The sequence below is a fragment of the Rhodococcus sp. RS1C4 genome, from assembly GCF_002258225.1.
Taxonomy (GTDB): Bacteria; Actinomycetota; Actinomycetes; order Mycobacteriales; family Mycobacteriaceae; genus Rhodococcoides; species Rhodococcoides fascians_E.
In genome coordinates this window covers 173015-230685 of the sequence record NZ_NOXZ01000011.1, presented here as the reverse complement: position 1 = coordinate 230685, position 57671 = coordinate 173015, and the positions used below count along the sequence as shown (strand labels likewise).

Annotated in this window: 51 protein-coding genes (2 of these 51 running past the window's edge); 38 read left to right on the top strand and 13 right to left on the bottom strand. The window is 60.4% G+C overall.

Translation table 11 applies throughout. The features are described from left to right. Positions 1-1760: the 3' portion of a hypothetical protein gene (locus tag CH289_RS04595; RefSeq protein ID WP_143545040.1), read on the top strand. The gene continues 82 nt to the left of window position 1, outside the view; only the last 1760 of its 1842 coding nucleotides appear in the window; its start codon lies off the left edge, out of view; the stop codon is at positions 1758-1760. A 163-nt stretch (positions 1761-1923) separates the two neighbouring features. Here the strand turns inward: CH289_RS04595 and CH289_RS04590 are convergent, their stop codons facing one another. Then, the gene (locus CH289_RS04590; protein ID WP_218828450.1) at positions 1924-2511 is read right to left on the bottom strand and encodes a TetR/AcrR family transcriptional regulator; all 588 of its coding nucleotides are present in this window, start codon (positions 2509-2511) and stop codon (positions 1924-1926) included. Positions 2512-2770: 259 nt separating this feature from the next. On the opposite strand from CH289_RS04590, the gene CH289_RS04585 reads away from it, so the two are divergent. Continuing rightward, positions 2771-3898 carry an MFS transporter gene (locus CH289_RS04585; protein ID WP_218828449.1) on the top strand — a complete coding sequence of 376 codons (1128 nt, stop codon included), beginning with the start codon at positions 2771-2773 and terminating at the stop codon, positions 3896-3898. A gap of 259 nt (positions 3899-4157) precedes the next feature. On the opposite strand, the gene CH289_RS04580 is transcribed toward CH289_RS04585, so the two are convergent. After that, a complete protein-coding gene (locus CH289_RS04580) occupies positions 4158-4853 on the bottom strand; it encodes a TetR/AcrR family transcriptional regulator (protein WP_179276728.1) in 696 nt (231 codons plus the stop codon). Between the two features lie 282 nt (positions 4854-5135). Here CH289_RS04580 and CH289_RS04575 point away from each other — a divergent pair, with 282 nt between their 5' ends. Both CH289_RS04575 and CH289_RS04570 read left to right on the top strand, forming a co-directional pair. Beyond that, positions 5136-6503, top strand: a complete 1368-nt coding sequence (locus tag CH289_RS04575) for an APC family permease (RefSeq protein WP_179276727.1) — start codon at positions 5136-5138, stop codon at positions 6501-6503. Continuing rightward, positions 6496-7095: a cysteine hydrolase family protein gene (locus tag CH289_RS04570; protein ID WP_094727414.1), complete on the top strand. Its 600-nt coding sequence runs from the start codon at positions 6496-6498 to the stop codon at positions 7093-7095. The genes CH289_RS04575 and CH289_RS04570 overlap by 8 nt, the downstream gene beginning before the upstream one ends. Before the next feature lie 691 nt (positions 7096-7786). On the opposite strand, the gene CH289_RS04565 is transcribed toward CH289_RS04570, so the two are convergent. The 3 genes from CH289_RS04565 to CH289_RS28165 all read right to left on the bottom strand — a co-directional run bounded on the left by CH289_RS04565 (position 7787) and on the right by CH289_RS28165 (position 10197). After that, complete coding sequence (locus CH289_RS04565) at positions 7787-8047, bottom strand: DUF3263 domain-containing protein (RefSeq protein ID WP_094727413.1); 261 nt, start codon at positions 8045-8047, stop codon at positions 7787-7789. A gap of 108 nt (positions 8048-8155) precedes the next feature. Further along, positions 8156-9607 (bottom strand): NAD(P)/FAD-dependent oxidoreductase, encoded by a 1452-nt coding sequence (locus CH289_RS04560; protein WP_462052391.1) that lies wholly within the window; start codon positions 9605-9607, stop codon positions 8156-8158. A gap of 419 nt (positions 9608-10026) precedes the next feature. After that, on the bottom strand, positions 10027-10197 hold the full coding sequence (locus tag CH289_RS28165) for a hypothetical protein (RefSeq protein ID WP_179276726.1): 171 nt from the start codon (positions 10195-10197) through the stop codon (positions 10027-10029). A gap of 212 nt (positions 10198-10409) precedes the next feature. On the opposite strand from CH289_RS28165, the gene xth reads away from it, so the two are divergent. The 5 genes from xth to CH289_RS04530 all read left to right on the top strand — a co-directional run bounded on the left by xth (position 10410) and on the right by CH289_RS04530 (position 18177). After that, the gene (gene xth, locus CH289_RS04555; protein WP_256977024.1) at positions 10410-11213 is read left to right on the top strand and encodes an exodeoxyribonuclease III; all 804 of its coding nucleotides are present in this window, start codon (positions 10410-10412) and stop codon (positions 11211-11213) included. Positions 11214-11934: 721 nt separating this feature from the next. Further along, positions 11935-12894 carry an alpha/beta hydrolase gene (locus tag CH289_RS04550; RefSeq protein WP_094727411.1) on the top strand — a complete coding sequence of 320 codons (960 nt, stop codon included), beginning with the start codon at positions 11935-11937 and terminating at the stop codon, positions 12892-12894. Between the two features lie 1585 nt (positions 12895-14479). After that, the gene (locus tag CH289_RS04540; protein WP_094727409.1) at positions 14480-15235 is read left to right on the top strand and encodes an SDR family NAD(P)-dependent oxidoreductase; all 756 of its coding nucleotides are present in this window, start codon (positions 14480-14482) and stop codon (positions 15233-15235) included. Between the two features lie 135 nt (positions 15236-15370). Beyond that, positions 15371-16750 (top strand): MmgE/PrpD family protein, encoded by a 1380-nt coding sequence (locus CH289_RS04535; RefSeq protein ID WP_094727408.1) that lies wholly within the window; start codon positions 15371-15373, stop codon positions 16748-16750. Between the two features lie 80 nt (positions 16751-16830). Further along, complete coding sequence (locus tag CH289_RS04530; protein WP_256977023.1) at positions 16831-18177, top strand: MFS transporter; 1347 nt, start codon at positions 16831-16833, stop codon at positions 18175-18177. A gap of 33 nt (positions 18178-18210) precedes the next feature. On the opposite strand, the gene CH289_RS04525 is transcribed toward CH289_RS04530, so the two are convergent. Further along, positions 18211-19044, bottom strand: a complete 834-nt coding sequence (locus CH289_RS04525) for an IclR family transcriptional regulator (protein ID WP_094727407.1) — start codon at positions 19042-19044, stop codon at positions 18211-18213. Between the two features lie 241 nt (positions 19045-19285). Between CH289_RS04525 and CH289_RS04520 the strand changes: the two genes are divergently transcribed. Genes CH289_RS04520 through CH289_RS04510 form a run of 3 tightly spaced genes read left to right on the top strand, consistent with a single transcriptional unit; the run spans position 19286 to position 23016 of the window. After that, positions 19286-20671 carry an MFS transporter gene (locus tag CH289_RS04520; RefSeq protein WP_143545039.1) on the top strand — a complete coding sequence of 462 codons (1386 nt, stop codon included), beginning with the start codon at positions 19286-19288 and terminating at the stop codon, positions 20669-20671. 52 nt (positions 20672-20723) lie between these two features. Continuing rightward, a complete protein-coding gene (locus CH289_RS04515; protein ID WP_094727444.1) occupies positions 20724-22205 on the top strand; it encodes an aldehyde dehydrogenase in 1482 nt (493 codons plus the stop codon). A 52-nt stretch (positions 22206-22257) separates the two neighbouring features. Then, positions 22258-23016, top strand: a complete 759-nt coding sequence (locus CH289_RS04510; protein WP_094727405.1) for an SDR family NAD(P)-dependent oxidoreductase — start codon at positions 22258-22260, stop codon at positions 23014-23016. A gap of 5 nt (positions 23017-23021) precedes the next feature. Here the strand turns inward: CH289_RS04510 and CH289_RS04505 are convergent, their stop codons facing one another. Continuing rightward, positions 23022-24215 (bottom strand): MFS transporter, encoded by a 1194-nt coding sequence (locus CH289_RS04505; protein WP_143545038.1) that lies wholly within the window; start codon positions 24213-24215, stop codon positions 23022-23024. A 643-nt stretch (positions 24216-24858) separates the two neighbouring features. Between CH289_RS04505 and CH289_RS04500 the strand changes: the two genes are divergently transcribed. The 8 genes from CH289_RS04500 (at position 24859) to CH289_RS28995 (ending at position 33401) form a co-directional block, all read left to right on the top strand. Then, entirely contained in the window at positions 24859-25479 is a 621-nt protein-coding gene (locus tag CH289_RS04500; RefSeq protein WP_218828448.1) for an aspartate/glutamate racemase family protein, read from the top strand. A gap of 55 nt (positions 25480-25534) precedes the next feature. Next, positions 25535-27064, top strand: a complete 1530-nt coding sequence (locus CH289_RS04495) for a four-carbon acid sugar kinase family protein (protein ID WP_094727443.1) — start codon at positions 25535-25537, stop codon at positions 27062-27064. A 76-nt stretch (positions 27065-27140) separates the two neighbouring features. Continuing rightward, on the top strand, positions 27141-27992 hold the full coding sequence (locus CH289_RS04490) for a class II fructose-bisphosphate aldolase (RefSeq protein WP_094727442.1): 852 nt from the start codon (positions 27141-27143) through the stop codon (positions 27990-27992). An 812-nt stretch (positions 27993-28804) separates the two neighbouring features. After that, entirely contained in the window at positions 28805-30178 is a 1374-nt protein-coding gene (locus tag CH289_RS04485; RefSeq protein ID WP_218828447.1) for an MFS transporter, read from the top strand. Between the two features lie 28 nt (positions 30179-30206). Beyond that, positions 30207-31235, top strand: coding sequence for a zinc-dependent alcohol dehydrogenase family protein (locus tag CH289_RS04480; protein WP_094727401.1), 1029 nt, complete (start codon positions 30207-30209; stop codon positions 31233-31235). Positions 31236-31418: 183 nt separating this feature from the next. After that, positions 31419-31760: a carboxymuconolactone decarboxylase family protein gene (locus CH289_RS04475; protein ID WP_094727400.1), complete on the top strand. Its 342-nt coding sequence runs from the start codon at positions 31419-31421 to the stop codon at positions 31758-31760. 155 nt (positions 31761-31915) lie between these two features. Further along, positions 31916-32212: a cupin domain-containing protein gene (locus CH289_RS04470; protein WP_462052390.1), complete on the top strand. Its 297-nt coding sequence runs from the start codon at positions 31916-31918 to the stop codon at positions 32210-32212. A 262-nt stretch (positions 32213-32474) separates the two neighbouring features. Next, positions 32475-33401, top strand: coding sequence for a DedA family protein (locus CH289_RS28995; protein WP_462052389.1), 927 nt, complete (start codon positions 32475-32477; stop codon positions 33399-33401). An 89-nt stretch (positions 33402-33490) separates the two neighbouring features. On the opposite strand, the gene CH289_RS28990 is transcribed toward CH289_RS28995, so the two are convergent. Together CH289_RS28990 and CH289_RS04455 are read right to left on the bottom strand one after the other, a co-directional pair. Further along, positions 33491-33823: a WhiB family transcriptional regulator gene (locus CH289_RS28990; RefSeq protein WP_462052388.1), complete on the bottom strand. Its 333-nt coding sequence runs from the start codon at positions 33821-33823 to the stop codon at positions 33491-33493. Next, positions 33816-34055, bottom strand: coding sequence for a hypothetical protein (locus CH289_RS04455; RefSeq protein WP_094727396.1), 240 nt, complete (start codon positions 34053-34055; stop codon positions 33816-33818). The genes CH289_RS28990 and CH289_RS04455 overlap by 8 nt, the downstream gene beginning before the upstream one ends. A gap of 395 nt (positions 34056-34450) precedes the next feature. Here CH289_RS04455 and CH289_RS04450 point away from each other — a divergent pair, with 395 nt between their 5' ends. Genes CH289_RS04450 through CH289_RS04440 form a run of 3 tightly spaced genes read left to right on the top strand, consistent with a single transcriptional unit; the run spans position 34451 to position 36107 of the window. Next, entirely contained in the window at positions 34451-34795 is a 345-nt protein-coding gene (locus tag CH289_RS04450; protein ID WP_256977022.1) for a lipocalin-like domain-containing protein, read from the top strand. Between the two features lie 41 nt (positions 34796-34836). Then, positions 34837-35358, top strand: coding sequence for a cyclophilin-like fold protein (locus CH289_RS04445; RefSeq protein ID WP_256977021.1), 522 nt, complete (start codon positions 34837-34839; stop codon positions 35356-35358). Between the two features lie 11 nt (positions 35359-35369). Then, the gene (locus tag CH289_RS04440; RefSeq protein WP_094727394.1) at positions 35370-36107 is read left to right on the top strand and encodes an SDR family NAD(P)-dependent oxidoreductase; all 738 of its coding nucleotides are present in this window, start codon (positions 35370-35372) and stop codon (positions 36105-36107) included. Positions 36108-37081: 974 nt separating this feature from the next. On the opposite strand, the gene CH289_RS04435 is transcribed toward CH289_RS04440, so the two are convergent. Then, positions 37082-37957, bottom strand: a complete 876-nt coding sequence (locus tag CH289_RS04435) for a helix-turn-helix transcriptional regulator (protein WP_094727393.1) — start codon at positions 37955-37957, stop codon at positions 37082-37084. Between the two features lie 268 nt (positions 37958-38225). Here CH289_RS04435 and CH289_RS04430 point away from each other — a divergent pair, with 268 nt between their 5' ends. Together CH289_RS04430 and CH289_RS04425 are read left to right on the top strand one after the other, a co-directional pair. Next, positions 38226-39608, top strand: coding sequence for an MFS transporter (locus tag CH289_RS04430; RefSeq protein WP_094727392.1), 1383 nt, complete (start codon positions 38226-38228; stop codon positions 39606-39608). 13 nt (positions 39609-39621) lie between these two features. Beyond that, positions 39622-41025 carry an MFS transporter gene (locus tag CH289_RS04425; RefSeq protein ID WP_094727391.1) on the top strand — a complete coding sequence of 468 codons (1404 nt, stop codon included), beginning with the start codon at positions 39622-39624 and terminating at the stop codon, positions 41023-41025. A 4-nt stretch (positions 41026-41029) separates the two neighbouring features. On the opposite strand, the gene CH289_RS04420 is transcribed toward CH289_RS04425, so the two are convergent. After that, on the bottom strand, positions 41030-42457 hold the full coding sequence (locus tag CH289_RS04420; protein ID WP_094727390.1) for an aldehyde dehydrogenase family protein: 1428 nt from the start codon (positions 42455-42457) through the stop codon (positions 41030-41032). Positions 42458-42661: 204 nt separating this feature from the next. Between CH289_RS04420 and CH289_RS04415 the strand changes: the two genes are divergently transcribed. After that, positions 42662-43405, top strand: a complete 744-nt coding sequence (locus CH289_RS04415; protein WP_094727389.1) for an SDR family oxidoreductase — start codon at positions 42662-42664, stop codon at positions 43403-43405. Between the two features lie 56 nt (positions 43406-43461). Then, entirely contained in the window at positions 43462-43884 is a 423-nt protein-coding gene (locus CH289_RS04410; RefSeq protein WP_094727388.1) for a universal stress protein, read from the top strand. A gap of 115 nt (positions 43885-43999) precedes the next feature. Here CH289_RS04410 and CH289_RS04405 read toward each other — a convergent pair whose 3' ends face one another. Continuing rightward, on the bottom strand, positions 44000-45190 hold the full coding sequence (locus tag CH289_RS04405) for an acyl-CoA dehydrogenase family protein (RefSeq protein WP_094727387.1): 1191 nt from the start codon (positions 45188-45190) through the stop codon (positions 44000-44002). Between the two features lie 62 nt (positions 45191-45252). Between CH289_RS04405 and CH289_RS04400 the strand changes: the two genes are divergently transcribed. From CH289_RS04400 to CH289_RS04365, 8 genes are all read left to right on the top strand, one after another. Next, a complete protein-coding gene (locus CH289_RS04400; protein WP_094727386.1) occupies positions 45253-45996 on the top strand; it encodes an SDR family NAD(P)-dependent oxidoreductase in 744 nt (247 codons plus the stop codon). A gap of 18 nt (positions 45997-46014) precedes the next feature. After that, positions 46015-47226 (top strand): acetyl-CoA C-acetyltransferase, encoded by a 1212-nt coding sequence (locus CH289_RS04395; RefSeq protein ID WP_094727440.1) that lies wholly within the window; start codon positions 46015-46017, stop codon positions 47224-47226. A gap of 25 nt (positions 47227-47251) precedes the next feature. Next, positions 47252-48070: an aspartate/glutamate racemase family protein gene (locus CH289_RS04390; RefSeq protein WP_256977020.1), complete on the top strand. Its 819-nt coding sequence runs from the start codon at positions 47252-47254 to the stop codon at positions 48068-48070. Positions 48071-48075: 5 nt separating this feature from the next. Next, the gene (locus CH289_RS04385) at positions 48076-48417 is read left to right on the top strand and encodes a carboxymuconolactone decarboxylase family protein (RefSeq protein WP_179276724.1); all 342 of its coding nucleotides are present in this window, start codon (positions 48076-48078) and stop codon (positions 48415-48417) included. Between the two features lie 98 nt (positions 48418-48515). Further along, entirely contained in the window at positions 48516-49283 is a 768-nt protein-coding gene (locus CH289_RS04380) for an SDR family NAD(P)-dependent oxidoreductase (RefSeq protein WP_256977019.1), read from the top strand. Positions 49284-49346: 63 nt separating this feature from the next. Continuing rightward, entirely contained in the window at positions 49347-50120 is a 774-nt protein-coding gene (locus tag CH289_RS04375; protein ID WP_094727382.1) for an SDR family oxidoreductase, read from the top strand. Positions 50121-50122: 2 nt separating this feature from the next. Beyond that, complete coding sequence (locus tag CH289_RS04370; protein ID WP_256977018.1) at positions 50123-51733, top strand: class I adenylate-forming enzyme family protein; 1611 nt, start codon at positions 50123-50125, stop codon at positions 51731-51733. A gap of 22 nt (positions 51734-51755) precedes the next feature. Further along, complete coding sequence (locus CH289_RS04365) at positions 51756-52520, top strand: enoyl-CoA hydratase/isomerase family protein (protein ID WP_256977017.1); 765 nt, start codon at positions 51756-51758, stop codon at positions 52518-52520. A 766-nt stretch (positions 52521-53286) separates the two neighbouring features. Here the strand turns inward: CH289_RS04365 and CH289_RS04355 are convergent. Continuing rightward, entirely contained in the window at positions 53287-54750 is a 1464-nt protein-coding gene (locus CH289_RS04355; protein ID WP_094727378.1) for a 3-hydroxyacyl-CoA dehydrogenase NAD-binding domain-containing protein, read from the bottom strand. 151 nt (positions 54751-54901) lie between these two features. Between CH289_RS04355 and CH289_RS04350 the strand changes: the two genes are divergently transcribed. The 3 genes in view from CH289_RS04350 to CH289_RS04340 are tightly spaced (at most 47 nt apart) and all read left to right on the top strand, a layout consistent with a single transcriptional unit that may run on beyond the window. Beyond that, a complete protein-coding gene (locus tag CH289_RS04350) occupies positions 54902-55672 on the top strand; it encodes an enoyl-CoA hydratase-related protein (protein ID WP_094727377.1) in 771 nt (256 codons plus the stop codon). Next, entirely contained in the window at positions 55669-56598 is a 930-nt protein-coding gene (locus CH289_RS04345) for an acyl-CoA dehydrogenase family protein (RefSeq protein ID WP_094727376.1), read from the top strand. Before CH289_RS04350 ends, CH289_RS04345 begins: the two co-directional genes overlap by 4 nt. A 47-nt stretch (positions 56599-56645) precedes the next feature. Next, positions 56646-57671, top strand: partial view of a CaiB/BaiF CoA transferase family protein gene (locus CH289_RS04340; protein WP_094727439.1) — the 5' portion only. Its footprint extends 180 nt past the window's final position; only the first 1026 of its 1206 coding nucleotides appear in the window; its start codon is at positions 56646-56648; its stop codon lies off the right edge, out of view.

Below are 57671 nucleotides of genomic sequence, written 5' to 3'. Positions count from 1 at the left end.
TCGCCGCCGACCTCGACGACGCCCTCAAATACCTGGGCCCCAAGATGGCAGGTGTTCTCACGACACCGATCACAGCGATCCTCGACGCCATCCGGAACGAACTGTTCATCCCGCGTAACGGAAAGAACCCTATAGTCGACGACACCAAACGTGCTCTCGTTACCCGCTACGCGATAGCGCTGCATGACCTCCTCGACGAGGACATCGTCATTCTCTCATCGTGGCGTGACCTGGTAGAAGCATGCAAAAACGGCGACCATCTCGTCTACCCGTACGACCGCATCGCGTTCCTGCGGGACAATCTCTTTGCGCTGATCAGACACAGGCGACAGGATGACGGGCCTTGGGGAACATCCCAAACCGCAGTCGGCATTGTTTTCGACTACGGCCATCAGGTGAGCCGAGCCCAGCACATGCTGGGGGAGAAAGCTTTCGACTTCGATCCGCGCCACCAGTCACGTCCGACCGGCCTCGACGACCCCGGACGAATGGATCTGTCTGAACGTTGGATCGTGCGACGAGCCCAACGTACCGAGTCGGTGGTGTGGTTCCGAATCGCAGATGCATACCCCCATGCGCTCAGCTGCCTGACACATGACAACATCACCTTCTACCCAGCTCAAGTGCTCGCTGGTGGAATCATCGACCATCCCGCGGCCCGCGAGATGTTCCCTGTGGTACCGGAGGAACTCCTGACAGATCGGATCAGCAGCTTTCAGCAGTCAGGGGAGATAGACGAGTACACAGGTATCGAGCACAAACCGGGGCTCGTGTACGCGCGAGTCCTGATCCCCTCCGCCGAACCGCATCTCGCGGCTGCAGAGGCCCGCGCTCACCTCGATGCTCTATTGAACCTCACCCGTCCCTCCAAGGACACTTGGACGGTCCTCAACGGCCAACTCATATTTGGCCAGGGCAGGATGCCGCGTCTCGACTGGGGTCCCAAACACCGCCGCAAGACCACCAAATTCCCGGAAAACGACTGTGCAGCTGCCAATTTGGATGCTCTCTCCAATTCCGGGCACACCATCACATCCAAAGTAGCCGGCTACCTACAGCCCGTTCATATACTGATCGACCAGATCGAGTCTGCCGACGATTCCGAGTCGATCGTCATGGCGGCGGTACGAGCCATCGAACACCTCAACACGTGGGCAACCCATGCAACCGACAAGTGGTACAAGTTCATCAAAACCTACCTCGCTGAGGAATACACCAGGTTGGCCTTCCTGGAGCGCGCCACCCAGACGACGTTCGAAGCAATCGTACGAACCCTCCCGGACACGTCTCCTGCAGCGTCACCTCAACCTGTCCTCGCAACTATCCGCGACGAAGTCGAAGGCGGCACATGGGGGACAAGCTTCGACCGACTGAAGGCGCTGGGCTACATCGCAGACCTGAAAACGATCTACGCGAAGCACCCACTCATTCGGCGACTCCGCGAGATCGAGCACGTACTCAGCTCGGGTCGATCGATTCAAGATGCCTTCGCCGAAGAAGAACGTCGCGTCGACGCCCGAGTCGCCCGACTCACACGCACCCGTAACGCAGCAATCCACGGCGGGCCGCTCTCGCCCTCCGCATGCGACTCAGTTGTGGACTTCGCCCGGGCACTGTCCTTGCAAGCGCTGAGCCATGCCGTCACCTCTGCCATGTCGGGGACCGACGTGCAAACCGTCATGGAACAACGACGACTCGCAGAAGTTCAGCGAGCCCACGACCTGCGGCAAAAAGCTGAGCTCAAAGACTTGTTCGAATAATGAGTCGAATGCCATTTCAGCATTCCGCACCAACAATTTGAAAGACAACCGTCAACACCGGTTGACGATGCGGTAACTGTCGGTGAGTTCGGTCGTGTAATCAACATGGGGCGGAGAGATACCGAAGCACGCGGAGCGTGCCCCTGTACGCACTGGTTTGGAGTCAGTGGTGGTCAGCAGTCCCTCTGATCATTCCATCGTTGGCCTCGCTCTCGGGGTGCATCGAATCCCAGAACCGCATCATCTCTGTGACCGAGGCCTGCAGGGTTTCAGCATCCACGCCGTCTCTGGCCAGCGGTGTCAATCCGAGTAAGAAACCATGAAGCAGCGTCGCGAGTGCCTCGACGGCGGTAGGAGGTTCGAGCGTCCCATCGGCGATTGCTCGTTCGACGAGGGCCGCAATGTTCTCGCGGTCAAAGGCTCTCCGCGTCTCCAGGGCGGCGCGCCTGTTCCCGTCCGCGCCGGCAATCAGGGAGCCGAGGCCGATCAGGCAACCGAGCGGATGCGCCGGATCGGTCTGCATGATCACCGACCCACGCAACGTCGTCTCTATCGCTTCCCGCGGTTCGAGGTCGACGTCGGCAAGGGGCAGTGTCACGCGGCCGTAGCTTTCGATGTATCGCTGGACCGCAGCGTCGAACACACCCTCCTTGGAGCCGAACGCCGCGTAGAAGCTAGCTGAAGACAAACTCATAGCCGCGCGCAACTGTGCCAGCGACGTCGCGTCGTAACCGCTCTCCCAGAACAGCAACATGGCTGCTTCGACCGAGCTGGCGATATCGAACTTCCGTGGTCTCCCGGTTCTACCCATCACGCTCCTGAACGACTGCACTGTGTCACGAATTACAGACTAATCGATCCATATCAGTTGGCGGCGGGGTGGGGTGGTGATGTTGACTTACGGAGTGAATGATCCAGATATCGATGTCCATGACCTAGCAGACTCCAATGCACCTCATCCACCCCACGGCGACGCACCTCAGACTCTGCCGTGGGCAGCATTACTGGCGATGTCAGCCACCGCGTTCATCGTCATCATGACCGAAACGCTGCCTGCAGGGCTGCTCCCGCAACTCTCTGCTGGGTTCGGGGTCAGAGAAGCCGCAGCCGGACAGTTGATCAGTGCGTATGCGCTCGGCGCTGTGTTGTTTGCGATTCCGGCGATCACTCTCACGCGCGGATGGCGCCGCAAGCGAATGTTGCTTCTCGCCGTCGGCGGATTCGTCATAGCAAACACGATCACTGCGCTTGCGCCCGATTTCACGGTCGCGTTGGGTGCACGCTTCGCGGCAGGCGCCTTCTCAGGAATCGTGTGGGGAATGCTCGCCGGGTACGCCCGCAAGATTGCCCCGCCTACGCTGTCCGGAAAAGCATTGACCATAGCGATGGCTGGTACTCCTGTCGCGTTCGCGATCGGCACACCCGTCGCGACTTATCTGGGCTCTGTGCTCGGCTGGCGCGCGACGTTCGGTCTGATGTCTGCGATCACACTCGGGTTGGTCCTATGGATCGTTGCAGCGGTTCCTGATGCCGCGGGGCAGGACGCCAGCGGACGAACGCCCCTCACTCGCGTAATGCTGTTACCCGGCGTCGCTCCGATTATTGTTGTGGTGCTCGGATGGTTTCTCGCTCACAACATCCTGTACACATACATATCTCCGATCATCGACCATACGGGCGTGAGTTTGAGGGTCGATGTGGTGCTCGCCATTTTCGGGGTGGCTGCATTGACGAGCATCGCAGTTGTCGGGGCGCTGGCGGACCGCATGTTGCGGACGCTCATCCTGACCGGCCTGATCTCATTGGCAATCGGAGCAACCTTGCTGACGTTTGCAGGCAGCACCCCGGTGGCTTTCCTTGCGGCAGTGATTCTGTGGGGCTTGTCCTTCGGCGGGGCCTCGCCGTTGCTGCAGACCGCACTCGCCGATGCCTCCGGACCTGATGCAGATGTCGCCAATTCGGTTCTAACGACGGCTGCAAATATGGCCATCTTCCTCGGGAGCGGCGCGGGCGGAGTACTTCTCGCGACCACGGGCCCAGGATCGTTTCCCATCTCTACCCTCGCACTGATCCTCGGCACGGCAACGGTAGTAGCCGTTGCTCGTCGGTTCAGCTTTCCTCCTGGCGCGCGCTGTTAGCCGGGTGGTTAACTCTTTTGGATGAGCCGTATCACCGACGAAATGGCATCCGCATGGTTGATTCTCCCGCCGCGCACCCATAGACGGCGTGGGGGAACAGGATGGGCGGAACGATGGTGGTGGTTTTGAAGTGTACTGGGATTGGTGGAGGCTGTGATCTCACCAGGAGAATGCAGTCTCCAATGTCCCAGCACGGTTCACTCGCCGGTGTCCCACGACCGAGCTTCCGCAAGGCTGACGTGTCAACACGCGTGTGCCCTTACGGTGTTTTTGCCGAGTCGATCTGTGTGCGCGCGTCGACTGCTTCGAGTAGTTCAGCTGCCCGCACCGCGACGTCGGGCAAGTCACGTATCCATCCAGCCATGTAGACGCACGAGCGTGCGAGGTTGGTTGCGGTCTCAGGGCCCGCTTGATCGTCGGACCTGATGCTCGCGGTCGACTCAACCAGCCGAAAGGCAAGGTCGCCGATCGGCGGGACATCGGACCGGGCTGCGACTGCGTCGGCGAACCGGACGTAGATGTCCTGGAGCTCGCTGCGACTGCGCAGTGCAGATGCGAAGGCGGGCGCACGCGTCTCGGGCAATGCGAACAGCACACCCAGGTTCCACTGCCAAGTCAGCATGAGCGATGAGTCGAAGAAAACTAGCGCCCAGAGGCGAGCGACGCAATCGAGGTCTGTCGCGATTGGTGTTTCGTCGAGAGCGAGGGCAGTCGTCAACGCCGGCTGTACTAACGCAGTCAGGAGCGCCCCAAGGATGTCGTCCTTTGAGTCGAAGTGGTGATAGATCACGTTCTGACTGACTCCGACGGCGTCGGCGATCCTGCGGGTCGTAGTAGCGCCGTAGCCGAGCGTGGTGATGAATTCAGCTGCTGCGTCGAGGATTTCGCTCCTCGTGTCCGCTCCATTTCTGGTTCGGGCACTGTTTCGGGGACGTCCAGGTCCTCGTGCTGCCACTCGATCATCATCGCATACTCGGCGTTGTCGCTTACATGCTGTTAACCGGTTACACACGGTCGTAACGTTCGGGAAATCCTAGTGCAGCACACATTGTCCAATATAGGTCGCATGACCAAAATGCCGGTGCCGCCGATACGGACGTCCGAATCGCTAACCCTCGGTCGAGTAACCGACGCGTGGTCAAAGCCTGTACTCGCTTATGCAACGGAGCATCCCGATCATGCAACGGAGCATCCCGCCGCGGCGGCTCATGAGACCATCCGTCGTAGGTTTGGGCTGATGTCCGTGTTCGCCGTGGCGTTTGCGTTCATCTCACCGATTATCGCGCTCTACGCGATCTTCGACCTCGGACTTGGCATCGCCGGGCCGTCGTTCTGGTGGGCTTTCGCAGTGGTTCTGGTGGGTCAATTACTCGTTGCGTTGGTCTTCGGCGAGCTTTCGAGTAGGTGGCCGGAAGAAGGTGGTGTGTACGCCTGGGCTGGACGGCTGGTAGGCACACGATTCGCCTGGTGTACAGGGTGGGTATACATCTGGACTCTTCTCACCCTGAACTCCGCCGCCGCTTTCGCGGCCAGCACCTTCGCGGCCGCACTGTGTGGAATCGACAACCCGAACACCACTACTCGACTCGCCTTCGCGCTGGCCTTCATCGTGGCCGCGACTGCGGTCAACCTCGTCGGCCGCAGGTTGCTCGAAATCTTCGTCGTCATGTCGGTGATCTGCGAGGTGATCGGGAGTCTCGTCGTTGGAACGGTCCTACTGCTCGTCCACCGCAACAACGACATATCCGTCATCTTCAGTGGATTCAGCGACGGCGGAGCGGCGTACGCCGCAGGTCCGTTCCTGGCTGCGGTCGCCGTCGTAGGTTGGGCACTGATCGGCTTCGAAAGCGCCGGCGATCTAGCCGCTGAGGTCACCGAACCCGAACGCAACGTACCCATAGCCCAAATCGCCTCCCTCGTCTTGGTCGCCGCCACCGTCATGTACGCCGGACTCGCACTCGTCCTCGCCGTCCCCGACCTCGATGCCGTGGCAAACGGAGCAGTCGGCGACGCAATCCTCGAGACCATAGCGACCAACCTCGGCAGCAACGTCGTCGTACCCCTCACCGTCGTCGTCTGCATCGGTTTCACCGCGGGAATCGCTGCGGTCTGCACGGCGCTGTCGCGCAGCGTTCACGCGATGGCCGCATTCCGCTCACTCCCGTTGTCCCCGATCCTGGTTCGACGATCGATCACCGACGACGTACCGCGACCGGCGCTGGTGCTGACATCGCTGCTAGCTTGCCTGTTGCTGGCGCTCGCGGTCAGTACTGGGTTCTACGATGTCATGATTTCGATGTCGACCGGCGGGTTCTACATAGCGTTCCTGTTTCCTGTCGCCGCAGCACTGATCACACGACTGCGGGGGCAATGGTCGAGAGGACGCTTCTCTCTCGGGCGCACAGCTGGCGTGATCGTCAATACAGCTGCTGCAGTCTGGCTTGTCGCCGAAATAGTCAACATCTCTTGGCCCCGGGCGATCGGGCAACCCTGGTACATCGAATGGGGCTGCCTCCTGATGTACCTCTGCACCGGTCTCCTCGGTGCTGTCGTGTTTCGTCAACGCCGCGAACATATCTCGAAAGGACATTACGACGATGTATGACACGAACCCCCTTGCCCCGCGCACCGTACTGATCTGCATCGACGTCCAGCGTGACTTCGCCCCGCCGCGCCGACCAGATGGCCACGAGGCTAGCGAGATCACCGCGATCCGAGCCCTGGTCGACACCGCGCGCCGCGTCGGCGTCCCCGTGATTTTCATAAGGGAACTCCATCACAAGAGTCACGCCGACCTCGGGCGAGAAGTCGACGGTGTCGAAGATCTTCACACTATCGAGGGAACCGCTGGCGCCTCATATATTGCAGATTTCGGACCTACCCCCGACGAGTACGAGATCCGGAAACGCCGCTATTCCGCCTTTTTCGGTACCGACCTCGACATCGTTCTCCGCGGTTACAACGCCACCACCGTCATTTTGACCGGCGGGTTGACCGATGTCTGCGTTCACTACACAGCAGTCGACGCCCACCAACACGATTACCACTTCCGCGTTGTCGAGGACGCGGTCTACGCATCGGCACCTCCAGCACACCAGTCCTCGCTCGCAGCCATGTCCTACTTACAACGCGATTCAGTGATCGACTCTGCGGACGCCCACCGACTTCTCGAGACCAGCGTCGCGGTAGCCGGTTAGTGCAACCTGGCAGCAACTCGCCGTGGCGACCGAGACGGGCACTGCGCTGACCAGCCGCTGGTATCCGCCGGCGGCGGCGGGCCAATTGCCCGAATAGCTTTCCTGGCCAGCGAATGCAGGCCGGTCGGACTCCAGGAAATTTTCGAGTCTGTTTCGGACGCGGTGGCGACAACAACGGCGCGGATGTACAAGCCGCTACGCGGAGTACCTCTGCCGGGCCGGCCACGCTGGCATCTGCGAGAACCTCGGCGGCATCTGAGCGTCACGCGGTGGTCACGCCGGTTGATCAACTAGTGTCAATGACGATCGTGATCTTGATTGAATGACTCATTGTCGCTGTCCCGCAGGTTTTCGGAGGTCGCCGCCACGAGTTTCGGTTACCAACGAAGACCCCGACATCCTGTTTACTACATCAACATCGGAGGTCTGAACGGCATCCTCCTGCCGCGCAGACAGCGGCCACCGAGATCCGCCAACAGATAGATGCGAGCGATTCTTCCTACGTCATAGCTGAAATGGGTGATCTGGGGAGGCAGATTGCGACGTCGAACGGTTACGTCAGCTACCTCATGGAGAAGGCTGTTTCGCCGGGCAGTGGAGAGATGACGAAGGGGTGATGGGTTTGCCCTCGGATTCAGGCGTCCAGCACTTGCCTCGTCGACTGTACCGTGTGAGAGCCCCATCGTCTTTTTTAGAAGCGTCGAACGTGTGCAAGATACGTATTGCACAGTCGATATAATTCGTCCACTACTGTCTTATCCAAATTTGGCGCACGGGTGCTGGAGTCAAGCAGCGCCTGCAGGCGTGAGTAGAATTGCACGGTCGACAGTCCGAATTCAACCATAATGTCTTCGTCAGGCCCTCCTCCCCACGGAAGCCACTTCAAGGCGAAATCTAGGATAGGTTTGTCTGATTTCAGGAGCACTTTTCGTCTTTCAGGTGATAGTTCCATAAAATCGATCAGAAGTCAGCGCAGCGCGACCAATCCAGGGCGACGGGCTTTACCTATTCGTCGAACTTGCGACGTTGCAGTTGGCAAAATCGCGCATTTTCTTTTTGATTACGCACGGATATCTTGCAGTGGGCGCGTGGCGGATTCTGGTGCCGGTGCAGTAGCCGCTTCGGGAGCAGTGAAGTAGACCATGGCACGACGGGCGTCGACTTGCTGTTCGGTGATGGCGAGCTGGCCGCGGCCACGGGAGAAGAACGCCGTCAGCCAGGAGATGACCGTCGTCAGCCGGCTGCGGAAGCCGACGATGTAGAGCAAGTGGACGAGCAACCACATGACCCAGGCGATGAACCCGGTGATCTTGATGGGTCCGACCTGCGCCACGGCCGAGAAGCGGGACACCGTCGCCATCGAGCCCTTGTCGAAGTACTTGAAGTCCTTGCGCTCGGGTGCAGTCTTGCCTGCTCGCACAGCTTCGACACCGTCTTCGATGACGCGTGCTGCGTAGCGGCCGCCCTGGATGGCGACCTGGGCGACGCCGGGAAGCTTGTCCAGTGCCATCATGTCGCCGACGACGAACACCTCGGGGTGCCCTGGGAGCGTGAGGTCTTTGTTCACCAGGACGCGGCCCGCGCGGTCGATCTCGGCACCCGACTGTGCGGCGAGGGTCTTACCGAGTGGGCTCGCGGCAACACCCGCAGACCAGACCTTGGTTCGTGAGGCGATGCGTCGGACGGTTCCGTCACTGTCTTTGACGGTCAAGCCGTTGGCGTCGAGGTCGGTGACCATCGCGCCGAGTTGGATGTCGACGCCCATCTTCGTCAGGCGCTTCGCGGCGGCGTGGCCGAGGGAGTCGGCGAACGGCGGCAGCACCTTCGGGGCGGCGTCGAGCAGGATGATTTTCGCGCTTCGACTGTCGATGTGCCGGTAGGCGCCGTCGAGGGTCTTGTTGGCGAGCTCGGCGATCTGGCCTGCCATTTCGACGCCGGTGGGTCCTGCGCCGACGACGACGAAGGTGAGCAGGCGTTCGATCTCGGCCGGATCGGTGGCGAGTTCGGCTTGATCGAAGGCGCCGATGATGCGGCCGCGGAGCTCGAGCGCGTCGTCGATGGTCTTCATGCCGGGTGCGTATTCGGCGAAGTGATCGTTGCCGAAGTACGACTGACCTGCCCCTGCGGCGACGATGATGCTGTCGTAGCTGGTCTCGGTGATGCGCTCGAGGAACTGCGAGGTGACGGTCTTGGATTCGAGGTCGATCGAATTCACCTCACCGAGGATGACGGACGCGTTGTCCTGGTCCTTGAGGATCATCCGCGTCGAGGGTGCGATCTCGCCTTCGGAGAGGATGCCGGTGGCCACCTGGTAGAGCAGCGGTTGGAACAGGTGGTGGGTGGTCTTGGCGATCAGAGTGACGTCGACGTTGGCCTTGCGCAGCTGCTTGGCCGCGAACAGCCCACCGAACCCGGAGCCGATGATGACGACATGGTGCCGATGAACCCGTTGTGCGAGGGCTGGGGTGAGCTCGGGCGCGTTAGAAGCGAGAATTGTGGAGTCCTTACACATTCGGGACGGCCGGGACACGGCTGTCGAATATTCGCGGATCAACAGGCCATCGGGGTCACTACCCTTCGCATCCGCTGCTGCTGGTGGGTACTGTCACCGCTACGCCTTCTTTATCCATCATCCGGCGGGTCAAGTCCAATATCGAAATTCGATACTGCTTATTGATCTCAGCAATTCGGACCGAGACAGACGGTTTCGCCTGCGACCGCGGTGCTCCAAGATCTCAGCTGGTGCTCGATGCCAAAGACTGCCCATGCGTCCACTCGGCCCGTGCTTGGGGCGCCCTGCACTTCGTGTTGCGATGGCCAGACGCTGCAGCGAGACGGATCACTAGCGTGGACTGGAGACGCGTACCTGGAATCAGCTACTACTGGTTTGCCGGAGGAAGAACCATGACGGAGTCTATGACGTACGCATCTTCAGGCGTATATATGTCGAGCGACGGTTGTCGTTTCGGTGCCATCGACGACGACGACGACGACGCGGAGCGGTGTGAAAGCTGCCGTCGACGGCATCGGGCAGTCATCCGCTTGGTGCTCGGTAGTGGACAATTCGGCCCTCGGATCGGTACCGATCAAGATTCTCGTCACGGTACACCGTGTGTCGAATGAAATCTGGGCAGTCCCCTCGGTGATAAATTTACAATGAGATGCAACTTTGTGGGTTCGCGATGTCCTGCGCATACGCACACTTCGGAATTAACTCGCACATATGGAGATGATCGCGAACGTGCACTAGGGTTCACCCGTCAACTCGACGAGAATACGACAATGCAACATTGTGGGGGTGAGCAGAAATTCGCGTGAGTACCTGGAACGTCAATTCCATCAGACAACGACGGACTCAGTTCGTTGATTGGCTCGATGTGCGGCAACCCGATGTAGTTTGCTTGCAAGAAACCAAGGTCTCGGATACTGAATTTGCAACATTGCTCGACGCCGCTCTGTCCAAACGCGGATACAAGTACTCGCACACAGGGGAAGGCGGGCGAAGCGGCGTAGCGATCATCTCTCGTGTCGGACTCGATAACGTTGCTTCGGGATTGGTGGGTGCAGAAGGTAGAGCCATTATGGCTACTTGCGCCGGGGTGAGGTTTCATTCTCTGTACGTTCCCAGCGGGCGGGGCGCTGCGTCGCCCCATCATCGTTACAGGCTCGAATGGCTGGCTGCCTTGTGCGAACTGGTTGCAGCTGGTCCGGATACGGTGGTGCTAGCAGGCAACTTGAATGTCTCGCCGTCTTTACTTGATGTGTACGGACCCGAGGCCTTCGAGGTCGGCGTGGCGGTTACGGATGAAGAAACCGCTGTCGCTCTGCGTCTCGAGTCTATGGGACTGCATGATGTGATGCGTCAGCGGTGGCCTGACGAGCGAATGTTCACCTACTGGGACTATCGAGCAGGAATGTTTCACAAGAATCTTGGGGTGCGTTACGACATCATCCTGTCGGGTGCTCCCGTGACACAGCGGGTACGAGCGGCCTGGGTTGATCGGAGTGCCCGAAGAGGATCTCGGCCCAGCGACCATGCCCCAGTAGTGATGGACCTGGATGTGGCTCCCGACGGAGACATCGGTCCAATGGTCCCACCCCCTTCGGACACAAGGTGAAGGGGCCGTTGCAAGTCAGCCGCATCATGCAGTACTGCACCGAGAGCGAGGTCACGGGGGAGTGACTCCCTGACCTATAAGCCCTATTGCTTTTCGGTATTGGACTTCGCTCTGGGAAAGCTGTCAAATTGTCCCGAAATCAATGCGAGTTTCGGAACTGAGACCGGCAGCCAACACATACATGATCTTGAAAGCAGCTGAATGACCACGAATTCGAGGAGAACGATTGCAGAGGACTGTCAGGTCTCAGGGCGTTACGACTCGTGTTCGGACCGCAGCTGCATCCATGTGATGAGTGATGGGTCAGCAGACTGTCACCCGACGACCTACCTTTTTCGCCTGAAGCAAGGGGGGGAAATGCTGGTATTGGACGATAGCCATGTAAGTGTGGCTTCGTATGCGTCTGGAACGTGGACTATCGATGTCGAGCCATCCGTCCTGTCCGCACGAGCGAAGCGAACGCTATGACCGAATGACGCTCAGGCAGCCCTACGTCGTCCGGGGCTGAATCGACCCGGCCCTGTCGTCGGAAGATCTATATGGCCAGTCTGTCTTCTACACGTCCGCAGGACGGCGAATGTCGTGTCAGCGGGGTGGTGTAACTGGTACCCCCTGTTGCCCCGATCTGCCTCCCGACTCGAAATCACGCTTGAGAGATCCTATTCGCTAATCAGTCGAGTCTGGCTGATCGAAATCCAATCTAGAAGGAGCAGTAGTCGCCATGTCACAAGAAGAAGGCGGTCTTACGTTCACTCCATCGACTGAGGTCGTTCGAACTTCCGTTTGGTACAAGAACCGATATGGGATCGTCATCGCCGCCGACCTGTACACACCGAAAGACATCGACAAGTCGGTTCCGCAGTCGGCAATCGTGATCGGACCGCCTTACGGCGGAGTGAAAGAGCAGGGCCCCGGTGTGTACGCCAACGATCTCGCCACGCGCGGGTTCGTTACCCTTGCATTCGATCCCTCCTTCAATGGGGAGAGCGGCGGTGAGTCACGGCATGCGTCGTCGGCAGAGATTTTTGCGGAGGATTTCAGTGCAGGGGTCGACTATCTGGGATCTCTCGGCTACGTCGATCGCAACCGAATCGGTGCCGTCGGCATTTGCGGAAGTGGAGGCTTCGCGCTGAACGCAGCCCAGGTCGACCCTCGAATCAAAGCTGTTGCAACTTCAGCGTTGTACGACATCAACCGCATCGCGCGGGGCGGATGGCTCGACACCCAAAGCGACCAGGAGCGACGGGCAGCATTGCAAGCCATCGCCGCGCAGCGCTGGATGGACGTAGATTCAGGTGAGTCGGCGCTGACGCCGGTCTTTCCCTCCGAATTCGACCCCGACGCAGTAGATCCGGTCACGGCGGAATTCCACGAGTACTACGTGACCGACCGCGGTCGCCATCCTCGATCGATCGGCGGATTCACTATCACAAGTAGCCCCTCACACATAAACTTTGGCGCGTTGGCTCACTTGCCGGACATATCGCCGCGGCCGATCCTGCTGATTACAGGCGAGCATGCTCACTCGCGATACTTCAGTGACACAGTCTACGAGCAGGCTGCCGAGCCTAAGGAACTCGTCGTGGTCCCCGGCGCTCGACACATCGATTTTTACGATCGCACAGACCTCATCCCGTTCGAAAAGATTTCTGACTTTTTCAGCGAAAGCTTTGTCCGATGATCAACTGACAACTGTCACGTCGATCGGGTATCGGAAGGGCGACTCGTTCACGTCATGGTCGCAACGAGCAGTCGTTCCTCGTACTCCCCGAGTGGAGAATCCCATTCCGGAGTCAAGCTAGTGCGAGTGTTCGATAGCGCCACGACATCGTCGAGTCGCTCGGGATCGTGCACCGGCAGGTCGGTGCCCTTCTTGCGGTCCCGACAGAGCAGGCCGTTGGTGTACTCGTGGGAGCCACTCTGGCACGGGGAGGCGAATCGCAGAAATAGATCTGCACTGCCTTGGCGATCGTGATTCCGGTATGGTTGGACAGCTCCCAGCTGCGATCGAGGGAACGAGAACACCGGCGTGGCAGGCAGTTTCGCGGTCTGCGTCGTTGAGCACCAGCGAGCAACGTCACCGAAATGATCGGTCGAGAGATGCAACAACATCACCGACCTCGACGTCCGCGCGTCCAACGTCTTGTTCTCCGGCACTCCTTGGTCCCGATGCTCGGATCGCCCTCCCAACGGCCGCGAAACGTTGCGATCGGCGACCTTGGCAGGGCGATCAAAAGATCGACCAGCCGGCGGATCCTCGATCGCCGCTCGGTGATTGGACGATGCGCGAACTGCACCGGCGGTGATGCCTGGTCCGCTCGTTGTCAACCGCCTGTGTTCTGGAGCTACAGGGTCAGGTGGTCGTTTCGTGGGACTCAGTATTGAATGCGACTGAGCAAATTCCTTCCTCGAGCCCGCCATGATCTGCCAGGACGCGTAGTCCAAATCGAGCAACGTCTGGACCTGCTCCCAAGGAACGGGGGCAGATATCAGCTACGAGAATTGGCTTGCGTTGATGGCTGATGGGCGTCAGACCCGGACTGATGAGGCTTCTGGAGATCGTTGAAAGAGCTGCTCTGCTTCAGTGTTGACTCAGGGCCGACACTCCACGGCCCAGGCGTGTCGCGGTACCCGGGCATCGTCCCTGATGCAGTCGGCGACAAACCCCGTTCTTCGAGCGAAAAACGTATGTTCGTTGCCCCGCTACCCTCCCGGCCAGCCGGTGGGGGCGTCGACCGCGGCCGTCGGCGCTGCTGGGCAGTGGCCAGAACGTCATCCGATCCTGTTACGAAATACCAGGGTGGACCTTCGCAAAAATCCTTGACATCAGGCGCAATGCGCCAGCCGCTCGAATGCATTCCCAGTTTCGCTGTGCCCTGGGTTAACCCCGACCGAATCGGTTTGCGTGCCCGGCGTGAGGCCTTGGATCCGTCGCAAATCGATCTTTCGTATTTAGCTGATTGACAGGTCAAGACAGCACCGAGGCCGTGTCACCGGCCATGGCGTGTACCGAATTTCTTCGATTGCGCTCGATGTCATTCTGTACAGAACCTCATCGTCATCGTTCCCGGCCACAGTCGGTTTAGAGCAGCCCCTAGATCAGGGGCGATCGCGATATTGCTTCGCTAGTTATGAACTGAAGGTCTCGGGCCTTGACGGCCGCCTACGTATATGAAACGGTCTTTCATATAGAAACGTGCACCGCGCCACATTTGATCATGGGTGTGAGTTCAAGCGCGTTCGCCAATCAGTAGGAGAGTGAGTCGATGATGCGATTTGAAGGCCGGACTGTCGTTGTGACAGGCGCGGGTAGCGGAATCGGTGCCGCGACCTCGGCTCGGTTGATCGACGAGGGTGCGACTGTTGTCGTCGTGGACGTCACGCAGGACGCGGTCGACGCGGCAATCGCCAACGTGTCCAACGCCGACCGCGTGCACGGAGCGGTGCTGGATGTCTGCGATCACGCCGCAGCCGTGAATCTTCTCGACGCGATGCGCCAGAAGCTGGGTGGAATAAACGGGCTCGTCAATTGCGCCGGCATCACCGGTTCAGGAACAATCGTCGACCTTGACCCTGAGGCGCATCGCAAGATCATGTCTGTCAATCTCGACGGCACGATTAACATGTGCCAGGCCTTCGTTCTGGCAGTGAAGGACGCCCAGGGTCCGCGGGCGATCGTGAATATCTCCTCAGGGGCGGGTATTCTCGGTGTGCCGAACCGGCTCTCCTACGTCGCTTCGAAGTTCGCGATCTCCGGAATCACGAAATCGATGTGTCCTGAGTTAGGACCCCTAGGTATACGCGTCAATGCGGTTGCCCCCGGAATGACCAGAACGCCGCTCACCGATTACATGATGAACGACCCGGTGAAGGCTGCATCGATCAACGCAAAACATCCGATCGGACGAATCGGTTATCCCGAAGAAATCGCGGCGGCAATCGTCTTTCTGCTCAGCGATGACGCCAGCTTCATGACGGGCTCAGTCGTTTCGGTGGACGGCGGACAGACAGCGTGCCTGTAGGGGCGCAGAAGTGTGGTCATGGGCCACCACCGACACTTTGTTACGGCCGATAACTGTTTCGAGATCTGGATTGCCAGCGAAATGGCCACCCCGACAAACCGACAACACCAATCACCCAATCGGAGAAGACCGACGATGACGAACCGTGACCTCGCTCAGGACCTTGCTGAGTTCGCTGCAAACACCCGATATGTGGACTTGCCGCCGGGCGCGGTCGAGGCCGCCAAGAAGAGCATTCTCGACACACTCGGAGTAATTCTGGGCGCAAGTGGCATGGAGCTCGCTGTGAGACCGATCATCGAGCTTGTCACCGATGCAGGCGGTAAAGAAGAAGCAACCATCCTCGGCTTCGGTGACCGCGTTCCTGCCGCAGCCGCGGCCTTCGCGAACGGCACTCTCGCCCACGGTCTCGACTACGACAGCCAGACTCCGTGGGGGGCACACCCGGACAGCTCACTTGTGCCGGCTCTCCTTGCTCTGGCCGAACGCAAGGGCTCCGTGACCGGCAGGGACCTCATCACCGCGGTGGCCATCGGACAAGAGCTGTTCATCAGGCTCCGTTGCAACGTCGGATGGAACATGGACTGGAATCTATCGAGTGTCGTCGGGACCTACTCGGGCACTGCCGCGTGTGGCTCATTGATGGGGCTGACCGCAGAGCAAATAGCCCATTCGTTAGGCATTGCAAGCCTTACCGCAGGCGGCACCATGGAGCAGATCTTCGGTGTCGGTAGTGATATCCGTGGTCTGTACGCGGGGTTCATTGCTCAAAGCTGTGTGAATGCAACCCTCCTGGCAGGGAAGGGTATGCATGGAATGCAGAACCTCTTCGAGGGGGAGGCCGGAATTTTCAATGTCTACTTCGGCGGCAAATTCGACCGCGAGAAAATGCTTGCAGGCCTGGGAGTCGACTTCCTGAGCGAAGGCATGACGTACAAGTACTGGCCAGCGGTCGGAAACGCGCATACATACATTCATGCCGCAATCGAGCTGGCACGCGAAAACCCCTTCGACGCTGTCGACATCGCCGAGATCAGAGTGTATGTGGGCAACTTCGCAGAACGGATGACTGTCCCACTCCACGCTCGACAAGCACCGCAAACCATGATGGACGCTAAGTTCTCGCTACCGTTCACAGTCGCAGTAGCCCTGGTGAGGGGCTCGATGCTTCTGTCCGACTTCTCTATTGACACTTTGAGAGATGCTGAAGTCCTGTCTGTGGCGAGCAAGGTGGTTCCGGTACAGGATGCCGAACTCAACTGGGATATGAAATTGCCGGATGGCAAAGTTGAGGTGCAACTTCGTAACGGACAAATATTTACCCGCCGGGGTTCTGATGTTCCTGGCACGCCGGAGCGACCGATGACTGTAGACGAACTGTCCAAGAAGTTCGATGACTGTGCACGTGTATCTATTCGGCCCCTGCCGACAGATGACATCGACCGCGTGACCATGCTGCTCTGGGGGTTGGAGGAGTGCAACGATCTGACCGAAATCATCGAGCTCGTTCGCTGAGCGGTTGTTCTCGTAGAGTATCGAGTTCCGAAATCTCTGTTCAAACAATTCCAGTCGAATCAAGATGGAGGTAGTGCGCGGTGACTGCAAATCCCCAGCCGGTCAGTTCGCCGGTCGATGGCAAGGCCGTTGTCAGAAAAGTACGGAAGACGATCCTGCCGATTGTTTTTCTGCTGTATGCGTTCAACTACATGGATCGTTCATCGATTAGCTATGCCCAACTCACGATGGGCAGTGAGCTTGGCATCGATGTGGCAACTTACGGTACTATTGCGGCAATCTTCTTTCTCGCCTACGTGCTCTTGGAAGTTCCGAGCAATATCATCCTCGCTCGGGTCGGTGCGAGGGTATGGCTGGCGCGTATTGCGATTACCTGGGGCTTGGTCACTGTTGCGACCGGATTCGTACACTCTGTTACTCAGCTGTACGTCGCACGAATATTGCTCGGCATCGCTGAAGCAGGGTTGTTCCCCGGTCTGATTCTGTTTCTGACATTTTGGTTCCTCAACAACGATCGTGGCCGCGCCATAGGTGTCATGGCACTCGCAATGCCATTCGCTCTCATCGTCGGTAGCCTCAGCGGTGGGCTCATTCTCGATCATGTCGAATGGTTCGGGCTCAGTTCCTGGCGCTGGATCTTCATATTGCAAGGTTTGCCGCCGGTTCTGCTCGGAGTGTGGATCTTGCTCACGTTGGCGGACCGTCCGAACAAAGCGAAGTGGCTCAACGACGATGAGAAAAATTGGCTGGAGACTTCGATTGCGGACGAGTACGCGGCGATGCCGGACGAGGATCACGAGCACTCGAGTGAGCTCAAGACGCTGAAGAACCGCAAGGTTCTGTATCTCGGACTCATCAATGCCCTTGCAGGAGTAGCCACGTACGGTATGACGTTCTTCCTCCCGCAGGTCGTGTCACAGTTGAACCCGGAATACTCACCCACCAGCATTGGAATTTATGGAGCGATTCCATACGTCTGTGGCGCCATCGTGATGTTGCTCTTGGTTCGGTATGCGGATATTAGCGGTCGACGAAAGCCGATTGTTCTGCTCTGCTTTGCCACTGCGATAGTAGGTCTTGTCACAACGGGTGTCTTCCGTGACTCGCCGCTGCTGGGGATGATCGGATTGATACTGCTTGCATGCGGCGTCATCGGGAACATTCCTACATATTGGGCCTTGATCAGCGAGGTTCTGACCAAGCGCCAGGCCGTTGTCGGTATTGCAGTGATCAACTCGCTCGCCTCCGCAGGCGGATTTTTCGGACCGTTCCTCATCGGTAAGATAGCGACCCCCGGCGACATCATCGTCGGAATGAGCGTACCGTTGGTTGCACTATCTATGGCCTTCATTCTATTGCTTTTCGTCAAGGTTCCGCAGCGTGACCCCTCGCGCATTAACCGGATCGAAAAGGCGCAACGAAGCTGATCCAATCAAGTTGTACTGGTATCCGATTCGATATCAGGGTTTCCAACTTCCTCCAGCTCCCATTCTGCGGGAAAGGCTCTCGCAAGTCTGTACCAACAACGACCGAGCCTGGTCTGGATCTACATTTTCGGTTCCCGTCAATCGATGTATGAACGGGGTAGTTATCGCAGCCACGGCATTGCCTGTGAAGTCGAAGACAGGTGCAGAAATGTTGGTGATGCCTTCGATCGTAAGGGATCTGCCTTGGCAGTAGCCTGCTGCCCGTACCTGGGCGAGATCTGCTAAAAACCTGGTGCGTTGGTCATTTTCACCGGGCCCGGCGAGGGTAAGTAAAATGTCGAGGTCGTCGGGATCCATTTGCGAGGCGAGGACCCGGCCGGATGCCGAATTATCGATTGAAATAAGCGCACCCAGCCGAACGGTGTGCACGTTGGTATCGGGGCAATCGACCTGAGCGACGACGAGTAATTGACCAGAATGAAGGATGCAGAGGTGAATGCTCTGGCCGATACGATTGGCAAGCTTTTGCATCTCGCTCCCTGCAATTGCAGTGAGACGGTGAATGGTAGGGGTGCGGTGCGCCATCTCGAACAACTTTGTTGTCAGTCGGTATCGGTCGGCTTCATCGACCTGGACGTAGTCTCGCTCGCGCAGCACCATCAGAACTCGGAAGATCTCAGATGTCGTTCTTCTCAGTTGTTTAGCGATTTCGGCCTGAGCAAGACCGTCTTCGGTTGAAGCGAGAAGCTCGAGAATGTCGAGACCCTTCGCCAGCGCGGGGGCTCGGTATTTCTGATCCTGTGCTTCTGCGCTCAACTTCCTAGCCCAACTTTCGCGGTAGTCGTCGTGATTTCCGAATAGTTTCATATATGAAACATTGCGTCAAGAAGCATCGCAAAGATACGTGGGCAATAGGAAGCAGCTATCCGGGTGTTCGGATGTCGGTATTGGACGTAGGTCTACGGACAGGGGTTAATGGGATCAGGGGAGTTGTGATCGAAGCAACATCAAGACCAAGAAACGATCAGCCATTCCGTATCGGGACGTCCAGGCCCCGGTCCACCGCAGCGATCGCCTGGCGACTCAATGGAGAGATTCGGAGAATGAAGTGACCACAGGTAGTCAACCGGAGTCGGCCGTTCCTACCCCGGCTGCGCGTACGCATCCCAGAACGATGGAGACTCGCGCCGTCGTGAGTGGCGCCCTGGGGTCTGCTCTGGAGTATTTCGATTTTGCCGTGTACGGCGCTCTCGCCGCCACACTGTTCCCGGTCCTGTTCTTCCACAGTCTGGGGTCTACTGGTGCGCTCCTGGCGTCGTTCGCGACGTTCGGCGTCGGGTTCGTCGCACGACCGGTAGGTGCGGTGGTATTCGGCCATCTCGGTGATCGACATGGGCGTAAGCCCATTTTGTTCGCCACGCTGATTCTCATGGGCGGCTCGTCGATCCTGATCGGTTTTTTGCCGACGGGGCAGGGGTTCGGTATTGCCGCTGTGCTCGTGGGTCTCAGGTTCGTTCAAGGATTTTCGTTGGGCGGCGAAGCCATTGGAAATCAACTCATGACGATGGAACACGGCGACAAGCGCCGACGAGGACTACTGGGCTCGTTCATCATCGTTGGCTCGCCGGTCAGTCAGGTACTCGCGAACCTCGCTTTGGTCGTTCTCAGTGCAACACTCAGCCAGGAGCAATTCGAGTCGTGGGGTTGGCGCGTGCCGTTCCTCGGCAGCATCCTTATTGTCGTCGTAGCGGTTTTCATTCGAACGAAGCTCGAGGAAACCCCGGCGTTCGTCGTCAACAGTACTGTCGAGCAAAAGATGGAGAAGTCCCGCAGTGCCGGACTGTCGGTCTTGAAGACGCACCCCCGCAAGGTGTTCATGCTGACTCTGGCTTGGGGCGGCTCGTCACTCAGCTTCTACTTGATCGCGGTGTACGGGCTGAGCTACCTTCCGAGTGAGACGGGGATGTCCTCGCAGACGGCGTTCGTGATCCTGATGATTGCCAACGGCGTATCCATCCTCTTCTCGATCGCCGGTGGATGGGTGTGTGACCGGATCGGGCGTAGAAAAGTCTTCTACATCGGACTTGCAAGCTGCTTCGCCGGAATCTTGCTCTTCTTCACCCTTGCCAGCGCGAACGCATTCGTCACAGGCTTGATAGTGACCTTGGTCTTGTGCTCCATTCAGTTCCTCAGTGGCGCTCAGCCTGCACTGTTCGCGGAGCAGTTTCCGACCGAGGTGCGCTTCTCCGGCGCTGCCATGTCGCACACGTTCTCCAACCTGATCTTCTCGGCCCCGGCACCATTCGTTGCAGCAGCTCTCGCCGCCGTAGGTGGCACCAGCTTGGTGATGGTGTTCACCTTGGCAGTGATTGTCGGATCCGTATACGCGGTGTCCAATCTCGACGAGGGCCGTCACATCGAGCTGGCCGAATACACGACCGACCGAGTTGCCGCCACTGTGCACGGTGCAGCCGGAGCTCGACCTGCGCCGTGACCGAACTCGCATGGGCATTTCTCGCACGACAAATCGCACGAAGGGACCGACTATGAAGAAGTACCAGCTGTTCGTCGACGGAGATTGGGTCGACCCAGACGGAGGGAAGTGGACTGACACCGTCGATCCGTATCGAGGTGAAGCTTGGGCACAGATCCCTCTCGGTAACCAGAACGACGTCACACGGACGGTATCGGCAGCGAGCCGTGCGATGACCGATGGACCGTGGTCGTCGATGTCGGCGTCGGCGCGCGGAAAGATCATGCGCCGTTTGGGAGATCTCGTCCTCGCGAACGCCGATCACTTGGCGGCCGTCGAGGTTCGTGACAACGGAAAGCTTCTCGCTGAAGTCAACGGACAGTTGGCGTCGCTTGCTGAGGTTTGGTACTACTACGCCGGGTTGGCAGACAAAATTCAGGGATCGACAATCCCCATCGAGAAGTCCGATTCGGTTGCCTTCACGTACCGAGAGCCGATCGGGGTTGTCGCAGCTCTCACCGCGTGGAATTCGCCGCTGTGGTTTGCGGCGGTCAAGTGTGCACCGGCGCTTGCCGCCGGGTGCACTGTGATCGTGAAGCCGTCGGAGTTCGCCTCTGCCAGTACGTTGGAATTCGCCGAGCTGACCAGGCAGGCCGGGTTCCCTGCCGGTGTGTTCAATGTCGTGACAGGACTCGGCCCGGACGTCGGCTCGGCGCTCGTGGAACATCCCGATGTCGCGAAGATTACGTTTACCGGGTCCGATACGACCGGGGCGAGGGTGTACGAGAGCGCCGCCCGCACGATGAAGCGCGTGTCACTCGAACTGGGCGGAAAATCACCGAACATCGTGTTCGAGGATGCGGATCTGGACAAGGCTGCGACAGGAGTGGTGTCGGGGATTTTCGGTGCCTCAGGCCAGATGTGTTCGGCCGGCTCGAGGCTGCTCGTCCACAGTTCCATCAAGGACGCGTTCACCGAGAAATTGGTGGAGATTGCCCGCAGCATCCGACTCGGCGATCCGAACGATCCACTGACCAATGTGGGCCCCATCGCTACGCCACCTCAATATCGAAAAGTACTGGACTACATCGAGATTGCAAACGCCGAGGGAGCTCGATGCCTTCTCGGTGGACGGCCGGCGAGTGGCGCGGATCTTACCGGTGGCCAGTTCATCGAGCCGACAATCTACACAGACGTCACTAACGACATGCGGATCGCGCAGGAGGAGGTGTTCGGCCCCATCCTTTCGATCATCGAATTCGAGGACGAGAAACACGCGATCGCCCTCGGTAACGACGTGGCGTATGGCCTCGTGGCTGGCGTGTGGACCGAAAACGTCGGGCGTGCGCTGCGAATGTCGAAGGCCCTCGACGTCGGCACCGTGTGGGTGAACACCTACCGTACGTACAGCTACATGGTTCCATTCGGCGGTACCAAACAGTCCGGTTTGGGTCGCGAACATGGAATAGAAGCCGTGGACGGATATCTCGATACCAAAAGCATTGTTATCTCCACCGACGACGGTGCACCAGCCAATGCTTTCGTGATGCGCTGAGTCAGTTAGTTGTTCGTTGAGATCGGAATACCAAAGAGGGAGAAGCGGCATAATGACGCCTTCGAAAACCATGGAAGATCATTCGACGACCCCCGGGCAACGACTGCTCGGACGCAGAATCGTTGTGACCGGCGCGGCGTCGGGGATCGGAAAATCCACTGCCCAGCTGTTCGCGAGTGAGGGTGCTTCGCTCGCGCTACTGGATCGTGACGAACAGGGCGTACTACAGTCCGCCGAACTCACCGGCGGAACCGGTTACGCAGTCGACATCACCGACGAAGAGGCGGTCACGGACGCAGTCGATCGGGCGGCCACTGCGCTGGGCGGCATAGACGGCGTAGTCAACGCCGCAGGAATTATGTTCCGCGGCTTGGCATCCGATGTCACGGCGGCGGACTGGCGGCACGTGCTGGAGGTCAATTTGACCGGTGCGTACATAGTTCTGCGTAGTTGTATCCCCTGGCTACAGAAGGAGGAGACCGCGACGATTGTGAACATTGCGTCAGCGCAAGGCTTGCTACCCAATGCTCCCGGATACACCGCATACGCCGCCTCCAAGGGCGGAGTGTTAAACCTGACACGCGTTCTCGCCGCCGAGCTAGCACCGACAGTCCGAGTAAACAGTGTGTGCCCCGGGATGGTGGACACCGCGATGGCGGACGGACACCGAAACAACGTTGGGAACTATGCGCTGGGCCGTTTGGCTGAGCCGATCGAAATTGCTCGTTCGATTCTGTTCTTGACCAGCTCGGAGTCGTCATACGTCACAGGCTCAGCGCTTGCGACCGATGGAGGCCGGTCCTTTCACTGAACGGGCTACTTGCCAACCGCATCGGACGATCTGGAGCTGGGCGACTCTTCGACCAGCTCCAGATCGCCCGATGTAACCGCGGTGCGGCGCCTGTGACGCACGCAGACCACGCACAATACTGCGATGTCGACTGCAATGAGTATCGCTGCGATCATCGCGACAGCAGGCATGTGGCCGAGCCCGTAAGCGAGAGGTGCCAAAACGGCACCCGTTGAACCACCCGCGAAGACGGCGACCATGAACATGGTGTTGGCTCGCGCCTCGTACTGCTCGTTCGCGGAGAGCACCCTCGTCTGGTTTGCTGCCTGCAGCGATTGGTTGCAGGCTGTCACGACGAACAGTGACACCGCGAACAATGCGATGTGATTAGAATCGAGTGCGACGGATATACAGGCGCACAACAAGACCGGCAGGCTCACGGCGATCACTCCGAGTGATCCGAATCTGTCGATAGCAGGGCCGAAAAGTGGGGTTATCACAACCGCGGAGAGGCCGACCAGTCCGAAGAGTCCCGCGGACGCAACAGACCAGCCGTGGGTCTCCGACGTCAGATGTATCACGCTGACAGTCCAGAACATGTTGAACGTCGCGAAGGCGAAGAACTGTATGCACGAAGATTCGACGAGTTCGGGACTACGTGTGGCGAGTCTCAAAGTATCTGCCAGAAGTACGCGGTATTTACTACCCGGTGCGGGAGTTGTCCACTCCACCTGCAGAATTCGTCGAGTAAGCGGAATGGTGAAGAGGATCATCGCGGCGAAAGCAGCTACGACGAGCCTCCATCCGATCGAGTCGACCAGCAGACCGGCAATGATTCGGCCACCGAAGACCCCGATCAGAAGAGCGCCGACCATGGTCCCGGTAGCCCCGGACCGTTTGTCCTCCGGAGCCAATTTGCCCACCACCGGAATGAGGACCTGCGCAATATTTGCTACCAGCCCAACCGCAAAGAAGCTGACAGCGAGAGCAATGACGTCGGGCATCAGGGCGCACACTGCCAATGCCACGCCGAGCGCAGCCGACTGAATCGTGATGTGTCGACGCGGATGTACTCGGTCGGCAAGTGGAACGAACAGGAATATTCCGATCGCGTAGCCGAGTTGGACCGCGGTTGCCACTGCACCGGTGACCAACGGTGAGATACCGAACGACGCTGCCATGGCTGTCAGTAGCGCCTGTGGCAGGTAGATGATGCTCACTGCTACGGAAGCTGAAGCTGCGAGAATCAGCAGACGGATGGTCCAGGTTCGTTCTCGCGATGCCAATGTCGATCCTTGCTCTCGGCGTCGAATTCTCGTCGGTGAGGCGCATCAGGGGAGAGCGCCGATTCCAGACTGTCGATTCCACTCTACGTTGATCGGCAAATATTTCGTACGCACGGGAATTGGGCGATCGCGCCCGTTCGGCCGACGTGAGCCGCATGGTGACGGACATCGCGGGTCCATAGAGGCAGGCTATATGGGTGATCGCAAACCGATATTGGACATGGAATGGTGTATGCCTGTTAATGGTAGTTGACCCGGCAGGTCCTTCAGGGAAGGGTATTGTGGCATCGCGCTGGAAGGGCGATCGGACTGAGTCTCTTCGGCCGCTCGTAGCTGTGGCCTGCGTCTTGCGATCGCGTCGACCGCCAGCCGGCTCTTGTTTTGAACAATATACGGCCACGCCAATGCGCCACGCGATATGTTTACGCGTCGCGACCTGCGGAGGTAACCGTTCGTCCCATGAACCGTTCGCCGAATTTGCTCTGATCCAGAATTCGGTGCCACCAAGAAAGAGGATATCGTGACAAAAAAGATTGCAATTCTCCATACGAGTTTCGTTTTCGTCTCCGTCGAGCCTGTGATCAACGACTTGATCGCCGAGTTGATCCCCGATGCGGAGGTAATGCATTTCGTGGACTCCGATGTTCTGGCCACAGTCGTTCGCGAAGAGGGAATCTCTCCGAAGAGTGAAGAGCGGATGACCCGTCTTGCCCAGGCTGCGGAGGCCGCAGGCGCCGACATCATCTTTTCCGCGTGTTCCTCCCTCGGCCCGGCATTGGATGTTGCTGCGCAGAACGTGAATACCCCCGTAGTCAAGATCGACGAGGCGATGGCACTCCAAGCCGCCAGTGACGGTCGACGGATCGGCGTTCTGGCAACGGTGCCGACCACTCTGGGCCCTACGTCCGATCTAATCGAAAAGAAGGCCGTCGAGATCGGCCGCGAGGTGGAAATCGAGCAGCGGTTGTGTGAGGGTGCCTTCGCGGTTCTGATGGCGGGAGACCGCGAAAAGCATGACGCACTGATTATCGAGCAGGCGACGAACCTCGCCGAGAACGTCGACCTGATCGTCCTGGCGCAAGCTTCTATGAACCGACTCGCCGAGGTCTTGCAGCAGAAAACCGGCGTCACGGTGTTATCCAGTCCGCGCATGGGTGTCGGTTACCTTGCTCAACGCGTCTCTCAAGTGGCCGTCTGACAGATCCGAGTTGGTCTACCACGAAACCGAACTAGCCGTCACAATGGAGTGCGCAGTGTTGCTCGAACATGAAGTGTTGTCAGCTTTTCCCGAAGAGGTGGCGATTTCAGCGTCGACCGTGTCGGAGAACATCGCGCAGGACGGCGACAGTTCTCGGGTATTGGTCGTACTGGATGATGACCCCACAGGCACGCAATCCGTGTGGGACGTACCGGTACTCACCCGGTGGGAGCCGAGTGATTTCGACTGGGCCTTCAATCACATTCGAGAAGAGGAAACCAAACCGGCTGTCTACGTACTGACCAACACGCGCAGCCTCAGCCCGGCTCAAGCCGCTGCTCGCAACGAAGAGGCGGTACGAAACGCGCTGACATCCGCGGCGACCGTAGACAGCCACTTGACACTGTCGTTTGTAAGCCGCAGTGACTCGACTCTGCGTGGACACTACCCACTAGAGCCCGATGTCATCGCCGCCACCGTGAAAGCAGTGACCGGCGATGGCACCGATGGCGTTGTAGTTGTTCCTGCATTTCCCGACGCAGGTCGGATCACCATCGGTGGAGTCCACTACATGCGCGCAGCGGGTACCGAGTTGGGAAACCTGATACCCGTCGGGGAAACGGAGTTTGCGAACGATGCCAGCTTTGGCTTCGTCCACTCGTCGTTGCCCGAGTACATCGAAGAGAAGTCGGGCGGTCGTTTTCCCGCACAGTCAGTGATCGTTCTCGACCTGAACGTAATTCGAGCGGGTGCGGCGGCACACGACCCGAGCGTCTCGGCCAAAGCTATTGCCGATGCTATCGACCATGCAACGAACTCGACTCCGATCGTCGCAGACGTTGTTACAGAGAACGATCTTCGAGCCTTGGCGCTGGGGCTGCTTGAAGCCGAACGACGCGGAAAAAAGTTGCTCTATCGAGTCGGTCCGCCGTTTGTCCGGGCGCGCATCGGTCAGGAAATCCGTGCCGCTCTGGTGTCGGACGACGTATACGCGAGCAACACTTCCGCCGAAGCCGGTGGATTAATCGTGGTGGGGTCGCATGTCGCAATTACCACCCGTCAACTCAGCGCCCTTACATTGGCTCACGGATCGGCTCGCGTCGTCGAAATCGACGTCGAGCAGCTATTGCATGCCGGTCGCCTAACGTCCGACAACCCGTATATCGACGGTATTGTTGCCGATGTCGTCGATGGATTGCATCACGGAGATGTTATCGTGCACACTTGCCGATCGCTCGTCAAGACCGATGAAGCGTCGTCGAGTTTGGAGATCGCTCGAACCGTCTCCGCGGCGGTCGTTGACGTTGTGAAGAGGACCCTCGAAGCCTTTCCCCCCCGGTTTGTCATCGCTAAGGGAGGCATTACGTCTTCCGACGTTGCCGCATACGGTATGGAGATCCGCCACGCGATCGTGCGTGGGCCTATGCTGCCCGGCATTGTCTCCTTGTGGGAGCCAGCCGAAGGGCCTGGTAAAGGCATCCCGTACGTCGTCTTCCCCGGTAACGTCGGCGACGATCAGTCGCTGGTCGATGTCACTCGAAAACTGAGTAGCAAATTCGGGCAAGAAGTCGGCGGTAGAGCATGAGCACATATCGCGCTTCGAGATTGTTGGTAGTCCGACAGCTTGGTTTCACTGCTGGGCGTTGGCACGGCGTCCTCTGATGCGCACGCGACTCGATGATCTGGTTTCCACGAGCCTGTCGCGTGGGTCGGCTGTGCCCGCCTTCACCTGTTACGACTTCACGACGGCGCTCGCCGTTGTCGCTGCTGCGGAGACTTCCGGCTGCGGAACGACGTTGCTGGTCGCTCCCAAGGTGGCCGCGACCGAGAACGGGCGCCGGCTGATCACGGCACTTCGAGGCCTTGCAGACGGAGCGGCAGTTCCGGTCGCAGTCCAGTTGGACCATGCCGGAGACTTGGAAACAATTGCCGCGGCTGTGGCGGCGGGGGCTGATTCCGTTCTGGTGGACGGTTCTGCACTCGCGTACGAGGACAACATCGCGTTGGTTCGAGCGGCACGAGAGCTCATCGGCCCGAACATCGTCATGGAAGCAGAGCTGGGTGGCCTTGCTGGCGACGAGGACCGTGCTCATGTCGCGTCCGATGCCGAGGAATCAGGTGCCGGCCTCACCGATCCCAAGTTGGTCACGGACTTCCTGGCCCGGACGGGTGCTCAACTTCTTGCCGTTGCGGTGGGCAATGTTCACGGCACATACCGCGGAGAACCACAATTGAAATGGGATGTTCTGCGCGACGTCGCCACGTGCACCTCGGTACCACTCGTCTTGCACGGTGCATCGGGGATTCCAGCGGAGGATCTGGTCAGGGCGAGAACGATGAACGTGGGCAAGATCAACTTCAACACGGAGCTGCGAACTGGCGTTCTCGAGGTTCTCGAACGCGAAATCCGTTCGTACCGTGCAGACGGGGAGAACCTGCTCGGTTTGCTGGGGCAGTGGGATGACGCTGCCCGGGCATTCGGCGTCGCGACCCTGGCGAACCTTACTCGCTAAAGGCCACGGAGCCATCGGCACCGAGTATCCTGTCGAAAGAACGGCAGGAGTTCTTGCTGGAGTATTGCGAACGGATGGACCGTACAGCCAAACGTGCAGCGTCGGTGAAGGTGTTTTCTACGACTCAATTCTTCACTAAATCTTCTGCACCACCGAGATATTGAGCTGTTCGGTGATAATTTGGCGATCGAGAAGCCGGTCGTGGCCCCTGTCGACACGCCTGCTTGTAGACGGGCACTTCTCCACTCGAAATGGCTGCCCCGCGTGTGGGGGATGCCTCGGCCGAGAGCGAAGTGCCGAATCGACCGGGTGCACCGCGCATCGTGTCCATTTCCGGGCTTGGCCGACCGAAATTCGAGCTGGCGAAACGCATTCGCCGCGTCCGGCACCTCGATCGACCAGCTGTTGGTCGGTGGAAATCGCTGTGATCTATATGCTGAATTGGATTTCGGTATTGGACGTGAGCGAGCTGTGACGACTTAATGGACATCGAGCCGAACGTGATTCGTGCAACACGGAAGACGATTGACATTGCGCGCGAACAAGTATGCCATCGCGCCGACTCTTGCCGTCTGAGCCGGCGAGGACCACCCGGCGATCGGTGCTTGCGCTCGACGAAAATAGAACACCAACCAAAGGTATGTTTCTGTGGAAGCCCAATTTCGAACATGTCCGGTCGATCAAGCGATGCGAGTCGTACGGCTCCTCGGTCTCGGTACCGATCCGCTGCTGAGGGGAGCGGGGCAGTGAGCACACGGATGGATGCGGGTAGACGCCTCGACAACCTACCAATGGGAAAGTTTCATCGACGCATGATCATTCTGGTGGGACTCGGAATGTTCTGGGATGCGTTCGACAACAAGCTTTCGGCTGCAGTACTTGCCTCGATGCTGCCTACCGGATTTTCGACACTGCAACTGAACTCTTTATTTCTGTCGTTCACGTTCGCGGGACTGGCAATCGGAGCAGCGTTTGCGGGTTGGCTCAGTGACCGTGTCGGCCGAGGCTTTGCATTTCAGTTCAACCTGGGGCTGTTCGCGGTGTTGGCGCTGTGCGCCGCATTTGCGCCCAACATGGAAATTCTCATAGCCCTGCGCTTTCTCATGAGTATCGGAATGGGTGCGGAATACGTCATCTGCTACGGCATGATCACCGAATTCATTCCGCGTGCTCGCCGTGGTCGGTATTTGGGGATCCTCGGTTTCTTCGGCGGACTGGGGGTGACAGTGTCCGCAGTCTTGGGTTGGTTGGTGATTCCCACATTCTCGTGGCGCGCGATGTTCGTGATCGGGGGCGTCGGCGCGCTCGTTGCGTGGTGGCTACGCCGTTCGATGCCGGAGTCGCCGCGTTGGTTGGAGTCACGCGGACGGTACGAGGAAGCCGAAGCGGTCATGCAGGAAATCGAAAGGCAGAACGGCACCCCGAATACCCTGACCGACTCATCGTCGAACTGCAATGCGGCGTCGACCCCGGTCGGCGAGAAGGCCGAGTGGGTGCCGATAACGGTGTTGTTCTCCCGACCTGTGGTCGCGCGGACAGCTATGGCGCTGTTCCTCACGGTCATTTGCCTGTTCGGTTCCAACGTAATTACGGGTTGGATGCCCACCTTCTTCGTCGAGCAGGGGCTTACCGTGTCTCGATCACTAGGCTTCAACGCCGCGATCATGTCCGGGTATGTCGTGGGGCCGTTGCTGTGTGTTCTGATCGCAGACCGTATCGGTCGTCGAAACAGCATCGTGATATTCGGAACGCTAGCTGCGATTTTCGCGGGTATCTATCCTTTTATGCAGCACCCCGCGCTGATCGTTGTCATCGGATTCATCTTGGTCGCGATGGCTGCATCGTTCTTGACGATGTGTCTCGGCACAGTGCCTGAGTTCTTTCCGACCGCTTTCCGTTTTCGAGGCGGCGGATTGACTCAGACCGTCGGCCGTGTGGGGTTGATCTTCTCCCCGTTCATCGTTCTTTGGTTGTACTCCCACTTCGGAATCGTCGGGGTGATCCTGGCTCTTTCTGGCTTGTATGTGATCGCGACTCTGATGTACGCCGTTGCTCGCGTCGACACTTCTCGAGAGGCTCTCAGCCAGATAGCCGAGCAGGCTCGGTCCGGACATGGTCAAGAAGCCGATTCTGGGCCGACGAAGGATACCGACGTGTCGGTCGTAAACACGCGAACCGGCCACTGAACCGTAAACCACACAAGGGAGCCACGAAATGGATGCTGTAGTTTTTCTGGGCGAGAACAAGATCGAGGTTCGTCGCCTACCGGATCCAGTGCCAGGTCCGGACGAGGTGGTAATTCGCGTCAAGGCCTCCGGTATGTGTGGCAGCGACCTGCATCACTTGCACAGCCCGCAACGGCCAGTGGACGCACAGGTGATCGAAGGTCATGAGCCGTGTGGTGTTGTCGAGTCGGTAGGAAATGCGGTTCGACCCACCGAGCCACAGGTGGGGGATCGTGTCATGGTGCATCACTACGACGGTTGCCGCGCATGTCAGTATTGCCGCTCGGGCTGGACGCAATATTGCCCGAACGGCCGCATCGTGTACGGGGGTCTCAACGGTGACGGCGGACATGCTGACTTCATGAAGGTCCCTGCGCACACGCTGATCAAGCTGCCCGAATCTCTGTCGTTCAAGACCGGAGCTGCAATCTCGTGCGGAACAGGTACCGCATTCGCGGCAATCAAAAGGATCGATTTGAACGCTACCGACACGGTCGCGATCTTCGGTCAGGGTCCGGTCGGGTTGAGTGCGACACTGCTGGCGAAAGCATTCGGTGCTCGAGTCATTGCTGTCGATATCGATCCTGCACGACTCGAGATGGCGAAACGGTTCGGTGCCGATTTCGCCGTCAATTCGGCCGAAGTGGACGCGGTGGACTCCGTTCGAGCACTGACCAGGGACGGCGAAGGTGCAGACAAGTCGATCGAGTGCAGCGCCAACGCGACCGTGCGACAACAAGCGGTCCAGTCCATTCGGCAGTGGGGGACTGCGTGCATGGTGGGTGTATTCGGACCCTTGGAGATAAGCAGTGACGAACTGATTCACCTTCACAAGACGATCGTGGGGTCGCTCACGTTCAGCAAGAACCTCCAAGAGGAATGCGCATTGTTCGTGGCGGAGCGCGACCTCGACATTGAGGCTCTGTTCACAGACGAGTTCCGAATCTCGGAAGCTGAACGTGCATACAGACTGTTCGATCGACGTGAGATCGGGAAGGGTGTCTTCGTCTTCGATTGACGGAGCTGTGTCGATCGGGCAGGAGAGGCGCTTGAGGAATGGCCACTAGTCTCGCGAGCTCAGTGGGCTCGCACCTCTTGTTTGGACAATGAACGATGCCCTGTCGGTGCGCTCCTCGGCAGGGCCTTCCTTCGTCGGGTCTCTCGCACCATGCTGGTGACATCGACCAAAGGAAGGATTGCCGTGACAGACCAACCAAAGCAAGTGGGAGGCGGTCGGGCAGTATTCGGAGGATTCGCCCCTAAGCTAGCCGAACTCACCGATGACTTGCTCTTTGCCGACGTCTGGAACAGGACTGAACTCGCCGCCCGTGACCGTAGCCTCCTTACCGTAGCGGTGCTCACCGCCGGAGGTGACACCGAGCAGCTTGGTTTCCACCTCGGTCGCGCTATTGAGAATGGCGTGACGCAGGACGAGCTAATCGAGGCGATCACGCACGTCACGATGTACGCGGGCTGGCCCAAGGGGATGGCTGCGATGGGCATCGCGAAGAAGTTGTTCGAGGGGCGGGTAAGTGCCGAATAAGTTCGAGCTGCACATATATTCAGACGAATTGATCGACGGGAAGTAGATTCGTGAACATAGAACCCGCTGTTTCCACCACCAAAAACCCTTCAACCCAGTTCGCCGGTGATGTCTGGCTGGATCCGATCGCGCTCCCGCACGAGTCGAGTCAGACCATGGTCGTAGCGACAGTTCGTTTCGCCCCAGGAGCTCGCACGGCATGGCACTCCCACGAGAACGGTCAATACCTGCGTGTCACGCAGGGAATCGCCCGTTTCGGAAGCCGCGACGGCACCATCATCGAGGTGCACGCCGGGCAGACTCTGTACACCCCTCCTGGTGAAGAGCATTGGCACGCTGCAGCTCCGGAGGTGTTTATGGAACACATCGCGATGCTTCAGAACGGTGAGGATCCTGCCACGACGACGACCTGGGCCGAACACATCACCGATGACGAGTACGAGGGCCGCTGAGTTAATCGGCGGCAATCGATCGCTCGGCCCCTTGCACCACTGGTCGATCTTCGATCAGCACCGAGGAACCGATGTTCATAGTGCCGGAGCCTTCCGGCCCAACGTTGTGATGAGGGTGTTTACGCCGATGACCTGCCCGTTCATGTTTGCGAATGATTCACCGGGCTACTGGAATCGATCGAAGCGTCGATTCGAATCATCGTCCCTAGGCCGGCGTTTCACGTGACTGCCGACCGAGTGCATTGTCCATGAACTCAGGGTAGTGCTATTTGCGGTAGTGAACCACGACCTACCAGTACAACGTCCGCGCTGTCGCGACGTCGCATACTACGGTCTCACGTGCAGTGCTGATCGCGCAACGGATTCGATCGGTTCAGCTCGCAACGTGGGTTGTTTCGTCGTCGGATTCCGCCCACCCTTGCCGTGCCCCCGACTTGTCACCGTGGTGAAGTCTGCAATCGGCATCACCGCGAGGCTGCGCTCGCTGCCTCGCCCTCAGCTATTCGTACGCAACTGGAAGGTTGGGGCCGTGCCCAATATCGGACTTGTTCTCGTCTGCCTGGCCGGAGTCTGCGCGCCGTATCTTCTCGGTGCAGCTTCGGTTGTCCTGTTAGCGGAGTCTGCGCTGCTCGTGGGGCTCGTTCTGCCAGGGACAAGCACCGTGCTCATCGTTGGGTCGGTCGTCGGGCTGGGCCGCGTTGACCCAATCGTCGCGGCTGTCGTGATGGTCGTGGCGTCGTCCGGGGGTGCGCAGACAGCCTTCTTACTACGCCGCCGTCGTGGTGACGCTGGTTCGACACCCATTCCTCCGAAGAGAGCGGTGCCTTCATCGAGGGTGCTTAGACGGGCACAGAACGCTTTCGATCGCCATGCCACTGTCGCCTCCGTCGCTAGCCATCTGTTCGGTGGCACCAGAACCTTCGGACCGCGGTTGGCGGCAGCTTCCCCGATGTCGTTCCGGACTTTCGCTCTGTGTAATTTTACTGCCGCGGCGCTGTGGGTGACCGTTTTGATGGTTGTGGGTAATACCGTCGGTGCCAATCCGAACGTCGCTCCGTATCTGATCGCTGCCGGTGTCGGCCTGATGGCTGTTACGTATGGCGTGGGATTCATACGGCGCCGGGGACAGACGCGGTCGGCGGGGCCTGTAGATACGCGACTGACCTTCGATGTAGCGACGTCTCCATAAGGAAGTTCTTCACTCTGCGTGGCGCGAACGCTTGACTGTCACGCGAGCTTTACCGGCGTAAACGGGGCGAGCACCACGTCTCGTACCAGCTACGATCGCCCGTGTAACTCAACCAACATGTTGTCAGGTTGGTGAAGCTGCTCGAGGCTCGCCGAGTACCCAGCCCTATGGTGCATAGACCGCGCTGCTGCAGGCAGGCCTCCCCAGATACCCTCAGACTCTTCGCCCTTCAGTGCGTAGTTGCGGCGTGTCAGTACTACGGAGCACCAGCGACAGATGGATTTTGCATCTTGTTCGAAGTAGCGAAGGGTGTGTCCGCGAACCCCGTCAGGTGCGGAGAAGACTGCGCTCGGCATAGACCTACGTCGTGCATTCAGCTGCCGGTCCCAATTCTTGATTGTTGGCGGTGGCAGATCAGTCACCGGTGCTGCCGTTCACTTCGTACGGTTCTTGTAGCAGGCAGGGCAATTCGATTGTGAGGGTTTGCAATCCGGAAATCTTCATGTAATTTCGTTTGACGAGATAGACGCCGGACCGTCCAAGTTTCCTGTACATCGAAGTGCTGACGGCTGATTCCGACCGACTCTTGCGGAGTTCAACCGTTTCAGCTGCTTCTCGCGTTCGAATCTCTTCACCTCCCGCAGCATTGGTCATGGGTGAAGCCCTAGATGACGTTGTTCAAGAGAGTAATTGGATCGTCAGCCGCACATCCGACCTGCCAATCCGACCATCCTGGCCATCCACCGGAGGAAGACCCAGTTGATTGCCCTGACAACTGAGATTCGGAGCCCGCCCACGCCCAGCTATCGGTTCGAGCAAACGCGCACATCGAAATCTTCGAGGGCGCGTGAGGGGTTCCCTGACAGGGACTCCCTTTGCCCGGTTCGTCTCGATAAATTCGTCTTGTTGTCCGACAAATGCGAAGAGGGTATGCGATGAAGAGGATTCTGATCACTGGTGTTGTCGCAGTGGGGTTATTGGTTACAACCACTGCCTGCTCGCAGGCTTCGGACGAGTCGCCACGCGATGGGCTGACCGGTGAGTGGCGCATGACATCGCTCGAGGTCGGAACAGAGGGCAATTTGGCGCCGGTGCCGTACTCGGGTCAGGTCATCTTCACCAACGACACGATGTCCGTCCAGGCAATGAACCCGGATACAGCCGCACCGGACACCCCGCTGACGGTGCAGGGATACGAGGCGTACTACGGCGACCTCGTGACCGATGTGGATGCCGGAACATTCACTGTCACAGTTGAATCGGCGGCCGCACGTGACCTGATCGGGCAGACGTTCAACCGAAATTACGCGGTCGACGGTGACACTCTCATCCTGACACCGAGTGATCCTGTCGAAGGGTTTCGCGTGACGTACGAACGCCATTCGGCGTCGTGACGGTGAACGTGACAATGCGTGTTGGGTCGGTGCGGCGAGGCATGGCTGTCGCATTCGCGATGTCGTCTGCTGTCGTGCTGGCGGCATGTTCCAGTGGGACCGGCTCCGAGCCGGCGACTGAAATCTCGAGCTTGACAGACTTCGTCGAAACTACGACTACTAACAATGCCGGTGATCCGAGCGAGGCCGTCGCGAACGAAAGCTCTTCCCGCATCGTCATCGAAGTCGGCGGTCGAACAGTGATCGGTAACTTGAACGACAGTGCAGCGAGCCGCGACCTGCTCGATCAACTGCCGTTGACGATCGAAATGTCCGACCACGGTTCGGTGGAGAAGACCGGTCCGCTTCCGGCCGAGTTGTCCACCTCTGATTCTCCCTCGCGAGCGGATCCGAACCCGGGTGATGTCGGATATTACGCGCCGGGTGACGACTTCGTTCTCTATTACGGCGATCAGGTTGAATTTCCGGGAATCGTAATACTGGGACGCATGGATTCATCAGGCTCCGACGCAGTCGGCTCGGTCGACGGTGATGTGACTGTGACAGTCACTCGCTCGAGTTGAAAGTCTAGTTCGTGTCACGCATTTTGATCACCGGGTCGTCCGACGGAATCGGACGCGCCTGCGCCGTGTCGTTGCTCGACGACGGTCATGAGGTCATCGTTCATGCCCGTTCACAGCAGCGCCTGTCTGCGGTGGAGGACTTGATTTCCCGTGGCGCGGCGAGCGTCGTCGGCGATCTTTCTCTTCCTGAAGACCTAGCGCAGATTGCCGAGCAGGCAAATCGGATAGGTGCCATCCAAGCGGTAGTTCATAATGCCGGGATCATAGACGGGCCGTTGTTGCTGCCGGTGAATGTTGTTGCGCCATACGTACTCACTGCAACGATCCACGGTCCAGGGCGGCTGATCTATCTCAGTAGTAGCATGCACCGCGGCGGGCACGCAGACCTCTCTTGCGCAGACTGGTCCGGGTCTCGAAAGACGGTCTCGTACTCGGACAGCAAGCTGTTCGCAACGACGCTCATGGCAGCGGTGGCCAGGCTTGCCCCCGCGTCGATCGCGCACGCGGTCGATCCCGGCTGGGTACCGACCAAGATGGGCGGCCCTGACGCCACTGGCGTCCTCTCTCTGAGCCATGTTACTCAGTCATGGCTCGCGACCACAGACGATTCGCAGGCGCTCGTATCAGGTAGGTACTGGCACCATCATCGGACCGAGGCACCCCACTGCGCAGTGCACGACGAACAGTTCCAGGCCGACCTGCTCCTCGCTCTGGAGAAACACACCGGAGTTCAGCTGTCCAGCAACTGATTCGACGTCACCCAAATGACTTGGAGCACACGCTGGTCACCATCACCTGAGATTTCACCGGTATGACCGTTTCGGGGCCGGAGGAAGTGCAGGATGGGCATGGTCACTGTCGGAGTGTTCGCCGAAGCCGGTGCCTGTCCCGCCGTCATTGGCGTGGACGCTGCCAGTCTGTACACAGACATCCGACGTTCAATGGACTAGGGACTCGAAGCGATGAGGTGTGACGTTTCCGACGAGATCGAGTGTCGGTTGTGCGTGCAACCGTTGAGAGATTCGGTGGCCTGGATTTGGCGTCCAACCATACCGGATTCATGGTTGCTTCGAATGGATGCGCTGATGAGGCGGCTGGTCGACGCCAGGTGCCGCGCACGATCTGCGCGTTGATGGTCGAGAAGCGATAAAGGCTTGGGGAACTGGACCCTGACACTGCGGCGGCCGGTTCGCCGTTCGGGCCACTCGGACAACCGGAGGAAATTACTGCGGTGGTGCCCTGGGCGTGCATTGACGCCTACAGCTGCATTACGGGCGTTGCCTTTTCCGTCGATGCTGGCGCATACCGCTCACTTGGGCCTCGCGACAGCCCAATGGGCCGACCAGTTCCAGCCCGCACTCACAGATGATTATCCCTACGGATTGCTCGCCGTAAGGCGTCGCCCACACCACTCCGCAATGGCATCGGGCCATGCTCCCAAGCGTGGTCGCCGCTCCGTCACGCTATTTCGAGGTGAAGACCGAAGTGCACATCGCCTATGGCTACGCTGACTGTTTCCGCCGTCGGATCGTCGCGCTGGTATGGCGTTGCTGCCATGAGCCGAGTTAGTCGATGTTTGTGCCGCGGGACACTTCATCAGCGTGGAGCGACGGGGTGCCATGTCTGCTCTGACACAAAGGATCTCCTAGACACAGGCCCCCGTGGCGCCCCTCTAGGTGTTGCGCACGCGAAGGCATCTCGAGACCATCGCGCCGGGGTTCGATCAAGAGGGTGTGTCGGCGGAATTATGCTGCGCTGCCCAGGAACCCAGAAGATGCAGGCGTTCTTCACTCGGTGAACCTGGCTCCGCGGTGTAGACCATCAGAATAGAACCGGGATCGGCGGTGACGACAAGCTCCTCGTAGGCGAGGTGGACTTCGCCTACTATCGGGTGGTTGAAGCGCTTCTTGCCCGCTCCGTGGGTTCGAACGTTATGGGCACCCCACAGCTTACGAAACGTTTCGTCGCGCGTGGAGAGTTCGCCGACGAGGTCTTGAAGCCCCTTGTCGTGCGGGTCACGTCCCGCTTCGGCGCGCATGATGGACACGCACATTTCAGCGAATGTGTCCCAGTCGGGGTAGAAGTCGCGAGACTTGGGATCGAGGAACTGGAATCGAGCAAGATTCGGTGTGCGCCCGCCGTCGCCGATGATCGGCGCATAGAACGCTTTTCCGAGATCGTTGGTTGCCAGCATGTCTTGGCGTTGATTGCGTACGAACGCAACACCATCGGTGATCGAGTCGAGCGCCCACTGCAAGCTGATTCTTTGGGCCGAGGGGCGTGAAGCCTTGCGGCGTGGCCGCCCGGAGGTCGGCACACCGTCTGCGGCTCGGGCGAGGTCGAGCAGGTGTGCGTGTTCGGTATCATCGAGCTGTAGTGCGCGCGAAAGTGCGTCGAGTACAGAAGTAGAGGCACCGCCGATGGCGCCGCGTTCGATCCGCGCGTAATACTCGACGGACAGGCCGGCCAAGGATGCGACTTCGCTGCGACGTAAGCCGGCGACTCTACGGTTGCTTCCACCGGTAATGCCTGCCGCGTCCGGCGTCAGCCTGGCCCGGCGGGTCATCAGAAATTCACGTACCTCGGCTTTGTTGTCCATGCACCCAAGGCTAAGGCCGCGCGTGATCTGGTGCGACACCCTGCCGGGGCACCCTTCGGCTGAGAAGTTGGCGTTGCGAGCCTTACTGCCGTTCGCGCACATGTAGTACGAAGTATTAACAGTCCGACTATTGACACCCTGTGCTCAAAATTACAGTATGTAGTGGCACTGCTAGTGGCGTGACGCAGGTCCCACGAAACTTTCTGGCTACCCGGGGCGTCGCGCGCGGCTACCGCGTACAGCGGTTTCACTACATCAAGGAGAGCGCATGACCGAAGTGCACCACAGTGACCGTCGGAAGAAGCTCGGCGGAGCAATAGGTGAGATCGGAACGCAGTTCGATTATTCGGTATATGCGTTGATGGCTCCGACCATTGCAGTTCACTTCTTTCCGGCAGGTAATCCAGCCGCAGCGATTCTCGGGACCTTCGCTGTGTATGCACTTTCGTTCGTGGCACGACCGTTCGGCGGCGCACTGTTCGGCTACGTCGGAGACAAGTTCGGCCGCCTCGCCGTCCTGTCCTGGACTGTGGTGCTGATGGGTGTCGGAACCATGCTCATCGGCATGATTCCGACGTACGAGACCTTCGGCCTTGCCGCGACGCTCATCCTCATTTTCTGCCGCTTGCTACAGGGACTATCGATCGGTGGCGAGACGACAGGCGTCGAGAGCTACATCGTGGAGTCGGCTCCCGCAACGAAACGAGCGTCCTGGATGGGGACCGTGAAGTCGTTCTCGTATTGGCCTGTGGCCGCGGTGGCTGCGATCATCTTCGGCCTTCGGTCGGCGTTGGGAGAGGAAGCATTCGAAGCGTGGGGATGGCGAATCCCCTTCATCCTAGGTGGAGTCGTGGCCGTCGTAGGTTACGTGCTGCGCCGGACGTTGGAGGATCCCGACGAGTTCGTCGAGGCCGCAGCGGAGTACGAGAAGATGAACACTCCGGAGAACGCGGGGACGGTGTCCGGCGCGATGCGGGGAGCCTTCGGCACGCGCAAGTCCATGCTTCTGGTCATCTTGCTGCAGCCGCCGTACGCGATCGGCGCTTATCTGCTCAGCGGCTACATGTACACCTTCGTGGTCAGCCATGGAGGTATACCGGCCACGAGTGCATTGCTCTCGAACATGGCAGCCATCATGGTTCTCGCGGCTTTACTTCCCGTCATGGGAAAGCTGTGCGATCGGCTCGGACGCAAACCGATGTACTACGCCGGAGCGATCTGGCTCTTCGTCGCGGCGTACCCCGCGTTCGCCCTTGCCGGGTCAGGAACGGTAGCCGGCGCATTGGTCGGACAGGCACTTCTCTCGATAGGCCTGTCGATGTACGGAGCGGCGATGTTCACCGGAATGGTCGAAATCTTTCCGACGGCGCTTCGGTGCCGTGGCCACGGAATCTCGTACAACCTCTCCGTGGCTCTCTTCGGTGGCACCACGCCACTCATCGCAGCGGCGCTGATCAGCGCTACCGGAAGTCCGGTCGCTCCTGCCTTCTACGCGATGGCGGGAATCGGCCTCATCGGACTGGTTGGCGTGTGGCTTGTGCCGGAAACGAAGAACACCGATCTGCGGTCGTCCGTCTACGGTCTGCCCAGTTCCGCGGTGCCGGGGCGCACCGACGCATCCGATTCGGCGAAGGTCGTACATCGAGCGTGAGTTGCTTCGCTCGATGAGTTCTACAGAGAAAGCCCTCGGGGCGGCGGTACCGGCGAAGGTCAGTATCTCCGCGTCCTCGGCGAGCGTGCTGCAGCCGCTGAACTCGTCGATGATCGCGGTGGCGATGGTCGCTGTCGTCACGCACTTCGGTTCGCCGGCGGGGGCATCCTGGTTGATCTCCGGGATGTACATCGCCACAGCGGTTTCCGCTCCGATTGGCGGAAAGCTCGGCACGATCTTCGGAGCGCGGAGGATCTATCTGGTGGGTCTGGGGGTCGTCGGCGTCGCGACGGTCGTAGGGTCTTTCGCGCCCGATATCGACTGGCTCATTGCCGCGTACGTACTGCTCGGAATCGGGATGGCCACCCACTTTCCGAACGCGATGACGATCATTCGCGACTACGCCGACCGTCACCGGAGCGATCCGAAATCGGCGTTGTTGACGCTCGTCCTGTGCAGTCAATCCGTTGCGGCACTCGGTCCCACTGTGGGCGGACTGCTGGTCGGAACGTTCGGTTGGCAATCGATCCTATGGATCAACCTGCCGGTCATAGCTCTCAGCGGAGCTGCAGTACTTCGCTACGTCGCTCCAGATTCGACAGCACGACAGAGTGATTCGCGACGCAGCCTGCTTCGTTCGCTGGATCTGCTCGGAGTCGGCCTGTTCGTCGTGCTGACATCCACTGTCATGATGTTTCTGCTGTCGGCCGGGGGATCGCCGCCGTGGTTCCTGCTCGCTGTTCCGGCGATCGCCCTGGTCCTTTTCGTCGTCCGAGAATGGTATACAGATGAGCCCTTCATCGATGTGCGGGCGCTGGCCCACAATCGTTCGTTGAGCGCCACGTTGGTCCGAACATTGCTCACCTACGTCGCGTTCTATTCCGTGTTCTTCGCGGTTCCCCAGTGGTTGCAATACCAACGTGGCATGAGCGCGACTCAGACCGGCCTCATGATGTTGCCGGTCGCCGCGGTGGGAATCCTGTCGACGTACGTCGCCTCGAAAGTGTTACGGCGGTTCGGTCCTCGAATCACGCTCACGGTCGGGTCAGTCGCGTTGACTGCAGGGGGACTGCTCCTGGCGATCGTGGAACGGACGACGGCACCCATCGTCGTGGTGCTGCTGGTCGCCGCAGTCCTCGGCGTTCCGAGCGGGTTCAACAACCTGAGCAACCAGAACATGGTCAACTCCGCGACTTCCCTCGAGGAAGTCGGAACCGCCATGGGGATGTATCGCACGGTGCAATTCCTGGGAGCGAACCTGGCCGCCGTGGTTCTGCAGTTCACCGCAGGCCCCGACGTGGGGGACGACGGCATTCGTCACACCGGTTGGGTGGTCGTCGCGATATCGCTCGTACTTCTCCTCGGTGTAGCGGTCACCAGGAGCCTCACTCGCGGGGAACGCATTCCCCGCGAGTGAGGTGTCATTCTTCGTCGAAGCCGTAGATGGACTTGACCTCGAGGTACTCCTCGAGACCGTACTCGCCCATCGACCTACCGATACCGGACTGCTTGTAGCCGCCCATGGGCGTCACCGAATTGGTGTTCGCGCCGTTGAACGACACCCGTCCCGCACGGATTCCACAGGCGAATTCGTAACCGCGGTCGCGGTTCTCGCTGAAGACGTAGCCTCCGAGGCCGAAGATCGAATCGTTCGCGATGTCGAGTGCCTCTGCTTCGGTTCGGTACGGCATGACAACGAGCACCGGGCCGAAAATTTCTTCCTTGGCAAGGGTCATCTCGCGATCCACGTCCGCGAGAACGGTTGGCTTGCAGAAAAATCCACGATCGAAGCCGTCTGGTCTGCCTAAGCCGCCGGCGACAAGGCTTCCGCCCTCGTTCAGGCCTGTCTCGATGTGGTTCTGCACGCTGCTGTACTGCTGGGCGTGCACGAGCGGACCATGGGTCGTGGCAGGGTCTCGGGGGTCGCCGAGGCGCATCCGACCGATCTCGTCCGTGATGAACGGGATGATGTCCTTCACCTGCGACTCGTGCACGAGAAGCCGACTCGGTGCGTGGCACGACTGGCCGGTGTTGGAGAAGCCCCGCTGCACGTTCCACCGCGCAGCCTTCTCCAGGTCACCGTCGGTCAGGACGATGTTCGCCGACTTGCCGCCGAGCTCGAGGCAGACGCGCTTGATGGTGCGAGCCGCCGACTCGCCGACCTTGACGCCGGCGCCGGTCGAACCGGTGAACGAGACCATATCGACATCGGGGTGGCGCGAAAGGGCATCGCCGACGACGCTTCCTCGACCGACGATCAGGTTGAAAACACCGGGAGGGGTTCCGGCCTCGTGCATGATCTCGGCCAGCGCGACACCGGACGCGGGGGAGGCGTCCGACGGCTTAAGCACCATCGTGCAGCCGGCGGCGATTCCGTAGATCACTTTGATGACCGACGTCTGGATAGGCCAGTTCCACGGTGAGATCAGAGCGCAGACACCGATGGCCTCGCGCCTGACGAGTGTGTCGGCCAACTCGTGCTGGAAGGAGTAGCCGCGGATGAGGTCGCGAGCAACCTTCATGTGCCCCGCGGGTCCGGTCACCTGCGCCTTGAAGGAGACCGGAACACCCACCTCCTGGGCGATCAGCTGAGCGAGTTGTGGCTCGCGGCGCTCGTACGTGGCGATGATTCGATCGATCAACGCGATGCGTTCGTCGACGGTGGTCTTGGAGAAGCTCGCGAATGCGCGTTTCGCCTCTGCCACGGCGTGATCGACATCGGCAACCCCACCTCCGGAGGCCACGGTGGCCCACGGTTCCTCGGTCGTCGGATCGACCAGAGTGCGGGTGCCGTCACCGCTAGGTGCGACCCATTGACCACCGATATAGAGCTGTTCGAAATGTTCCACTTCAAGCCTCCGCGCGTGTACCAAAATCAAAAACTGGACGTCAAATGTAAGACCGTAACCTATTCTGTACTTTATCCGATGGTTGACGGGCGGAGTCTAGCTTATTGACGCTCGTATATCTGTCTGACATTATACATCCTGACCACCCGGACGCCGAACTCACTGATCGGCGGCTTCGGGCACAGAACGACGTAAGGAAGAATCGTGGGTTCACTGACAGGCAAGAACGTCTTGATCACGGGCGCGCTGGGCACCATTGGCCAGGCTCTTGTGGGCCGGTATGTCGAGGAGGGGGCCACCGTCATCGCGTTGGATCGTCCCGACGCACCCGATGCGCGGAAGACGCTCGACGGTATCGGCGAGGGCATCCGCTACTTCGGGTGCGATCTCGCTGACCTGGCCGGCATCGAGACCTCGGTAAAGGCCCTGGCCGACGAGATCGGCGGGGTCGATGTCCTGGTCAACAACGCCGCGCTTGTGATCTTCAAGCCGCACGCCGAGTTCACCATCAAGGAGTACGAGGATCAGGTGAGGGTCAACTCCTCGGCCGTGTTCGTATTGTCGCGCGTGTGCTCCGAGTACATGAAGGCAAAGAATTACGGCAAGATCGTCAACATTACGTCCCTCACCCTCACTGGTCGGTGGACCGGCTACGTGCCGTATATCGCGTCCAAGGGTGCAATGTACGGACTCATCAAGGGCATGGCACGCGAACTGGGTGATTACCTCATCAACGTGAACGGCATCTCGCCGGGTGCCGTCCTCTCGGATGCGGAATACCGCGACCGTGGCGACAAGCAGCAGGAATACCACGACTGGGTGATCGAGAACCAGAGCATGAAGCGTCGGATCGCTGCGGTCGACATCGCCAACCTCGCCGTCTTCCTGTCCACGCCGCGAGCCGACATGATCACCGGCCAGGACATCGCGGTCGACGGCGGAATGTAAACCACTGCAATATCTTTCGTTAGCCGACCTTTCGCTGGTCAGAATCAGGAGCGACCGTGGTAAGCATCATTGTTGTCGGAGTGGACGGTGGCGACGCCTCGATGCGAGCGGCCCGCCGGGCGGCCGAGATCGCACACAGCCTAGGAGCGAGACTTCATCTCGTGAACGCCGTCGACAGCGGCGCTGTGAAGGAATTCCCTGACAGGCCCGGATCGACGCTCGTGACGTCGGGTGAATTCGCCGAGGCGATCGTCGGTGACGCGGCCGCCGCGCTTCGAGTCATTGCCCCGAGTGTGACGACGTCCGTGGTGCAGGGCCGTCCCGCGGTTGCACTGGTCGACGAGGCCACCCGGCTCGACGCCGAATTGATCGTCGTGGGAAATCGAGGAACACAGGGTCTGTCACGGGTCCTCGGCAGTGTCGCCAGCGCCGTTGCCGCGCATGCCCCCTGTGATGTGTATATCGCGAAGACCGTCTGACGCGGCACCGCATTCGAGCAGGATTGGACGTGACCCGCGAGGGCCACGTCCAGTTCTGCATGTGCTCACCCGGCTGGACGGCGGAACGATCACAATCGTTCCGCCGTGAACGGCGTCAGATCTTGTACTCGGCGAGCATCGCGCGCCCGATGATGATCTTCTGGATGTCCGTCGTGCCCTCGCCGATCAACATGAAAGCCGCCTCGCGGTAGAGCCTTTCGATCTCGTACTCCTTCGAGTATCCGTATCCTCCATGAATTCGGAACGATGCCTGAACGACCTCGTTGCAGTATTCACTGGCGACCATCTTGGCCATGCCGGCTTCGACGTCCATCCGCTCTCCGGCATCTTTCAACCGGGCAGCCCGCACCACCATCGAGTGTGCGGTCTCGACCTTGGTCGCCATTTCGGCGATGCGGAACAGGATGGCCTGATGCTGGGCGATGGGCTTGCCGAAGGTTTCTCGCTGCTGTGCGTACCTGACGCCGAGCTCGAAGGCGCGGTTGGCGATTCCCACTGCGCGTGCACCCACGTTGACTCGTCCGACCTCGACACCGTCCATCATCTGGTAGAAGCCTCTTCCGGTTGTGCCCCCCAGGACCTGTGTCTCGGCGACGCGATGATGATCGAGGATCAACTCGGTGGTGTCGATGCCCTTGTAACCCATCTTGTCGATCTTGCCCGGCACGGTGACGCCCTGAGCGGTCTCGCCGAAACCGGGTTCCTTCTCCACCAGAAACGTCGTCATATTCTTGTACACCGAATCGAAGCCGTCATCCGTCTTACACAGCACTGCAACGAGATTCGAGGACCCGCCGTTGGTCAGCCACATCTTCTGGCCCGTGATCTCGTAGCCTTCAGCGGTTTTCACTGCCTTCGTGGAGATCGCCGCCACATCCGAGCCGAGCCCCGGCTCCGACATCGAGAAAGCACCGCGAACCTCGCCGGTCGCCATGCGCGGCAGGTAGCGCTGTTTCTGCTCTTCCGTGCCGTGCTGAGTGAGCATGTGGGCGACGATGAAGTGGGTGTTGATGACGCCCGAGACGCTCATCCACCCGCGGGCGATCTCTTCGACCACCAGCGCGTAGGTCAGGAGTGACTCGCCGAGACCGCCGTACTCCTCCGGGATCATGAGACCGAAAATTCCGAGATCCTTGAGTCCTTCCACGATCTCTGTCGGATACTCGTCTGCATGTTCCAACTCGGTGGCGACGGGAATGATCTTCTTTTCGACGAACCGTCGAACGACCGCCAGTATCTCGTCCTGCTCGACAGTAAGACCTGTGGTTCGCGCTAATCGGCTCATGATCGATGTCTCCTTTGTGAATCCATTTGACTAAGATACTAGATGTCAGACATATTACATAGATGTCTAATTCGGTAGTAGTGGTCACTGGTGCTGGGCGCGGGCTCGGCGAGGCGATAGCGCTGGAAGTCGCACGGGAAGGCTCCCTCGTCGTCCTTGCCGGACGGTCGATCGAGCCGCTGGAACATGTGAAGTCCGAGATCGAAGCGCAGGGTGGAAGCGCGCTGGTACGAGTCACCGATGTCACCGATGCCGCGTCGGTGGCGGGTCTGTTCGACGACGCCGAGAACGCTTTCGGTCGGATCGACGTACTGGTGAACAACGCGGGCATAGCCAGCCAGGTGAGCCTGGTAGACCTGGACGAGACCGAATGGGACCGCATCTTCGACACCAACGTTCGGGGGATGTTCCTGTGCAGTCGTGAGGCCGGACGCCGCTTCGCGCAGGCGGGCTCGGGCCGCGCCGTCAATGTCGCGTCCGTGTTCGGGTTGCTCGGTCGTCCCGGATTCTCTGCGTACTGCGCGTCCAAGGGGGCCGTCATAAACTTCACTCGCTCCGTCGCAGCCGAATGGGCGAGGTTCGGTGCCCAGATGAACGCGGTGGCTCCGGGTTACTTCGCTACCGACATCAATGCCGATCTGCGCGCCGACGCGGTGGCGATGGCCAAGGTCGTGCGCCGAATTCCAGCCCACCGGATGGGGTCGCCGGATGAGCTCGCCAACGTCGTCGCCTACCTGGCGCTGAAGGCACCCGATTTTCTGACCGGCCAGACCATTGCGGTCGATGGCGGAGAAACCAGCGTCTGAGCAGTGAAAGGAACGAACATGACCGAAGCAGTGATTTGCGAGCCCATCCGGACCCCGGTGGGCCGCTACGGAGGCATCTTCAAGGACGTGCCGGTGACGGCTCTCGCATCGACTGTGATGAAGGGGCTCGTCGACCGCACGGGGTTGACCGCAGCGGACATCGACGACGTCATCTTCGGTCAGGGCTATCCCAACGGCGAGGCGGCTGCCATCGGCAGGATCGCAGCCCTCGACGCCGGTCTCGACGTCTCCGTGCCAGGGCTGCAGATCGACCGCCGCTGCGGTTCGGGCTTGCAAGCTGTGTTGTATGCCTGCATGCAGGTCGCAACAGGGGGCTCCGATCTGGTTCTGGCCGGTGGTGCCGAGAGCATGAGCCAGGCCGAGTTCTACCTGCCCAACGCCCGATGGAATGCGGGTGGGCTACCTGATCTTCGTGATCGGCTCGCGACCCCGCGCGGCAATTCGGGAGGATGGCGGTATCCGGTGGAGGGTGGAATGATCGAGACCGCCGAGAACGTCGCGAAGAAGTATGGCGTGACACGCGAGCAGCAGGACGAATGGGCACTGCGGTCACAGCAGCGCGCGGCGGCGGCGATCGACGGCGGGCTGTTCGACGACGAGATGATTCCCGTCGCCGTCCCGCGTCGAAAAGGGGAGCCGCTCATCGTCTCTCGTGACGAGCATCCACGCCCGGACACCACGATCGAGTCGCTCTCCCGCCTGAAACCGGTGATGGGCGCGGCGCTGCCCGGCGCCTCGGTCACAGCCGGAAACTCCAGCGGTCAGAACGACGCGGCCGCGATCGCGATCGTGACGACGCCAGAGAAGGCCGAGCAACTCGGGCTGCGTCCACTGGCGCGGCTCGTGAGTTGGTCATTGGCGGGCGTCGAACCCGAACTCATGGGTATCGGTCCTGTTCCGGCGGCGCGACGAGCGCTTGATCGAGCATCGTTGTCCTGGAAAGACATCGACCTCATCGAACTGAACGAGGCCTTCGCCGCCCAGGTGCTCGGTTGTTTCCGCGGATGGGAACTGAGCGACGCCGATCTCAACCGCGTAAATGTCAACGGCTCCGGCATCTCGCTCGGCCACCCGATCGGAGCGACGGGAGGTCGTATTCTCGCGAACCTGTTGAGGGAGATGGATCGACGAGAGTCGCGATACGGGATGGAGACCATGTGCATGGGCGGCGGTCAAGGACTGGCTGCAATCTTCGAGCGGGTGGTCTGACGTGGCAAGGATCCTATATCTGAGCATGTCACGGGAGAAATACTCACCCAACTACTTTCCGTATCTACGGACCTATATCGACGGGGTGAAGTCACCGGACGTCGAGTTCGAGCTCCGAGGCACGCGGGTCGGACGCATCGACAGCTTTCGATTCTTCGAAGTACTCGACTGGGTGTCGATCCTCGACTCCGTCGTGGCTGCGGAACAGGACGGCTTCGACGCGGTGGCGATCGGCAACATCCTCGATCCGGCGCTTCGCGAGGCGCGGTCGATGGTCGATATCCCGGTGGTGGGTCTCGGGGAGACCTCGATGTTGACGGCCTGCATGATGGGCAGTCAGTTCTCGCTCGTAGGAGTTAATCCCTACTTCGGCGGTCGCTTCGAGGAGAACGTCGCCAGATACGGATTGCGCGACCGGCTCGCGAGCATCGAATGCATGGGCCTGACTCCGCACGAACTCGATGCGTGCTTCTCCGATGACAGCAAGCGCCAGAAAGCGATCGACTCCTTCGTCGCGGCCGCGCGAGCGTCCCTCGACAAAGGGGCAGAGGTGGTCATCCCCGCGGGTGGTCGCCTGACCGCGTTCCTCAATGCAGTGGGGATCCGCGACGTCGACGGTGCACCGCTCCTCGACGGAACCGTCTCGCTCGTGACCGCAGCCGAGTCGGCTGTCCGAATACACCGGCAGGCAGGCACTTTCGTCAGTCGTCGCAGGCTATACGCACGGGCACCCCAAGCGTCGATCCAGGAATCTGCCGCCGAATACGCCGATGGCTACAACGTGCCTGCCTTGAAGCGATCGATCGAACGTTCCGACCCCGCCACACAACGAACAGAGGAGTGAATTCGATGGACGTGCGTTACCCGTTGAGCAAGCAGGATGTGTTCGTCTCCAATCTGGACCGTCTTCGCGAAACCGCGCCGGACGTTGCCGATGCCTTCCGGGGTCTGCGCGTGGCCGCCGACGCGTACGGCACTCTCGAACCGAAACAGCGGGAGTTCAGTCTGCTGGTGGGCTTTGCTGTCACGCGGAACGAGGGAGGCTTCCGCGTGCACTGCACGCGCGCGAAGGATGCAGGCGCGACGCTGGAGGAGATAGAACAGATCGTCATCCTCCAACTCGGCACGAGCCTTGGCCTCGTACCTGTGGTGGAGGCCCTGTCGTGGGCACACGACGAACTCATTGAATAACAGCAATCGTATTGTCAGACAATACGCATCATGATATTTTTGCGTGTGACCACGACCGCGACCGACCAGCGTATTCGAGTCTTACAGGAGAATCGTCGATGACAGAACGTAATGGCACCCGCACCGCGCTGGTAATGGGAGCTGGATCCGGGATCGGACGCGCGAGCGCCATCGAATTGGCGGGCGCGGGAGTTCGCGTCGTGGCGGCGGATCTCAATGCGCAGTCGGTGGCAGCACTCGCCGCCGAAGTGGACGGGATCATCGACCTGGGGCAGTCGTGGAACGCGACCGACCCGGAGGCCTGCGACGCACTGGTCGCGGCCGCCGTCGAGGCCGTCGGGCATCTGGATACTGTCGTCTCCACCGTCGGGTGGACGGCGATCACGAAGTTCCTCGACGAGTCGCCGGACTACTGGCGTCGCATCATCGACGTGAACCTGATGTCGGCGATCTACCTGTCGGCGGCCGCGGGTCGCGTGATGAAGGACAGCGGCGGAAGCATCGTGCTGACCTCGTCCGAAGCAGGCACGGTCGGCACCTCCGGCGAAGCCGTCTACTCGGCGGCCAAAGCCGGCATCATCGCGTTGGTCAAGTCGCTCGCTCGTGAGTGGGCCCGCTTCGGGATCCGCGTCAACGCAGTGGCACCGGGTATCACCGCCACCCCCCTGCTCGAGGAGCAAGGTTTGGTATCCGGTGACGGCGCGGACGGTGGGGTGCTGGGCAGCATTCTGAAGGGCGTGCCGATGCGTCGAGCGGGTGAGCCGTCCGAAATCGCTGCTGCGATCGCATATCTCGCGGGCGACGGTGCCAGCTACGTCACCGGGCAGACCCTGTGCGTCGGCGGAGGATTGACGATGGGCTCATGACGCGCCGGCTTGCCAATCCGATCACGAGTTTCTCCAATCCCACACCGAGAGGTCGTTCATCCCATGCGTGACAAAACGGTCCTGATCACCGGCGGTTCCCGCGGAATGGGGCAGCAACTCGCGTTGCGTCTCGCCGGTGAAGGCGCAAACATCGTCGTCAACTACCGCCGCGACACCGAGGCCGCGAGCCAGACAGTCGAGGCCATCGAAGCGGCGGGAGGAAAGGCACTCGCTGTGCAGGCGGACGTGTCCGACACTGCCGCCGTCGAGGCCATGATCGGACACGCGGTCGACCGCTTCGGCTCCCTCGACGTCGTCGTGGCCAACGCCGCAGCCAGCGCGTTCAAGCCGCTGATGGACATTCACGGACGTCACATCGAGAAGACCATGGGCATCACCGTGCAGGGCTTCCTCGACCTGGTTCGACTGGCTCTGCCGCACATGAACCGTGGCGGTCGCGTCATGGCTGTCAGCGGTTGGGACAGCTTCCGCGTCCTCCCGGGACACGGCCTCCTCGGCGCGGCCAAGGCTGCGATGGAGACGATCGTGAAGTACCTTGCGATCGAGTTGGCCGCCAACGGGGTGAGCACGATCGGAGTCTGCCCAGGACCGATCGACACCGACTCCTTCCGTTACTACGCAGGCGACGCGTGGGACGATTACGCGAAGCAGTGGCTCGCGCAGACCCCGTCGGGTGCGTACCCGACACCGGCCGAGGTCGCCGAGGTCATGGCGTTCCTGTGCTCTCCCCAGAGCGCTGTCATCAACGGCCAGACCATCGTGGTCGACGGCGGGCTGTCACTGGCGACCATGCCAATGGGCTTCGGCCAAGGTTGATGATGAGTGCGCAGTCACGGGCGGTCGCCCAGACCGTCGTCCAGCTGATGAGTCAGATCCAACGCCGCCCCGGGCACGAGGTAGCTGCGGAAGACATTGCCGGACAGCATCGGTTGACCATCGCCGAACTAGTGCTCTCGTCGAACCGTTTGGCCAACGCCTTTATAGGCCTCGGCCTGACGCCGGGCAGTCGCGTCGCATACGTAGCGCAGAACCACCTCGAGTACGTGGTTCTCGAATTCGCTTTGCTCAAAGCAGGACTCGTCAAGGTTCCCCTCAACCATCGGTTCGCTCCGAACGAGCTCCGTCGGTGCATGGAATTGGCAAACGTTCGTCTCGTCGTGGCTGACGACGCATCGTCTGCCGTGCTCGACGAGGTTCTCGACGGCGCCGACATCCTGCGAGTGCACATCGGGCCACGGGACGGGTGGCTGAACTTCGCCGGGATCGTCGCAAACGGCGCGCCGGCATCGGTACAGGCCACGACCGGTCCCGACGACCTTTATCACATTCGCTTCAGCTCAGGATCCACCGGAAAACCCAAGGGGATAGCCATTTCTCATCGAGGTGCGCGTGCGGCGATCCTCGGGAACACCTGGGTGATGAGCAGCAGCGGACCCGTCGACAGGCCGCGAACGCTGCAAGTTGCGCCGCTGGTGTACGCCGGTGGTTGGAGCGTTCTGCCCACCCTGCTCTGTGGCGGCACCAACGTGTTTATGGACCGCTTCGATGCGGAGCAGATGCTCGACGTGATCGTCGGGCGCGGGATCACGTGGATGTTCGCGGTCCCGACGATGCTGCGACGCATGAGCACGCTCGCAGGACTGACCGCACTGCGAGGGTCGTCGCTCAGTTGTCTCATGCTGGCTGGTGAGCCGGCGGCTCTGCCCGCGCTCGAGGTGGTCGGGGAACACACCGACGCATTGATTCAGTGCTGGGGCCAGACGGAGGCGCCAGCGTCGACGACGTTGTTGTCTCGTACCGACATGAAGCGCAAAGAACTTTGGGCGTCGATCGGACGGCCGATACCCGGTGTCGAGTTCTCCGTCTACACCGGCGGGGTCGTGCTCGACGATCCGGAACCGGGTGTCGACGGTGAATTGGTGATCCGTACGCCGAGCGTCGCCAGTACCTTGCTCGGTGCCGAGTCCGAGCACGCCGAAAGGTTGCTGCCCGACGGTTGGTGGCGCACATCGGATCTCGGGCACTTCGACGACTCGGGTCACATCCACATCGTCGGCCGGGCGAGCGAGACGATCATCACCGGCGGTACGAACATTCAACCGGTGGAGATCGAGCGGGCTTTCGAGAAGCACGCAGCTGTCCGCGAAGCCGTGGTGGTCGGTGTTCCCGACGCGAAGTGGGGGGAGACTCCGGCGGCATACGTGCACCTGTCCGAGCCCTGGGAGTCCGTCGGCGCCGATCTCGACGCGTGGCTGAAGAACAACCTCGCCGGATTCAAGCGGCCTGGTCACATATTCGTGTCACCGGATCCCATTCCGCGCGCCTCGGGAGAGTCGAAGATCGCGCGAGGGGACATCAAGAAGATCGTGCAGTCGTGGGTTTCGGACCCGAGCGGTGTGCCGGCCAACGTGACCAGAGTGGAGAAATGACGTGACGGATATCGTCGTATCGGTGGCTGAAGAAATCGGAACTGTCCGACTGAACCGGCCGGACAGAGGAAATTCGGTGACCCCGGACGTCGTGCGACGCATGGGCGAAGCGGTAGCAGAACTCGCAGAGACCGACTCGGTATCTGCGGTGGTGCTCACTGGTACCGGCAAGGTCTTCTGCGCTGGCGCTGACGTTCGAGAGATGTACGACGTCTACAACGCCGACGGTCCGGATGGGTTGATGGAGTACCTCGCCGCAACTTGGATGCCTGCCGTGCAGCACACCGTTCGATTGCTCTGGGGGGCAGCGGTTCCCGTGGTCGCTGCCTACAACGGCGCCGCAACTGCAGGAGGTCTGGATTTCGGGCTCGCCTGTGACGTCCGGCTTGCGTCGTCCAGGGCGCGATTCGCTGAGAGCTATGTCAATCTCGGAATGGTGCCGGTAGCAGGTGGCGCGTACCTCCTACCGTCTCTCATCGGTTCGGCCGCCGCGCTGCGCATGCTCGCGACGGGCGAGTTCATCACTGCCGACCGGGCACTCGCACTGGGCATGGTCAGCGAGGTATGCGAACCCGAGGCTCTGTCCGACCGCGCTGTCGCGGTGGCCCGCGAGATGACGAAAGGGCCGTCGGCGACATACGCGAGTGTCAAGAAGATCGTTCGTACGAAGTCCACGGTCGAGCTCGACACGGCCCTTCGCGCAAGCCTGGCAGCAAATATCTCGCTGATCGCCCGTCCCGATGTCCGGGCCGGAATTCTGGCGGTCATGGAGCGTCACACGGCCTGATCATCGGCCCGAGTGATGTATCGGCGGCGGCAGCTCGAAGACATGTGGTGTGGCCAGTCGGTACCGCAAATACCCCAGTCCACGACGAATTCGGCCGTTACCGGACATCGGAGCGAGGGACATGGCGTCCTGCACGTAATCGAGCCGAGACCGCATGGTGCTGTGATCGACCCGGGCCAAGCGGGCTGCCCGACGGATCGACGGCGCGTCGAGGAGAGCGTCGCCCGCGCCCGCGGGGGCCTCTCATCACGTCCGCGATCGCGCGCACGTCGGGTCTCGCTCGGCGTTGGGAGGAATTGGTGAGCAACTCCAGGGTCCCGGTGTATCGATCTGCGTCGACGAACGGCCCTCGTCCCCGCCACACAGCTACAGAACGACCATCGCCGTGCGTTACGAGAAGTCCAGGTCCTCGATCTCCACAGCGATTCCAGCATCCGAAGGACGAACGTCGAGGCGGTCGGCGTGGGCGTCGACGACTCCACTGTGGATCGCGCCGTACGCGGGGTTTCAAGGTCGCGACGCTGCATGCCCAGCCTGGAGCAAGAAGGCGTTGAGGTCAGGAGTGATCGTCGGAGGGAAGACTCCACCCCCCGGTGGTGAGCTCAGCCCGGAGTTCGGCGTCGATCTAGGGTCGGCGACTTCGTGACCCGAGATCGACGCCCCGATCGATTGCGTCATGGATCATAGTTCGGTCAGGAAATTGCCTCCCGTGAACCGCTGGGGCGACGCAAATCTCGCAACGAGACCGCAAAATGTCGGGTACCCGTCAATCGCGCAGTAGGCGGTTGGCTCGGTACCGGATGTCGTGGTAGCTCGACCACAGCGCGTCGAGAAGTTCTAGAACTGCGGCCCGCGACCAATCGCGCGTCCATTCGAACGGGCCGGCAGGGTAATTCGTGCCCAGCTTCATGGCGACATCGATGTCGTCGGGGGAGGCCACGCCGTGCATGGTGGTCTCCCACGCTTCGTTCGCCACGACGGCGAGAGTCCGGGCGAGGACGAGTCCCGGCACATCGGACACGGGGTGGGCGGTGATGCCGGCGAGTTGCAACAGCGCCGTGACGGTCGACAGTGCCTCGGGGTGCGAGGATGCGATCGCGATACTGGTGGCGGCCGCGACCGAGATGCACCGGTCGAGGACGACGACGGGCACGCCGCCTCGTTCGGCCGACTCGGAACGCGCAGTCCGGCCACGCGTGATCACGACTACGGTTCCGTCGAGTACCAGCTCGCCCCGCGCGTTCAGTGCCGTTTCCTCGCGTGTGACCGCGACGCGCGCTCGCTCCACCAGGGTGTCGAGTTCGGGGCTGTCGCCTCGTCGAACCGACTCACTGGGCAGTGCCCCGGCCACCACCTGCGCGGGGGCTTCCGCAGTGGCGCCGTCGGCGTAGGAGTAGAAGCCGTGGCCACGCTTGCGTCCGTAGCGGCCTGCCGCAACGAGCTCGTCCTGGATGCGCGACGGTTCGAAGCGGGGGTCGAAATTGAATGCCGTCCATACGGTCCTCGTCACGGCGGCATTGACGTCGTTGCCGATGAGATCCATGAGCTCGAACGGGCCCATCCTGAATTGTCCTGCGCCGCGGATGATCGCGTCGAGTGTGGCGGGAGAGGCTACGGATTCCTGTAGAAGCCGAAGGGGTTCGCCGTAGAAGCCGCGCGCGACCCGGTTGACGATGAAGCCGGGAGCGTTCGTGACTCGGGCAACCGTCTTCCCCCACGCGACCGCCAGCGTGTCGATTTCGTCCGCAACCTGCGGGTCGGTCTGCAGCCCGGTGACGACCTCGACCAGCTTCATCACCGGCACCGGGTTGAAGAAGTGCATACCGACGACCCTGTTGGGGAGTGGGGAGCGGGCGGCGATTTCGGAGACGGACAGCGACGAGGTGTTCGTCGCGAGGATGCACTGAGGGCCGAAGTGGTCGGCGGCCGCGGTGAAGACCGCGGCTTTGACGTCGAGCGACTCGAGGACGGCCTCGATGACCACCGTATTCGGATGCTGGGGAGCGAGTTCCGTCGATGTGCAGGTGGTCAGCAGACTGTTCAGGGAAGCCGCGATGGCAGGCTGCCGCTTCGCCAGCCGGGTCCCGATGTCGTCGGTCGCGGCCTTCAGCTGTGCTCCCTGCGGATCCACAAGTGTTACCGAATGGCCTGCGGCGAGCGCGGTTTGCGCGATCCCACGCCCCATCGTTCCGGCGCCCACAACGCAGATCGGGGTGGATGCTGTGGTCATGTGTGTCTCCCAGGGGTCATTGGCGAGGCCGCGCGCCAGACTAAATCTTGTTGCTTCTATCTGTATGACAATGTACGTTGCTGTAAAGAAAGTATCAGACTAAATGTCTTACAAGGCGATATTCTGGACCGGAACAGAAAGTGGTACCGCTATGACCTACGAAGACATTGTCGTCTCCGTCGACGAGGGGGTGGCAACCATTGCGATCAACCGCCCCGAGAACGCGAACAAGTTGCGGTTCACCACCGCACGCGAGTTGCTCGACGCGTTCCGCATGGTGCGAGAGACGCCCACCATCGATGCGGCAGTGCTGACCGGGGCCGGCGACAAGTTCTTCTGTATCGGCGGTGAGCACGAAGCGCTCAGCTCACTCGACTACTCGAGCGTGATGCCGGTGATCGACCTGTACGAGTTCATCGACACGATGCCCAAGCCTGTGATCGCGGCCGTGAACGGCTTCGCGGTCGGCGGTGGCAACGTTCTCCAGGTCGTCTGCGATCTGACCGTCGCGGCTCCCCACTCCATCTTCCGTCAGGTCGGGCCGATGGTCGGAAGCTTCGACGCCGGATACGGCACGTGGTACCTGGAACAGACGATCGGGCGTCGACGCGCCAAGGAAATGTGGTATCTGAACCGCAAGTACACCGCCGAGCAGGCGATGGACATGGGCTTGATCAACGACATTGCCGACGATCCGGTTGCACACGCACACGAGTTGGCGCAAACGCTTCGCCGGCGCGGCCCCTTCGCCTTGAGTGCACTCAAGGCTGCATTCTCCGGCCGGCACACGGGTGTGGTCGGGCAGGCACGCATGGCTCATGACCTCCTGCTCACTGCATATCGCAGCACACAGGAGGCCACCGAGATGTCGGAGTCCTTCGAGCAGCGCCGTGAGCCCGACCGTTCGAAGTTCAACCGATGACCGCCCTGAGCCCCGAGTTGGAGGCGTTCCTTGCGACCGCGACGAAGGTTGCGTTGTCCGTGGCTGACTCGTCCAACTCGGTGACCGCCTCACGCGGAGCGTTGGACACCACCGGACTTCTCGACCTCGCGCGCGATGTCGCGGACGAGGCGGACGGCGTGCGCTGGCTTGCTCATACCGTCCGCGTGGTTGCGCAGACATCTCCGTCACTCGCCTTCGTACTCGCCGGCCGATACGCCGCCGACCACATCGGCCGCGACGCAGGGCCGGACGGCTCGTCGTTCGGACTGGCCTTTGCCGGCTCGGCGACCGTCGTGTCGGCAGCACTCGAACCGCAGCGAGCAGTGGTGTGGGACGCAGCGTCCGGATCGGTGTTCGCAGCGCCTTTCGATTCGGTTGGAACAGTTGGCAGCGAGCCGCGATCCGGTCTGGCGCAGGCAGATTTGGTCTCGGTGACCTTGCCCTCCGGATCTGTCGTCGCCGACGCTGACGCCTCCGAGCTCGTCTCGCGGTGGGACCTGTTCACAGGGGCCGCGCTGGTCGGAACGGCACGCCGAGCGGTACACGAGTCACAGGCCTACGTCATGGGCCGTCACCAGTTCGGCGTCCCCATCGGGTCTTTCGTCGGCCTGCGTGCCCTGGTCGCCGACATGGATCTTCGAGTCAGGGAGACCGAAGCACTGCTGGTGCTGGCCCTCGACGGTGCCGCTTCGTCACCTGTGTCGGCCGTCGCCGGCCGTGCCGCTGTCGCAGTATGCATCGATGCCGTTCAGGCGCACGGTGGGTACGGGTACATCGACGAGTACCCCATCGCCGGATTGTTGCGCGATGCCATCAGTATCGCGTCGAGGGCAGGTGGGCGACGCTTCCACCTCGCACGAGTCGCCCAACTCGGCTTGGGCCCTCGAGCAGCCGTGCTGCCATGACTGCTGTCTCCTGTGACAGCGACACAGACACAGAACCGGAGAAGAACATGAACGCAGCGAGTGGACCGTTGGCCGGTGTTCGGGTAATTGACATCTCGTCGTCCTACGCTGCACCGACGACCTCGATGTACCTCGCCGACATGGGTGCGGACGTCATCAAGATCGAACCGATACGCGGAGACGACGCGCGTGGATGGGGCCCTCCCTTCCTCAACGGTGAGGCCGCCTGGTTCCTGTCGGTGAACCGAAACAAACGAAGCATGTGCCTCGACATCCGTGGACAGGCCGGCCGCGACGTCCTGTTCAAGCTGCTCGAGACCGCCGACGTCTTCATCGAGAACATCAATCCTGTCAAACTCGAGAAGCACGGATTGAGTCCAGAGGCTCTGCGAAAGGCTTTCCCGCAGTTGATTATCTGTGCGTTCTCCGGTTTCGGTCTCACCGGACCCGATTCCGCGTTGCCGGGCTACGACCTGATAGCTCAGGCCCGATCGGGAATCATGAGCGTGACGGGCGCGGACGGAGTACCGCAACGCGTCAGCACAGCGCTGTCCGACGTCGCGGCGGGAACGGTCGCTGCGTTCGCTGTGGCGTCGGCCCTGGTGAAGCAGCAACGCACCGGGGAGGGCGAGATCGTCGACATCGCTTTGCTCGAAGCCGATTTGGCATTCATGTCACCGCGTATCGCGAGCTACCTCGCCGGCGAACCGGAGCCGTCACCGTGCTCTGGGCGCGACTCGGTCGTGGCCATCTACCAGTCCATGAAGACAGCCGACCGTCCCATCGTGGTCGCCATCGGCAACGACGGTCACTGGCGTCGTGCGTGCGCGGCGCTCGGGTTGGACGAATTGGGACAACGAGAAGATCTACGTACCAACGCCGATCGACGCGCCAAGCGGGGCGAGGTGGTAGGACATTTTCAAGCTCGACTCGAGACCATGCCGTCCGAGACCGCGCTGAAGACACTGCAGGCCGTCGGTGTTCCGTGCTCGCAGATCAACTCCTTGTCGGAGGTGGTCTCCGACCCACAGGTCGAAGCGCGCAGGGCCATCGTCTCCTACGAGCACCCGGTG

What these genes read in the sequence shown, in the direction of transcription:
- CH289_RS04535 (WP_094727408.1), top strand. Translation starts at nt 15,371, where the DNA reads ATGACGAACCGTGACCTCGCTCAGGACCTTGCTGAGTTCGCTGCAAAC.
- CH289_RS04470 (WP_462052390.1), top strand. Translation starts at nt 31,916, where the DNA reads ATGGTCGTAGCGACAGTTCGTTTCGCCCCAGGAGCTCGCACGGCATGG.
- CH289_RS04525 (WP_094727407.1), bottom strand. Translation starts at nt 19,044, where the DNA reads ATGAAACTATTCGGAAATCACGACGACTACCGCGAAAGTTGGGCTAGG.
- CH289_RS04485 (WP_218828447.1), top strand. Translation starts at nt 28,805, where the DNA reads ATGATCATTCTGGTGGGACTCGGAATGTTCTGGGATGCGTTCGACAAC.
- CH289_RS04370 (WP_256977018.1), top strand. Translation starts at nt 50,123, where the DNA reads ATGAGTGCGCAGTCACGGGCGGTCGCCCAGACCGTCGTCCAGCTGATG.
- CH289_RS04445 (WP_256977021.1), top strand. Translation starts at nt 34,837, where the DNA reads ATGGCTGTCGCATTCGCGATGTCGTCTGCTGTCGTGCTGGCGGCATGT.
- CH289_RS04405 (WP_094727387.1), bottom strand. Translation starts at nt 45,190, where the DNA reads ATGAGCCGATTAGCGCGAACCACAGGTCTTACTGTCGAGCAGGACGAG.
- CH289_RS04585 (WP_218828449.1), top strand. Translation starts at nt 2,771, where the DNA reads ATGTCAGCCACCGCGTTCATCGTCATCATGACCGAAACGCTGCCTGCA.
- CH289_RS04575 (WP_179276727.1), top strand. Translation starts at nt 5,136, where the DNA reads ATGTCCGTGTTCGCCGTGGCGTTTGCGTTCATCTCACCGATTATCGCG.
- CH289_RS04455 (WP_094727396.1), bottom strand. Translation starts at nt 34,055, where the DNA reads ATGACCAATGCTGCGGGAGGTGAAGAGATTCGAACGCGAGAAGCAGCT.
- CH289_RS04430 (WP_094727392.1), top strand. Translation starts at nt 38,226, where the DNA reads ATGACCGAAGTGCACCACAGTGACCGTCGGAAGAAGCTCGGCGGAGCA.
- CH289_RS04350 (WP_094727377.1), top strand. Translation starts at nt 54,902, where the DNA reads ATGACCTACGAAGACATTGTCGTCTCCGTCGACGAGGGGGTGGCAACC.
- CH289_RS04395 (WP_094727440.1), top strand. Translation starts at nt 46,015, where the DNA reads ATGACCGAAGCAGTGATTTGCGAGCCCATCCGGACCCCGGTGGGCCGC.
- CH289_RS04400 (WP_094727386.1), top strand. Translation starts at nt 45,253, where the DNA reads ATGTCTAATTCGGTAGTAGTGGTCACTGGTGCTGGGCGCGGGCTCGGC.
- CH289_RS04345 (WP_094727376.1), top strand. Translation starts at nt 55,669, where the DNA reads ATGACCGCCCTGAGCCCCGAGTTGGAGGCGTTCCTTGCGACCGCGACG.
- CH289_RS04355 (WP_094727378.1), bottom strand. Translation starts at nt 54,750, where the DNA reads ATGACCACAGCATCCACCCCGATCTGCGTTGTGGGCGCCGGAACGATG.
- CH289_RS04435 (WP_094727393.1), bottom strand. Translation starts at nt 37,957, where the DNA reads ATGGACAACAAAGCCGAGGTACGTGAATTTCTGATGACCCGCCGGGCC.
- CH289_RS04570 (WP_094727414.1), top strand. Translation starts at nt 6,496, where the DNA reads ATGTATGACACGAACCCCCTTGCCCCGCGCACCGTACTGATCTGCATC.
- CH289_RS04375 (WP_094727382.1), top strand. Translation starts at nt 49,347, where the DNA reads ATGCGTGACAAAACGGTCCTGATCACCGGCGGTTCCCGCGGAATGGGG.
- CH289_RS04390 (WP_256977020.1), top strand. Translation starts at nt 47,252, where the DNA reads ATGTCACGGGAGAAATACTCACCCAACTACTTTCCGTATCTACGGACC.
- CH289_RS04490 (WP_094727442.1), top strand. Translation starts at nt 27,141, where the DNA reads ATGCGCACGCGACTCGATGATCTGGTTTCCACGAGCCTGTCGCGTGGG.
- CH289_RS04515 (WP_094727444.1), top strand. Translation starts at nt 20,724, where the DNA reads ATGAAGAAGTACCAGCTGTTCGTCGACGGAGATTGGGTCGACCCAGAC.
- CH289_RS04450 (WP_256977022.1), top strand. Translation starts at nt 34,451, where the DNA reads ATGACATCGCTCGAGGTCGGAACAGAGGGCAATTTGGCGCCGGTGCCG.
- CH289_RS04480 (WP_094727401.1), top strand. Translation starts at nt 30,207, where the DNA reads ATGGATGCTGTAGTTTTTCTGGGCGAGAACAAGATCGAGGTTCGTCGC.
- CH289_RS04510 (WP_094727405.1), top strand. Translation starts at nt 22,258, where the DNA reads ATGACGCCTTCGAAAACCATGGAAGATCATTCGACGACCCCCGGGCAA.
- CH289_RS04540 (WP_094727409.1), top strand. Translation starts at nt 14,480, where the DNA reads ATGATGCGATTTGAAGGCCGGACTGTCGTTGTGACAGGCGCGGGTAGC.
- CH289_RS04550 (WP_094727411.1), top strand. Translation starts at nt 11,935, where the DNA reads ATGTCACAAGAAGAAGGCGGTCTTACGTTCACTCCATCGACTGAGGTC.
- CH289_RS04425 (WP_094727391.1), top strand. Translation starts at nt 39,622, where the DNA reads ATGAGTTCTACAGAGAAAGCCCTCGGGGCGGCGGTACCGGCGAAGGTC.
- CH289_RS04565 (WP_094727413.1), bottom strand. Translation starts at nt 8,047, where the DNA reads ATGGAACTATCACCTGAAAGACGAAAAGTGCTCCTGAAATCAGACAAA.
- CH289_RS04560 (WP_462052391.1), bottom strand. Translation starts at nt 9,607, where the DNA reads ATGTGTAAGGACTCCACAATTCTCGCTTCTAACGCGCCCGAGCTCACC.
- CH289_RS04385 (WP_179276724.1), top strand. Translation starts at nt 48,076, where the DNA reads ATGGACGTGCGTTACCCGTTGAGCAAGCAGGATGTGTTCGTCTCCAAT.
- CH289_RS04380 (WP_256977019.1), top strand. Translation starts at nt 48,516, where the DNA reads ATGACAGAACGTAATGGCACCCGCACCGCGCTGGTAATGGGAGCTGGA.